54 protein-coding genes (2 of these 54 cut by a window edge) are annotated in these 57,671 nt (G+C 38.1%); 18 read left to right on the top strand and 36 right to left on the bottom strand.

Features of this window, described 5'->3' with window-relative positions:
- The 3 genes in view from HC000_RS04565 to HC000_RS04555 are tightly spaced (at most 5 nt apart) and all read left to right on the top strand, a layout consistent with a single transcriptional unit that may run on beyond the window.
- On the top strand, positions 1-673 hold the 3' portion of the coding sequence (locus tag HC000_RS04565) for a 6-carboxytetrahydropterin synthase (protein ID WP_179807056.1). Its footprint begins 185 nt before the window's first position; the window shows 673 of its 858 coding nt (coding positions 186-858); its start codon lies beyond the left edge, outside the window; its stop codon occupies positions 671-673.
- A complete protein-coding gene (locus HC000_RS04560) occupies positions 666-1,484 on the top strand; it encodes a M23 family metallopeptidase (protein ID WP_011328174.1) in 819 nt (272 codons plus the stop codon). Before HC000_RS04565 ends, HC000_RS04560 begins: the two co-directional genes overlap by 8 nt.
- A gap of 5 nt (positions 1,485-1,489) precedes the next feature.
- Positions 1,490-1,924: an acyl-CoA thioesterase gene (locus HC000_RS04555; protein WP_011328175.1), complete on the top strand. Its 435-nt coding sequence runs from the start codon at positions 1,490-1,492 to the stop codon at positions 1,922-1,924.
- A 198-nt stretch (positions 1,925-2,122) separates the two neighbouring features.
- Here HC000_RS04555 and HC000_RS04550 read toward each other — a convergent pair whose 3' ends face one another.
- The 5 genes from HC000_RS04550 to HC000_RS04530 are packed head-to-tail and all read right to left on the bottom strand — an operon-like array spanning position 2,123 to position 7,718.
- A complete protein-coding gene (locus HC000_RS04550) occupies positions 2,123-3,445 on the bottom strand; it encodes a Na+/H+ antiporter family protein (protein ID WP_041454421.1) in 1,323 nt (440 codons plus the stop codon).
- A complete protein-coding gene (locus tag HC000_RS04545) occupies positions 3,442-5,424 on the bottom strand; it encodes a DUF3488 and transglutaminase-like domain-containing protein (RefSeq protein WP_179807055.1) in 1,983 nt (660 codons plus the stop codon). The genes HC000_RS04550 and HC000_RS04545 overlap by 4 nt, the downstream gene beginning before the upstream one ends.
- Positions 5,421-6,410 (bottom strand): DUF58 domain-containing protein, encoded by a 990-nt coding sequence (locus HC000_RS04540; protein WP_179807054.1) that lies wholly within the window; start codon positions 6,408-6,410, stop codon positions 5,421-5,423. The genes HC000_RS04545 and HC000_RS04540 overlap by 4 nt, the downstream gene beginning before the upstream one ends.
- 5 nt (positions 6,411-6,415) lie before the next feature.
- Positions 6,416-7,321 (bottom strand): MoxR family ATPase, encoded by a 906-nt coding sequence (locus tag HC000_RS04535; RefSeq protein WP_179807053.1) that lies wholly within the window; start codon positions 7,319-7,321, stop codon positions 6,416-6,418.
- A gap of 13 nt (positions 7,322-7,334) precedes the next feature.
- The gene (locus HC000_RS04530; protein ID WP_086994129.1) at positions 7,335-7,718 is read right to left on the bottom strand and encodes a response regulator; all 384 of its coding nucleotides are present in this window, start codon (positions 7,716-7,718) and stop codon (positions 7,335-7,337) included.
- Between the two features lie 426 nt (positions 7,719-8,144).
- On the opposite strand from HC000_RS04530, the gene HC000_RS04525 reads away from it, so the two are divergent.
- Together HC000_RS04525 and HC000_RS04520 are read left to right on the top strand one after the other, a co-directional pair.
- Positions 8,145-8,888, top strand: coding sequence for a hypothetical protein (locus HC000_RS04525; RefSeq protein ID WP_179807052.1), 744 nt, complete (start codon positions 8,145-8,147; stop codon positions 8,886-8,888).
- Positions 8,889-9,125: 237 nt separating this feature from the next.
- Positions 9,126-10,085, top strand: a complete 960-nt coding sequence (locus HC000_RS04520) for a sugar-binding transcriptional regulator (RefSeq protein ID WP_179807051.1) — start codon at positions 9,126-9,128, stop codon at positions 10,083-10,085.
- 1,636 nt (positions 10,086-11,721) lie between these two features.
- Here the strand turns inward: HC000_RS04520 and HC000_RS04515 are convergent.
- The 4 genes from HC000_RS04515 to HC000_RS04500 form a co-directional block, all read right to left on the bottom strand.
- Positions 11,722-11,991: a DUF1090 domain-containing protein gene (locus HC000_RS04515; RefSeq protein ID WP_346010163.1), complete on the bottom strand. Its 270-nt coding sequence runs from the start codon at positions 11,989-11,991 to the stop codon at positions 11,722-11,724.
- 256 nt (positions 11,992-12,247) lie between these two features.
- Positions 12,248-12,820, bottom strand: a complete 573-nt coding sequence (locus tag HC000_RS04510) for a tRNA-(ms[2]io[6]A)-hydroxylase (RefSeq protein ID WP_011328238.1) — start codon at positions 12,818-12,820, stop codon at positions 12,248-12,250.
- An 87-nt stretch (positions 12,821-12,907) separates the two neighbouring features.
- Positions 12,908-13,540: a sulfotransferase gene (locus HC000_RS04505; protein ID WP_179807050.1), complete on the bottom strand. Its 633-nt coding sequence runs from the start codon at positions 13,538-13,540 to the stop codon at positions 12,908-12,910.
- A gap of 8 nt (positions 13,541-13,548) precedes the next feature.
- Entirely contained in the window at positions 13,549-13,923 is a 375-nt protein-coding gene (locus HC000_RS04500; RefSeq protein ID WP_011328240.1) for an MAPEG family protein, read from the bottom strand.
- Between the two features lie 121 nt (positions 13,924-14,044).
- Here HC000_RS04500 and HC000_RS04495 point away from each other — a divergent pair, with 121 nt between their 5' ends.
- A complete protein-coding gene (locus tag HC000_RS04495) occupies positions 14,045-15,391 on the top strand; it encodes a DUF2254 domain-containing protein (RefSeq protein ID WP_086996944.1) in 1,347 nt (448 codons plus the stop codon).
- Positions 15,392-15,400: 9 nt separating this feature from the next.
- Here the strand turns inward: HC000_RS04495 and HC000_RS04490 are convergent, their stop codons facing one another.
- From HC000_RS04490 to ggt, 3 genes are all read right to left on the bottom strand, one after another.
- Complete coding sequence (locus tag HC000_RS04490) at positions 15,401-16,111, bottom strand: SIMPL domain-containing protein (RefSeq protein ID WP_011328242.1); 711 nt, start codon at positions 16,109-16,111, stop codon at positions 15,401-15,403.
- Positions 16,112-16,328: 217 nt separating this feature from the next.
- Entirely contained in the window at positions 16,329-18,023 is a 1,695-nt protein-coding gene (locus HC000_RS04485) for an NAD-dependent malic enzyme (protein ID WP_179807049.1), read from the bottom strand.
- Between the two features lie 151 nt (positions 18,024-18,174).
- Positions 18,175-19,953, bottom strand: coding sequence for a gamma-glutamyltransferase (gene ggt, locus HC000_RS04480; protein WP_179807048.1), 1,779 nt, complete (start codon positions 19,951-19,953; stop codon positions 18,175-18,177).
- A 94-nt stretch (positions 19,954-20,047) separates the two neighbouring features.
- Between ggt and rrtA the strand changes: the two genes are divergently transcribed.
- Positions 20,048-20,632 (top strand): rhombosortase, encoded by a 585-nt coding sequence (gene rrtA / locus HC000_RS04475; protein WP_179807047.1) that lies wholly within the window; start codon positions 20,048-20,050, stop codon positions 20,630-20,632.
- A 54-nt stretch (positions 20,633-20,686) separates the two neighbouring features.
- On the opposite strand, the gene HC000_RS04470 is transcribed toward rrtA, so the two are convergent.
- From HC000_RS04470 to HC000_RS04440, 7 genes are all read right to left on the bottom strand, one after another.
- Positions 20,687-23,191: a prolyl oligopeptidase family serine peptidase gene (locus HC000_RS04470; RefSeq protein WP_179807046.1), complete on the bottom strand. Its 2,505-nt coding sequence runs from the start codon at positions 23,189-23,191 to the stop codon at positions 20,687-20,689.
- A 102-nt stretch (positions 23,192-23,293) separates the two neighbouring features.
- Complete coding sequence (locus tag HC000_RS04465) at positions 23,294-24,466, bottom strand: endonuclease/exonuclease/phosphatase family protein (RefSeq protein ID WP_179807045.1); 1,173 nt, start codon at positions 24,464-24,466, stop codon at positions 23,294-23,296.
- Positions 24,466-25,392: a putative sulfate exporter family transporter gene (locus HC000_RS04460; protein ID WP_011328248.1), complete on the bottom strand. Its 927-nt coding sequence runs from the start codon at positions 25,390-25,392 to the stop codon at positions 24,466-24,468. Before HC000_RS04460 ends, HC000_RS04465 begins: the two co-directional genes overlap by 1 nt.
- 6 nt (positions 25,393-25,398) lie before the next feature.
- Positions 25,399-25,623, bottom strand: a complete 225-nt coding sequence (locus HC000_RS04455; protein WP_179807044.1) for a DUF2798 domain-containing protein — start codon at positions 25,621-25,623, stop codon at positions 25,399-25,401.
- Positions 25,624-25,680: 57 nt separating this feature from the next.
- On the bottom strand, positions 25,681-26,829 hold the full coding sequence (locus HC000_RS04450) for a 5-(carboxyamino)imidazole ribonucleotide synthase (RefSeq protein ID WP_179807043.1): 1,149 nt from the start codon (positions 26,827-26,829) through the stop codon (positions 25,681-25,683).
- 2 nt (positions 26,830-26,831) lie between these two features.
- Entirely contained in the window at positions 26,832-27,314 is a 483-nt protein-coding gene (gene purE, locus HC000_RS04445; RefSeq protein ID WP_011328251.1) for a 5-(carboxyamino)imidazole ribonucleotide mutase, read from the bottom strand.
- Between the two features lie 151 nt (positions 27,315-27,465).
- The gene (locus tag HC000_RS04440; RefSeq protein ID WP_080516828.1) at positions 27,466-29,055 is read right to left on the bottom strand and encodes an ABC-F family ATPase; all 1,590 of its coding nucleotides are present in this window, start codon (positions 29,053-29,055) and stop codon (positions 27,466-27,468) included.
- 717 nt (positions 29,056-29,772) lie between these two features.
- Between HC000_RS04440 and HC000_RS04435 the strand changes: the two genes are divergently transcribed.
- Positions 29,773-30,984 carry a porin gene (locus tag HC000_RS04435; protein ID WP_179807042.1) on the top strand — a complete coding sequence of 404 codons (1,212 nt, stop codon included), beginning with the start codon at positions 29,773-29,775 and terminating at the stop codon, positions 30,982-30,984.
- A gap of 334 nt (positions 30,985-31,318) precedes the next feature.
- Here HC000_RS04435 and HC000_RS04430 read toward each other — a convergent pair whose 3' ends face one another.
- Together HC000_RS04430 and HC000_RS04425 are read right to left on the bottom strand one after the other, a co-directional pair.
- On the bottom strand, positions 31,319-31,489 hold the full coding sequence (locus HC000_RS04430; RefSeq protein WP_157863178.1) for a hypothetical protein: 171 nt from the start codon (positions 31,487-31,489) through the stop codon (positions 31,319-31,321).
- A 297-nt stretch (positions 31,490-31,786) separates the two neighbouring features.
- Complete coding sequence (locus tag HC000_RS04425) at positions 31,787-32,287, bottom strand: GNAT family N-acetyltransferase (RefSeq protein ID WP_011328255.1); 501 nt, start codon at positions 32,285-32,287, stop codon at positions 31,787-31,789.
- 151 nt (positions 32,288-32,438) lie between these two features.
- Here HC000_RS04425 and HC000_RS04420 point away from each other — a divergent pair, with 151 nt between their 5' ends.
- Positions 32,439-32,642 carry a hypothetical protein gene (locus tag HC000_RS04420; RefSeq protein ID WP_011328256.1) on the top strand — a complete coding sequence of 68 codons (204 nt, stop codon included), beginning with the start codon at positions 32,439-32,441 and terminating at the stop codon, positions 32,640-32,642.
- Positions 32,643-32,731: 89 nt separating this feature from the next.
- On the opposite strand, the gene HC000_RS04415 is transcribed toward HC000_RS04420, so the two are convergent.
- A complete protein-coding gene (locus HC000_RS04415) occupies positions 32,732-32,929 on the bottom strand; it encodes a CPXCG motif-containing cysteine-rich protein (protein WP_011328257.1) in 198 nt (65 codons plus the stop codon).
- 448 nt (positions 32,930-33,377) lie between these two features.
- Between HC000_RS04415 and HC000_RS04410 the strand changes: the two genes are divergently transcribed.
- Complete coding sequence (locus HC000_RS04410; protein WP_041454430.1) at positions 33,378-33,899, top strand: TetR/AcrR family transcriptional regulator; 522 nt, start codon at positions 33,378-33,380, stop codon at positions 33,897-33,899.
- A gap of 772 nt (positions 33,900-34,671) precedes the next feature.
- Positions 34,672-35,271 carry a peptide-methionine (S)-S-oxide reductase MsrA gene (gene msrA / locus HC000_RS04405; RefSeq protein WP_179807041.1) on the top strand — a complete coding sequence of 200 codons (600 nt, stop codon included), beginning with the start codon at positions 34,672-34,674 and terminating at the stop codon, positions 35,269-35,271.
- Between the two features lie 97 nt (positions 35,272-35,368).
- Here msrA and HC000_RS04400 read toward each other — a convergent pair whose 3' ends face one another.
- Both HC000_RS04400 and HC000_RS04395 read right to left on the bottom strand, forming a co-directional pair.
- Positions 35,369-37,480 (bottom strand): TonB-dependent siderophore receptor, encoded by a 2,112-nt coding sequence (locus HC000_RS04400; protein ID WP_179807040.1) that lies wholly within the window; start codon positions 37,478-37,480, stop codon positions 35,369-35,371.
- Between the two features lie 799 nt (positions 37,481-38,279).
- Entirely contained in the window at positions 38,280-39,284 is a 1,005-nt protein-coding gene (locus tag HC000_RS04395) for a transposase (RefSeq protein WP_331459136.1), read from the bottom strand.
- Positions 39,285-39,559: 275 nt separating this feature from the next.
- On the opposite strand from HC000_RS04395, the gene HC000_RS04390 reads away from it, so the two are divergent.
- Positions 39,560-40,753: an acetyl-CoA C-acyltransferase family protein gene (locus tag HC000_RS04390; protein ID WP_179807038.1), complete on the top strand. Its 1,194-nt coding sequence runs from the start codon at positions 39,560-39,562 to the stop codon at positions 40,751-40,753.
- A 320-nt stretch (positions 40,754-41,073) separates the two neighbouring features.
- Here HC000_RS04390 and HC000_RS04385 read toward each other — a convergent pair whose 3' ends face one another.
- Positions 41,074-41,931: an AraC family transcriptional regulator gene (locus HC000_RS04385; RefSeq protein WP_257025423.1), complete on the bottom strand. Its 858-nt coding sequence runs from the start codon at positions 41,929-41,931 to the stop codon at positions 41,074-41,076.
- Between the two features lie 299 nt (positions 41,932-42,230).
- Between HC000_RS04385 and HC000_RS18420 the strand changes: the two genes are divergently transcribed.
- The 4 genes from HC000_RS18420 (at position 42,231) to HC000_RS04365 (ending at position 46,475) form a co-directional block, all read left to right on the top strand.
- The gene (locus tag HC000_RS18420; protein ID WP_218910930.1) at positions 42,231-42,386 is read left to right on the top strand and encodes a hypothetical protein; all 156 of its coding nucleotides are present in this window, start codon (positions 42,231-42,233) and stop codon (positions 42,384-42,386) included.
- Between the two features lie 118 nt (positions 42,387-42,504).
- Positions 42,505-43,884 carry an NAD-dependent succinate-semialdehyde dehydrogenase gene (locus HC000_RS04375; RefSeq protein ID WP_011328268.1) on the top strand — a complete coding sequence of 460 codons (1,380 nt, stop codon included), beginning with the start codon at positions 42,505-42,507 and terminating at the stop codon, positions 43,882-43,884.
- Positions 43,885-44,257: 373 nt separating this feature from the next.
- Complete coding sequence (locus HC000_RS04370) at positions 44,258-44,887, top strand: response regulator transcription factor (protein ID WP_089368324.1); 630 nt, start codon at positions 44,258-44,260, stop codon at positions 44,885-44,887.
- Positions 44,874-46,475 (top strand): MASE1 domain-containing protein, encoded by a 1,602-nt coding sequence (locus HC000_RS04365; protein WP_179807037.1) that lies wholly within the window; start codon positions 44,874-44,876, stop codon positions 46,473-46,475. Before HC000_RS04370 ends, HC000_RS04365 begins: the two co-directional genes overlap by 14 nt.
- Positions 46,476-46,503: 28 nt before the next feature.
- On the opposite strand, the gene HC000_RS04360 is transcribed toward HC000_RS04365, so the two are convergent.
- Positions 46,504-47,046 (bottom strand): hypothetical protein, encoded by a 543-nt coding sequence (locus tag HC000_RS04360; protein WP_179807036.1) that lies wholly within the window; start codon positions 47,044-47,046, stop codon positions 46,504-46,506.
- A gap of 227 nt (positions 47,047-47,273) precedes the next feature.
- Here HC000_RS04360 and HC000_RS04355 point away from each other — a divergent pair, with 227 nt between their 5' ends.
- On the top strand, positions 47,274-47,990 hold the full coding sequence (locus HC000_RS04355; protein ID WP_179807035.1) for a metal-dependent hydrolase: 717 nt from the start codon (positions 47,274-47,276) through the stop codon (positions 47,988-47,990).
- 569 nt (positions 47,991-48,559) lie between these two features.
- Here HC000_RS04355 and HC000_RS04350 read toward each other — a convergent pair.
- The 3 genes from HC000_RS04350 to HC000_RS04340 form a co-directional block, all read right to left on the bottom strand.
- Positions 48,560-49,177: a hypothetical protein gene (locus tag HC000_RS04350; protein WP_179807034.1), complete on the bottom strand. Its 618-nt coding sequence runs from the start codon at positions 49,175-49,177 to the stop codon at positions 48,560-48,562.
- Between the two features lie 129 nt (positions 49,178-49,306).
- Entirely contained in the window at positions 49,307-50,059 is a 753-nt protein-coding gene (locus HC000_RS04345) for a DUF5677 domain-containing protein (protein ID WP_179807033.1), read from the bottom strand.
- Positions 50,060-50,325: 266 nt separating this feature from the next.
- Complete coding sequence (locus tag HC000_RS04340; protein WP_179807032.1) at positions 50,326-50,937, bottom strand: excalibur calcium-binding domain-containing protein; 612 nt, start codon at positions 50,935-50,937, stop codon at positions 50,326-50,328.
- Positions 50,938-51,221: 284 nt separating this feature from the next.
- On the opposite strand from HC000_RS04340, the gene gloA reads away from it, so the two are divergent.
- Positions 51,222-51,749: a lactoylglutathione lyase gene (gene gloA, locus HC000_RS04335; RefSeq protein WP_179807031.1), complete on the top strand. Its 528-nt coding sequence runs from the start codon at positions 51,222-51,224 to the stop codon at positions 51,747-51,749.
- A gap of 82 nt (positions 51,750-51,831) precedes the next feature.
- On the opposite strand, the gene HC000_RS04330 is transcribed toward gloA, so the two are convergent.
- From HC000_RS04330 to bioB, 7 genes are all read right to left on the bottom strand, one after another.
- Positions 51,832-52,494 (bottom strand): NAD(P)H-dependent oxidoreductase, encoded by a 663-nt coding sequence (locus tag HC000_RS04330; protein ID WP_179807030.1) that lies wholly within the window; start codon positions 52,492-52,494, stop codon positions 51,832-51,834.
- A 49-nt stretch (positions 52,495-52,543) separates the two neighbouring features.
- Positions 52,544-52,996: a DUF302 domain-containing protein gene (locus tag HC000_RS04325; protein WP_179807029.1), complete on the bottom strand. Its 453-nt coding sequence runs from the start codon at positions 52,994-52,996 to the stop codon at positions 52,544-52,546.
- A 116-nt stretch (positions 52,997-53,112) separates the two neighbouring features.
- Positions 53,113-53,982, bottom strand: coding sequence for a protease HtpX (htpX, locus tag HC000_RS04320; protein ID WP_089368331.1), 870 nt, complete (start codon positions 53,980-53,982; stop codon positions 53,113-53,115).
- A 154-nt stretch (positions 53,983-54,136) separates the two neighbouring features.
- Positions 54,137-54,820 carry a dethiobiotin synthase gene (gene bioD / locus HC000_RS04315; RefSeq protein WP_179807028.1) on the bottom strand — a complete coding sequence of 228 codons (684 nt, stop codon included), beginning with the start codon at positions 54,818-54,820 and terminating at the stop codon, positions 54,137-54,139.
- A gap of 79 nt (positions 54,821-54,899) precedes the next feature.
- Positions 54,900-55,784, bottom strand: a complete 885-nt coding sequence (locus HC000_RS04310) for a methyltransferase domain-containing protein (protein WP_179807027.1) — start codon at positions 55,782-55,784, stop codon at positions 54,900-54,902.
- The gene (locus HC000_RS04305; RefSeq protein ID WP_179807026.1) at positions 55,781-56,932 is read right to left on the bottom strand and encodes an 8-amino-7-oxononanoate synthase; all 1,152 of its coding nucleotides are present in this window, start codon (positions 56,930-56,932) and stop codon (positions 55,781-55,783) included. The genes HC000_RS04310 and HC000_RS04305 overlap by 4 nt, the downstream gene beginning before the upstream one ends.
- A gap of 53 nt (positions 56,933-56,985) precedes the next feature.
- Positions 56,986-57,671 carry the 3' portion of a biotin synthase BioB gene (gene bioB / locus HC000_RS04300; RefSeq protein ID WP_086993375.1) on the bottom strand. The gene runs 355 nt beyond the window's last position, so only the last 686 of its 1,041 coding nucleotides appear in the window; its start codon lies off the right edge, out of view — the gene reads right to left on this strand; the stop codon is at positions 56,986-56,988.

Genomic DNA, 57,671 nt, shown 5'->3' with positions numbered 1-57,671 from the left:
TCATCGTTTAGCTGTACCTAATAATCTAAATGGCGTGGTTAGCGAATTTAGCGACCATAAAACATTAGATTGTACATTTGGTGATAACCACCATTTGGCGATGAGTGCTCCACATCAAGCTTATTGTATGATTAACGCAGATGAAGTAACTATTGCATCGGTTACAGATTTCTTAATAGCGACTATTTTGCCACAACTGCCAGATAATATAGAAAAAATTGAGCTGTCATTGAAGCCAGAGCATAATCAAAGCTATTATTACCATTACAGCCATGGCCTTAAAAAGCATGATGGTAATTGCCAACGTATTATTCATGGGCATCGTTCTCAAATTGGTATTAGTTTAGATGGTATTTCTATGCCTCGCCTGCAAAAAGAATGGTCACAAAAGTGGCAAGACATTTATCTAGCCACCGCTGAGGATCAAATTAAGGCAGACGAGTTACAACACGTTAGCGCAAAAGCTGGCGATGTATGTTTTGCATATACTTCAGCGCAAGGCTATTTTGAAATGGCTATTAGCGAATCGCGTTGCGATATTCTACCTAGCGATACCACGGTTGAATGCATTGCAGAATACTTAGCGGGTCAGGTAAAAGCACAATATCCTGAAAAAGCGGTAAAAATAACGGCCTACGAAGGAGTAGGCAAAGGGTCTATTAGCCATGCTTAAAACATTATTAGCAGCCGTGTTAATTTCCTCTACTAGCTTAAGTGCAATGGCACTTGAGCTAAAAGGGCAATTAACTCAAGGCGGTTTAGTAACCGGTAATATTAGCAACGCGCAGTCGGTTAGCTTTAACGACAAAACACTTAAGCTTTCGAGTAAGGGTGATTTTGTATTTGGCTTTGGCCGCGATGCACCAACAAATCACACACTTAAATGGGTTGATAAAGCTGGTGTTGAGCACACTGAAAGCCTAGTAATTACTAAGCGCGACTATCAAATTGATAAAATTACCGGCGTTGCTAAAAAATATGTATCGCCGGCTAAAGAACTCAGCGCACGTATAAGTAAAGAGGCTGCTGCGATTAGAGCTGCGCGCCAGGTTAATTCTGACCTATTGTACTTTTTAGATCCTGTGCTAAAACCTGCACAAGGGCGTATATCTGGGGTGTATGGTAGCCAACGTTATTTTAATGGCGAGCCACGCAGACCACATTTTGGCTTAGATATAGCCAATAAAACGGGGACACCTGTGTATGCACCTATAAGTGGTACAGTGGTGTTTTCGCAGCCGGATATTTATTATTCAGGTGGCACACTTATTTTAGACCATGGCCACGGCGTTACCTCTACTTATATTCATTTAAGTAAGCTTGATGTAAAGCTGGGCGATAAAATTGAGCAAGGTAGTAAAATAGCTGAAATAGGTGCAACAGGGCGGGTAACAGGCCCGCATTTAGATTGGCGTTTTAACTGGCAAGGTGAACGCCTTGATCCGGCCTTATTAATGCAAAACAAATTAGCTAATAAAAAGTAGATACTATGACACAAGTAGAGCGCGATGCTATTATCGCGCAACGTATTAAAGATTCCACCACATCGGTAACTAAAACAGTGTTTCCGGGGCGAACTAATCACCACAACACTTTATTTGGTGGCGACGCTTTAGCTTGGATGGACGAGGTTGCTTTTATAGCGGCAACGCGTTTTTGCCGTAAGCCTTTAGTTACCATTTCATCAGATCGAGTAGACTTTAAAGAAGCTATTCCTGCAGGTACTTTTGCTGAACTTATAGCAAAAGTAGTGCATGTAGGTAATACCAGTTTAAAGGTTGATGTCGATATACTTCTAGAAACTATGCATAATGACAACAAGCATTCTGCTATTAGTGGCAGCTTTACCTTTGTTGCAGTAAATGATGATCACCGACCAACGCCTGTGGTTTGCGATAAAATGATTTATGGTTTTGACAAGTAAACATTAGAATAAAGTATTTTAATGTTATTAAAAATAAGCACTTTAAGTAGTGCTTATTTAAATACCACCAAAGAACACATCATACTAATTAATTGCAAAAGATATAGCTAAACAGCAGAGTCAATTTTAATAATAATTATCAAGGTGGGAGGTCGATAACCTAATCTATTATTAGGTTATCGTTTTACATTACTTAGGTTAAAGCACCATGGCAGCTATCCAGCCAAATATTAATAACGGTATATTAAAGTGAATAAAGGTAGGCACTACTGAATCCCAAATGTGGTCGTGCTGGCCATCAGCATTTAGCCCAGAAGTTGGCCCAAGTGTAGAGTCAGAAGCGGGGGAGCCTGCATCACCTAACGCACCGGCCGTACCCACTAAAGCAGCAGTGGCCATAACCGAAAAGCCCAGCTCTAAACATAAAGGAACAAATAAAGTAGCTATAATTGGCACGGTTGAAAATGAGCTACCTATACCCATGGTAATAAACAATCCAACTAATAAAATAACCGCTGCCGCAATGGGTTTATTCCCAGCAAATAACTCAGCGCCACTGTGTACTAAACTAGCCACATGACCTGTAGCTTGCATAACAGCTGCAAATCCTTGAGCAGAAATCATTATAAAACCAATCATTGCCATCATAGCGACGCCTTTACTAAATACGTCGCCATTATCTTCCCATTTAACGATGCCGAAAACGCTAAAAATCATTACACCCACTAAGCCACCTAAAATCATTGAACCGCTAGCGTTTTGCGCAATAAGTGAAGCAAGTACAGCAAACAGGCCAACTAACATTACCTTTTTTGGGTTTTCTACCGTGGTTTCTTTACTTTCTATGGTAAGCGGAAGCGCTGCGTAGTCGCGACGTTTTCTGTAACTAAAAAATATTGCAATTAATAAACCTGCAAACATGCCCAAAGCCGGAATTATCATTGCCATAGGCACTTGGGTATTTATTATTTCTAAACCGTTATCCACTAAATTTTTATGGAGTATTGAATATAAGTAAATACCACCAAAGCCATACGGTAGTACCATATAAGAAGTAGCTAAACCAAAAGTTAAAATACAAGCTATTGCACGTCTATCCAGCCTAAGTTTATTAAAAATTACCAGCAGCGGTGGAATAAGAATAGGAATAAAGGCGATATGAACCGGCACTAAGTTTTGCGATGAAATGGCGCAGATCATTATTATAAATAAAATAAAATAACTGAGCAGGGTTTCACTGCCACTTTTTTGTGCATTAACTTTAGCTAATAATTTTGCGGCTAAAATACGTGTTAAACCTGATTTAGAAATAGCCACTGCAAAAGCACCTAACATGGCATAACTTAGTGCTATTTCAGCACCTGCCGACAATCCCGAATTAAAGGCGTCTATACTTTCTTTTAAGCCCAAACCAGCGGTTAAGCCAGCAACAAGGGCACTTATTATCATTGCAACAATAACATTTACGCGGACCAAGGTAAGCCCAAGCATTAATAAAACGCCTATAACAACCGCATTCATAGATTTCTCTGTTTCGTAGATTTAATTAATTTTATCAGATATTTTGCCTGAGTTTTACGTTCTTTATTAAATGGTTTTTTAGCATAACGTACTTGGTTAAATAACTGACTAAACTCGAGTAATTGTTGCTCAACATGCGGCGCTTGCGATGCTAAGTGTTGTAATTGTTGAGTAGGCGTTAAATGATCGGCTATCTTAAGTTTACGTTTTTTAGCCCAATTTATTAATTGTTCAAACTCTTTAACCATAGGAGCTAATTTAGTAGCGGGCTTAGGCCAATTTAAATAAACAAAATAACTAACAAAAGTCAGCCCTAAAATAACAATTACAGCCAGCGGTACCAGCCAAATATTTTTGCTGCCAAAAATAGACTTTAAAAAGTCGTTTTGTTTTTCATCATCAAAACCAAGTACCCAGCTAGACCACCTATAATCTAAGTTTTCTAGCTCTAGCCTTAGCCAATTAATAGCTGCAAAGTTACTTAAACTAACTAAACCAAAGTCGATATTGCTTTTAAACTCATTATTTAACTCAGTATTTTGTGAAAGCGATCCTGTAAGCCTATCGGGAGCAACCACCGCTGTGGCATCAAATATTTGCCAGCCTTCATTATCTAAATATACTTCTACCCATGCATGTGCATCATATTGGCGAACAGATAAAGTATTATTATCTGTATTAAGCTCACCACCTAAATAGCCACTGACAACTCTTGCCGGTATACCCGCACTTCTAAAAATATAAGCTGCGGCACTGGCATAGTGGCCACAAAACCCACGTTGTTGCTCAAACATAAACTGATCAATAGTATTGTTGCCGCTCATTGGCGTCGGGTTAAGCGTATAACTAAATTTTTCGTCTATAAAGTAGTGTAGTAATGCATTGTAAAAATCACGGTCGCTGGTTAAGTTTTGTTTTAAATTATAGGCAAGGGCACTTGCTTTGTTATTGTCGTTATTTACTAAGTGTTTGTAGTGTTTAGTTTGCCACTGTAATAAAGGAGCATTTGTTAGTGCAGAGCTACTTGCTGTGTATTGCACACTTTTAGCTTGGTAATTTTTTTTACGCAGTAAGCCCAGTGAGTCACTCTCTACGTTATCGTTATTACTGGTTGCAAAGTTGAGCCCATATAACCACTTTTGACTCGAGGGCTCGGCAATAATCGAATAGTCGTATTTTGTTAAACTACTAACTTGTTGCGTTTTAGTTTGAGTTACGCTGTTATGCTTTAATAAATTGGAAGTGAGCCACGCATTTCCGTTAAACTCATCGTGTACTAAGGCTCGCCAATACAGGGGAGCTTTAGGTGCTAGATCATTAAATTTAGCTCTAAAAACCAGTTCATCTGAATTAGATAACTTGGCAATATCAAACGGATCTATTTGCTCAGACAAACCAGTTTTAGCTAACTTTGGCCCAGGTAGTTGCCAAAATGCCGGCATTTTTGGTAAAAATATTAATAAAAATACCGCTAGTGGTAATGCCAATAATAGTAATTTACCGCTTTGTTTAGATGCGACTTTTAAATTATGTTTTGATTCTAACAAGCCCAGTACGGCAAAATTTAAAATGTACAAACTACTCACTACTAAAGTAGTTAAAATACTTTGGTTAAATAAATAAACCGCCGAAAGCGAAAAAAATGTCAGCGTAGTTATTACATGATAATGCTTTTTAGTTTTCGCCTGTAACAACTTAAATAAGCTTGAAAGCAACAACATAGCCACAAATAAAATAACCGTGTCGCTAAATCCCACACTAAAAAGCATTAACCCTAAAGCAAGTGCTGCTAAAGCGTTAGCCAACCAGGCATTAGGTTTAGTTTTATTACTTATGGTTACATAAAAGTTCCACGCACAAAGTAGCGCTAGTACACTAATAAATACAATTGGTAAGTGAGCAATAAAAAACATGACTAAGCAGCTGTATATAAAACACAGTGAATAATTTATTACTTTTATGTTTTTTATTGCCGTCACTTTGTATCACCATTAAATGTACTAAGTGATTCTAAACAAAGTGTTTTATGTTGCACACCTAGGTTGGTAGCTATTATTTTACTTGGTAGTTTTAGCATAAAGGGGGTGTTATTCTCTGTTGCTTCACATACTAAAAAGCACAGCTGGTTTAAGCGTTGCTCGGTATCGCCATGCATTAAATCAAAATCAAATAATGCATCAGCAGCTTTAAAATCAACAAACTCTTTAACTAATAACTGCTGTGTTTTAGCAAAATGTTTCCAAGAAATTCTTTGCAATCCCATTTCAGGCAAGTGCGGTATTAATGTTTCAAACTCTTCACTACCGAGTTGTTTGGCAATACCGTTTTCGGCTTGCTCGGCTAGACTATTTATCTGAGCGTCACTAAACACCTTTTCAAGTGAAGGGTAAATATAAACACTTGATTGTAGTTGAATGTAGCTCCAAACAGTGATCAAGCCAAAGGGATAATTACTGGCAATTTTTATTCGCTGTAGTGAGTAACATCCGCGTTTGTTATAGGGTAGTGGCAAGCTTAGCGTTAGGGCTGTATTGGTTATTTCATCATGATTAATTTGCGTTTGTTGATCGCCTTGATAAATTAGCATCACAGATTGGCAAATCGAGGGGCTTTGTACAGCAAACTGAACTTGTGGATTTTGTGGTGCAAAGCTCGAAAGTGAATTTTTAAAAGTAACAGTTAGGCCTTTTGCATTGCTGTAACCCAGTAGTACAGCAATAATCATTACCACAAACATTAAATAAGCCATGATCAAAATTAAGTTGTTTTGATAGTTAATCCCCATCACAAAATTTAAAATAGCTACACTAATAAAGTAGCAGCCAAGGGCTGATGGAAAAACATAAATAGTTTTGTGTTCAAGTGTAATTGACTGTTTTAAATGTTTATTTTTTAATAATTTATTAAATATGGCACGTTTAAATGACTTAAATAAAGCAGGGCGCTTAGCTTTGTTATTTGGCATAAATGCTATACCGGAACCATAACAGCTTTTAATATTTGCATAACTTGCGCTTCGCCCGACTCATTGTGTAACCCTAAACGGTGCTGACAAACACTGGCAAAAACTGCTTGCACATCTTCAGGCATAACAAAGTCACGACCGTCAATATAAGCCCATGATTTAGCAGCTTTTGCTAATGCCATGCTAGCGCGTGGCGATAACGATGCAGCAAAATTATTACTTTCGCGTGTATAATTTACCAATTCAATAATATAATCAATTACAGGATTACTTAGTATAATATTGCTAATTTCAGTTTGAATTTGAGCTAATTGTTGCTCAGTAATACGTTGTGGTAGCTGGGTGTAGTCACGCTTTTGCATATTTAGTAACAGCCTTTTTTCGGCTTCTTTTGGCGGAAAACCAAGGCTAATACGCATTAAAAAACGATCCAGCTGCGACTCAGGTAAAGGGTAAGTACCTGATTGATGTAATGGATTTTGTGTAGCAATAACAAAAAATGGGGTAGGAAGAGAATACTTTTTACCATCAACAGTAACTTGTTGTTCTTCCATTGCCTCAAGTAAGGCGCTTTGTGTTTTAGGTCCCGCTCTGTTTATTTCGTCTGCTAAAACAACTTGGCTAAAAATAGGCCCTTTATGAAAGCTAAAACTGTGTTCATTACTATTAAATACATTAGTACCTAATATGTCGGCTGGGAGTAAGTCGCTGGTAAATTGTATCCGTTGATACGACAAGCCTAAAACGGCTGCTAAGGCATGCGATAACGTTGTTTTACCCATGCCAGGTAAATCTTCAATTAGTAAATGGCCTTCACTAAATAAGCAGGTGAGCGCGAGCTTTATTTGTTGTTTTTTACCAAAAATAACATTAGATAAATCATCGATAATTGCACTAACAGAACTTTGCATACTAACCTTATTATTATTCAATGAGCTCTAAACGCTTCATTACTGTATCTACTTTTTGTACATTAAACGGTTTTGCTATAACCCCTTTAGCACCAAGTTCCCACGTATTTTCTACATTTTCGAAACTGTTATGGCCAAAGCAAATAACAACATGAATATGCGGATAGCAATTATTTATATAAGTTAAAATATCACTACCTTCAGAGTCAGGTATTTCGACATCTAAAAATATAACCTTTGGGGACTTTTCGCTAAGCAGCGGTTTTGCACAATCAAAATCTTCACACTCAAGAATATCTTCATAACCAAGATCCGTTAAAATTTGGTTTAGATAGTCGCGACTGTTTTTTGTATCATCAATGATTAAAATAGGTTCTAGTGGGTGCACAAATTCCATATGTTGTTACTTCTATTGTTAATACCATTTGAGTACTTTCAATACTAAGCTAACCACCTCATAAGCTCAAGATAGTAACTAAAAAACAGTCATTAATAACTGATTTAAATAATTTTTAGCTACTTTGTCGTTTTATTAAATAACCTCCGCGCATTACTTATCCTTTAATATTGTAAAAATTTACGTTGAAAGTGATTTACGTTTAATTAATAAAAAACAAATTAACAATTATGATGTTTTAACCTGCTGATATAATTGACTTATTATTACAGCGTGACGCATTGTGAATTTTTTGTTATTTAAATAGTTGACGTACGAACTTCTTGCTGGGATTATGACCACAAGAAGGGCTTATGCTCACATTGTAATTTAGCACTATATAACTCAAGCCAAACGCAGAGCTTATACAACCAAAGAAGCATATTTATGAAAGCTAAACATGTATTAACACTAACGGCAGCAATAGCAACTTATAGTAGCCAGGTACACAGCAACGATTTTAATTTAGGGTTAGAATTTAAAACAAATCACTTATGGCATGGCTCAATTGTAACGCCAGGCCCAATGGTTGCTGGTGAATTAACTTATAAAACGGCGGATAATAAAATCACCTTAGGTTTATGGGGTGGGTCCTCTTTTGATGGTGAGTATCAGGAGTTTACTTATTTTGCTTCTTATAAGTTTTCAGAGCAGCTGTTCATTGAAATTGTTAATCATGGTAACCACTCGTCGATTAATAATGTAGATATTTTTGACTATTCAAGCGATCCGGATAAAACCGGAAACTTTATTGATGTCGGTCTTGGTTACACCTTTGCGGGCGAAATGCCATTATCTCTTTACTACTCAGTAATAGTTCAAGGAATAGATACCTATTTAGATGAAAGTTCAGGAAAAAACAAACAAGCTTACACTAACTATCTCGAAGCTAGCATGCCCGTGTGGAAGGGTAATGAATTAGATGAGCAAGTCTCTGTATTTATTGGTGGTGCTTTTTCTTTTTTAGATCAGCAAAACTTTTATGATGATAACGCTAATATAGTTAACTTAGGTTTTACTTACTCCAAGAGCTTGCAAATACTAGAGTATAATTTTCCTATATCGGCAACAGCTATGTGGAACCCCGCGCAAAATAAAGGTGCATTACAGGTCGCATTTACGTTTTTATAATTTTTATAGCTGTGGCCATAACTTGCACTTAGCTGTAATAGAAAAAATATGTTGTGAGCAATTAGAAAGCGTTAACTTGATTTCTATTAGTGCAATAACATGAAAATTCGACACTTTTATTAAATGAATGGTATATTTAGAGGGCTAATAACAATTAAATAATTCGTTCAATTAACAAAAATATTTTGCTGTTAATCAATTTTAATAGTCTATTTATTTTGATTTTAAGAGGTTTCAGTGGCCAAGCTATCTAATACAGAAATTAGAAAACTCGATGACGCAGCAAGAGCAGGGTGGTTGTATTATGTTGCAGGTAAAACACAAGACGAAATAGCTAAAAAGCTTAATACCTCACGCCAATCGGCACAAAGAATGGTAGCGCTATCTGTTAGCCAAGGATTAATAAAAGTAAGACTCGATCATCCTATTGCTAAATGTATGGATTTGGCTGAACAAATTAAAACACGTTTTGGTTTGCTCTCTTGTGATGTAGTCCCTAGTGATCCGTCAGAACCTTCATCTACATTAGGTTTGGCACAAGCTGGTGCGGCTGAAATAGAACGCCATTTAAAATCACCACAACCAAAAGTTATTGCAATGGGAACTGGGCGAGTTTTACGCGCATGCGTAGATGAGCTCCGAACACAAGATTGCCAACAACATAAAATAGTTGCCATGTTAGGCAATATGGCATTAGACGGATCGGCATCGCCATACGATGTAGTAGTAAGAATGGCTGAGCATATAAATGCTAAACATTACCCAATGCCGTTACCTGTTTTGCCACGCACCATTGAGGAAAAGCTGCAACTGCATTCACAGCAGAATGTTGCTAGTAATTTAAAATTAGCCACGAATGCAGATGTTACATTTGTAGGCGTTGGTAATTTAGGATTAAATTCGCCACTTCATAAAGACGGTTTTGTAAGCCTTGACGAACTCCAAGAGTTACAACAGCAAGGTGCTGTAGGAGAAATGATCAGCTGGGTGTTTGATAAAAATGGTAAGTTATTAGATTGTAATGTTAATCAACGAGTAGCAAGTACGCCATTAAAAGTTAATTCAGATAAACAAATTTTTGCCATAGCTGCCGGAGAAGAAAAAGTATTAGCCATTTTAGGTGCGCTAAGATCTAAAATGATTAGTGGGCTTATTACTAACGAATACACGGCCGAGCGTTTACTAAGTATTGAGTAACTTATATTTTAAATGAAAACCTGAAATATAATATTCCATGCATTAGATTACATACATTAGAAAATATTAATTAAATTTAAATGTACCAAATTGAGAATAACTAACTTAGATAAAAACCTCTTTAATGTCCGATACCGTCTAGTATTGGACATTACAGAGCTAATAAAGAGAGTATGTGGCACTCCTTATTAATACATATATAACAACCTATAATTTATATTATGTTAAATATGGTTTGAAATAAGCTATTCAGTATAACTATGTGTGTTGTAAGCCTTCTCGTTACGAGATTACTAAGTGTATTTTACGTTTTTAAGCAAATTCAATACAGCTGCTTTCCTACTACTACGAATACATAACTTTAAATATGGATGCTTTACTTACATGAGCCCTATAAAGCAAGTTTGTTATTTAAACATGTATTTGTATAAAACAAGCCCGATGATAATTTAGCGGTTAAAGTTCTCCTTGTTTATAAAGCGCACCTATCTATAACTAACCAGTCTGCAAGTATATTGTTATGCCTTTGCTATATTTTCAATTCAAAGAACGGAATTTTGCTGCTTACTATTTATGTGGCTTCTTATACTCTTTGTATATAAACACTTATGTTGCATTTATTATCTTATCTAGCTTAATGAATCAGGCCCTTTAAAGCATTACTTTTTTTGGCTATGCATAAATTACCAATTTAACTTAGGTAATATTCAGCTACTATTTCATACCTACACGTTACTTATAAATCTCTATATGCACATCTTTGCTCTCTATATTATTTAACTTATATCTATAAATTTACTAGCAGCCTTACTGTGATTTTAACTAAGTGATAATTCAATTAAATTTGCGCCATAACTTACTACATAATTAACGCCTATAAATAAGCTTAAGTCTTTAACCTAGTTAATCGCTTTATTTTATCTTCTATTCCAATAGCTAACTAACATTTCTATTTCAATCCCATGCTGTTTTATTACTCTTTATGAGTAACAATCCGGCCATAATATTTGAATTGATATACCATATGCTTATACTTTGGCTATCAGTTGTAATAGTTTTTTATAAATAAACCTCAAAAAGATCTGGTTTATCACTGTTACACACATGGGTTTTACCTGTATTTACATAGCTAGTTTTACAAAATAACGCTATTAACAGTAATAAATCAGCTAGTTTAGTTCATTTTATAAGCAGGTGCTTTAAATAGCCTATTATGTAGGGTTTTAATTTTCAGTTTTAGTTATATTTGGTTTAATTATTAGCCATTTAAATTATGTTAAATTGTGGTGTGATTATGTTTATCACAGTAATGCGCTTGGTTATTTAACTAAAACTCCCTGCTGATAGTGGTTTTAACTATGAACTTCTAAGTTGTTGAAAGACAGCTGGTATAAAACAGAGTAATGGAAACGCGCTTCCCCATAATGTTTGATTGCTATTTGTAGTATGACTTTTTAAGTATAATTTTTAAGTGTATTTTAATTAGGCTAGTTTTAAAGATTGAAGTGCCCTGCACTGTATATAGTTATTGTTGCGTAATAATGTAATTAAATATGATGGTTAATCCGATAATATTCGCAGTACACTTGCTGTTAACGATAACCTAAAGCGTTAACAACAAGTAGCCACTGGTGATTTAATTAATTTTGCCAAGCTCATCTTTCAGATGTTTTAGTTTAAGCTTTTCTGCTGTAATCTTTTTTTGATACTTACTAACTTTATCACTTTTACCTGCTTGTTTAGCATCTAGCAGATCTTCTTCATATTCAGCAATATCATTGTTAGCATCGTTTATTTTTTCTATTAAATCTTCTTTCAATATTTTTTCGCTGCAATTAGCTTTTGCTGCATGTAATGCTTTTTTCAACCCTTCAATCTTGTACTTATTACCATGTTCCTTAGCTATGGTAAGCTGGCTTTCTATCTCGCAAAACTTTTTTCACAGCCAGTCAAATCACTACACGCTAATGATGCTGCAACCGGTGTGGATGACAGCATAAATAGAATACCTGCTGTTGTTGGTATTACTTTATATTTTGAAAATATATTAATCATCAGCTTTGTCCAAACATAATAATTATTAAATTATGCGTAATTGTTACAAACAAAAAAGCGCCAAATATAAATTTAGCGCTTTTAGAGTATGGCATTAACAGCTTAAATTAATGCAGTGCCGCAGTAAACGGAATGCTTTCACAAATTTTAGCTTCCGCTATTAGTAGCTCTTCTAGGCGTATGTCTACTTCTTCTTTATCAAAATACTCATACGCTAATTCTACAAATAAGTTTTTATGTTTTTCTTCTGATTCGGCAATCGCAATGTAAAACTCTTTTTCTTTGCCCTCTGGTAACGCTTGCGCCACTAGTGAAAAACGTTCGTGCCCTCTTGCCTCAATAACCCCACCGACTAATAATCGATCCATTAAAAAACCGTCGCGGCCGTGTCTAAATAAAGCACGTATTTGTTTTATATAAGGGTCTTTTTTGTCGTCACCTAAATTTACATCACGTGAAATTAAAATTTTCAGCACTTCTTTAAAATGAATCATTTCTTCAAGTGCTAAGTCTGCCATAGCTGTAACCAGTTTACGTTTATCGGGGTAATGCGACAGCATAGACATGGCCATACCCGATGCTTTTTTTTCGGCTGCGGCGTGGTCTTGTAAAAAAGTATCGAAGTCATCAAGTACAACTTCGGTCCATTCAAATGGAGTGTGGTATTTTAATTCAAACATGCTCTGTACTACTTATAACAAGGTGTAAAATAATGCGCAGATTTTAGCGTATATTAGGTAAAAAATCATGCTCCTAAGCCTGTAAAGTTAAATCTTGTAGCGTAACAGTTTATCTATGCGCCCTTTTGCTGTTGATTCAACTTTTAGCGGATGTTTTATATCGTTCCAGGCAGTAACTTTGCCGCCCATATTCATTTTTTCAAAATCTGTTTTATTACTTTTAATCGCTAAAAAATCACAGAGCATTTTGTAGCTTTGCGGTTTTGCTATATTTATTGATAAAAAGCGTTGCTCTTGGTGTTTAAAATAATTTTTAGCGTCATTGATATGCGTGTTATAACAATGCGTTAAGTAACTATCATCGTTTATATTATCAATTGTTAAATTACTAAATATATTTAAATAACAATGCTTTAGATGAATATTAAAGCCCCCATCAGTGCGTGTTAAATTAGTATGCATACGTAATAATAATTGCTTTATTGATGGTAGCCATACGTTAAGCTCACGCTCTAAATAAATAAATTTTGCATCCGGATAATACTTATCGAGGGCTTTATAATCATTAAAAATTGGCGTATCGGCAATTGCATGGGCGTTATCAAAACAATTGTTTGTGTAAGCAGTATGCGCTGTTGGTATACCAAACTCTAAAAAAGCATGGCAAACACTTGTAGTGCCTGTACGCGGTAAACCAATAATAAATATTTTGTTATTCATAATTAAATTTAACTAAAGCGGGTTAATAAAATAACTAAAGCACTTATAAGCATAGTTAAAAATGTAGCTATAACACCAATTTGGCGGTACTTTAGGTTTTTTTCTACTATGCCAAAATTATGAAAAACGCGGCCTATAAGTAGCATTGCACCAAGTGCATGGCAATAATGACTCGCTAACCCCTGATATTCTGCTAAAAAAAGCAAAATAATAGCAAACGGTACATATTCCATAAAATTACCATGGGCACGAATTGCCCGTTGCAACTGTGGATTTTCGCCTTCACCAAGTGATATTTGCGCTGCCCTGCGCACGTTTATTACGTTAAAACTTAAGTAAATATAGTAAAATGCAAGTAATGCAGCGTATGTTGAAATGATCACAGTATTATCCTAATATTTTTGGCAATAATAACACACAAGTTAACCTTCATTATCAGAAGTTTAGTTTACAACTATGCTAAAGTATTAATAATACTCTTATACAATAAAGCATAAGGATTTTATGTTTGTACCTCGCAAAGTAGCCGACAGTTATCGAGAAATGATAAATAGTATTGGCTTTTACCCTTCTTTACTTTCAATTGCATTTTTAACCTTTGCGGTTATTACGATGTCGGTTGAATATATGCCCATTATTGAAAAGCTAAAGTCGTTTATATCTGTAGTATTAGTAGATAGCGCCGAAAATGCGCGAACTGTTTTAAGTACCTTAGCCGGCAGTATTATTTCGTTAACTGTGTTTAGTTTTTCAATGGTAATGGTGGTATTAAACTCAGCCAGTGCCAGTTTATCGCCGCGTGTAGTACCTGGATTAATAACCCGGAAATCTCACCAACTGGTATTAGGTTTTTATTTAGGCAGTATTATTTACTCAGTAATTATGCTCATAAATATTAATAAACTCGAGAATGGCGCCATGGCTATACCGGCACTTGGGGTATTATTTGCGCTTATTTTTGGTTTGATTTCGTTAGGGCTATTCGTATTTTTTATTCACTCTATATCTCGCGCTATTCAAGTAGATAATGTTTTAAATGGTTTATTTAGCCAAACAAAAAGTGAAATTAAAACCATTATTAAAAGTCAGCAAGAAGCGCCGCTTAAAAATCTTCCCGACTTTACTGATTGGCATTCTATAAATAGTCAAACTGAAGGCTACTACAAAGGAGTGCACACCGATAAGCTTTGCGCCTTATTATCTGCAGAAGAAATTGAGCTTTATATCACTGTTAAACAAGGTTATTTTACAGTTAAAGGTTATCCATTTTTAAAGTGTAATAAAGATATTTCAAGTAATGATGAGTTAATTGCTAAAATTTTAAGCTGTTTTATTTTTTATATAGAAGAGTATATTAGCGACCATTACCGTTATGGTTTAACGCAAATATCAGAAATAGCCGTTAAAGCGATGAGCCCAGGCATAAACGATCCGGGTACAGCAGTTAAAGCCATTGATATGTTAAGTATTTTATTAATTAAACGACTTTCAATAAGTGATATTAATTACAGCTTTAAACACAGCAAAGATACGCCATTATTATATATACACGAAACCCGCTTTGATGAATTACTGCATGATAATTTTACCCCGCTACGTAATTACGCTAAAGGCGATGCGTACGTAATGACTAATGTGTTAGAAGCATTTAAAAATATTTTATTTGTTGCTCACGAAAATTCAGCGGCGAGGGAAAGTTTATTTAATTATTTAAATGCTATTGTTGATGACATTAACGAGCACGTAACGAATGAGTACGACAGGCAGGAAATTAATAATATGCTTAAATCAATTGCCCGTATTAGTAAGCAACAAGGTGATACATTACTGGCACGTTTTAAGCGCCAGTAATGTATAAACTTAATCTATATAATAAACTGCATAACTAGATGCAGTTATAATGATTTCACCTGCATGATAGGCATCGGGTACATAATTACTCGGTGTACTATCTGAGAGCATCACTTTTTCGGCGCGCATATAAGGGGCTGATTGCACATTTAATGGCTGCATAGATGCGCTATATAAGCCTTTTAACTCTACGCCAAACTCACTGCTAAACTCTTTAGCTGCATCGCGAGTATCTTTTATAGCCAGTTTTTGCGCTTTTTTGTAGAGTTCATCGTAATTGCTTGCTAAAAAACGCGTATGGTTAATTTCGTTAATACCATTGTTTACTAAGTTTTGTAGTAACTCGGGATATTTATTAATGGCATTAAGCTTAACCGTTAAAGATCTGCTAACCCTAAAACCTTTAAATTGCTGCTCACCGCTTTCACGATTATATTGGCTTTCTCGGTTTATTGATATTTGCCCGGCATTAATATCTGCATCACTTACACCTAATGCTGTTACTAATTTTATTGCCTTAGCCATGGTTATATCGGTTTTATTTTTTGCAGCAATTAAATCTTTATCTATTTCGGTAATGCCAACATTTAATAATACATGATCTGGCATGGTGGTAATTGTTGCCTCACCTTTAACATAAATATGCGGTGTATCGGGTGTGGCCGCAGCAAATGCATTAAAGCTCAGTGCTGCACCTAAAAATAAAGTAAACGTTTTCATAAGTGAATCCTTTTATATTAACCGTAACAACTGGTTATATTACTAACTTTATTAAATTCGCAATCCTTTATTGGTCACTAATTTAATACAAAAAGTATTTACAGCTTGCTATATATTAAGCTTATTAAACACTTTAAGTGGTTAATTACAGATGAACAAGTACAAAAAACAGGCCGTAGCCTGTTTTTTAATTATTACTAAATACTAAGTTGCAGCTTTAAATGCTACTGCGCTTATAGTTACGGTACTTAGGTAACCAGTAGTTTTTATCGATAGCAGCCCATAGTGCGTCGTCAGAAATATCAAGAGCAACGCCCTCTTCAATCGCTTTTTTGCCTACAGCAAATGCAATACGTTTACTTAGGGTTTCAATTTCTGTAAGTGCCGGCAATAAACTCCCTTTACCTGTGTTTGCACGCGGCGATGATTCAGCCAGCATTTCGCTAGAAACACTTAACATAGCATCTGTAATACGCGTTGCTTTTGCAGCTATAACCCCTAAGCCAATTCCCGGGAAAATATAACTGTTGTTACACTGCGGAATTGGGAAAAGCTCACCATTATATTCAACTGGGGCAAATGGGCTACCTGAAGCAACAAGTGCTTTACCTTCGGTCCAGTTAATAATATCTATTGGGTGTGCTTCTACCTGTTTTGACGGGTTACTTAATGGGAAAATAATAGGTTGTGCACAACCTGAATACATAGCGCGTATTACTTGTTCGGTAAATAAACCAGGTTGGCCCGAAACACCAATTAAAATATCGGGTTTAGAGCAATGCATTACATCAAGTAATGACGCAAATTCGCCGCTGTACGTCCATTCACTCAAACGAGCTTGTGGTTGTGCTAAAACTTGCTGAAAGTCGCGTAGACCTTCCATACCTTCCGATAACAAGCCAAAGCGGTCAACCATAAATACCTGGCTGCGTGCTTGCGCTTCGCTAATACCTTCAAAAACCATTTGGCTTACAATTTGCTCAGCAATACCACAACCCGCAGAGCCAGCACCAACAAATACTACTTTTTGATCTGCTAGGCGTTCGTTTTTAACTCTACACGCAGCAAGCAATGAGCCAACAGTTACTGCAGCTGTGCCTTGAATGTCGTCATTAAAACTACAAATTTCATTGCGGTAACGTTTCAGCAGTGGCATCGCATTTGGCTGAGCAAAGTCTTCAAACTGTAGTAATACATTTGGCCAGCGACGCTTGATTGCTTTAATAAATAAGTCTAAAAACTCATCGTACTCATCTTGAGTAATACGCTTATGACGCGCACCCATATACATAGGATCGTTTAATAGCTTCTCGTTATTTGTACCCACATCTAGCATTACCGGTAATGTATACGCAGGGCTAATGCCACCACATGCGGTATACAAAGATAGCTTACCAATAGGAATACCCATGCCACCAATACCTTGGTCACCTAAGCCTAAAATGCGTTCACCATCGGTTACCACAATTACTTTTACTTTACCTTTGGTGGCATTGCGTAAAATGTCGTCTATTTGAAAACGATTTTCATATGAAATAAATAATCCACGTGCGCTGCGATATATATCTGAGAATTTTTCACAGGCATCACCCACTGTTGGGGTATAAATTATTGGCATCATTTCTTCAATATGATCACGCACTAAATGATAATAAAGTGTTTCGTTATTATCTTGAATTGCACGTAAATAAATATGCTTATTAAGATTGTCGGTAAAACTAGAATACTGCTGGTAACAACGCTCTACCTGCTCTTCGATTGTTTCATAACGAGGAGGCAGTAAACCCGCAATATTAAAGTTTTCGCGTTCTTTTTGGCTAAATGCACTGCCTTTATTGAGTAATGGCGTTTCAAGAAGGCCGGGGCCAGAATGATGAATATAAAGATAATTTGGATCGGTATTTGTAGTCATATTTCCAAGCTTTACTTAGTCTTAAGTTATGATCTGCCATTATCGGTGTTAAAGGCTAAATTGCAATGCTATTTAACCTTGTCAGACCATTGAGAATATATAAATGCGCTAATTTTAAACACTAGCTTAGCGCATTTGTATTATACATAATTTAGAATTTTAAAGTGGCGCTTTTATCAGTTAAATCAGACAAAGCCACCCCTTCACGGCGAGGATCGGCGCCGCCTATTAATGTATTGTTTTTTACTTCAACTGCATGTAAACCAGAATTTAAATCTAAAATTCTAACATTATGACCACGCTTGCTAAGTGCTTGCGCTAATGCTTCAAGCGCAGTGCCTTTTTCAAGGCTAGTGTAGTCGTTACGATTAGTAGTACGTGGTAGATTAATTGCTTCTTGAACAGATAAATCCCAATCAAGCACGCCAATTACCACTTGCGCAACGTAACTAATAATACGGCTTCCGCCAGGAGATCCGACAACCAAACGTAAACTTCCATCTTTATTAAATACCATTACTGGCGACATAGAGCTGCGCGGGCGCTTGCCAGCTTCAACTCGGTTTGCTACAAGCTGGCCGTTTTTACGCGGCGATAATGAAAAGTCAGTCAGCTGATTATTTAAAATAAAACCATTTACCATTACCGTTGAGCCAAAAGCCATTTCTATTGAACTGGTCATAGACACTGCATTACCTTGGCTATCTACAATCGACACATGGCTGGTTGATGGCAATTCGAACGAGTCATCTTTGGCATAACTTAAGTAATCAACTGGGTTACCAGCAACGGCTGTTATATCTTGCTCGGTAATTAGTTTTGCACGTGTGGCTATATAGTCTTTATTTAATAATTCCTTGGTAGGTACTTGGGTAAAATCGGGATCGCCCATGTAAACATCCCTATCGGCAAACGCAATTCTTGATGCTTGGCTAAAGTAATGCAGTGCTTGCTCACCATTTGCTGGCAGTGCGCCCATGTTTTTATGCTCTAATAAGCCAAGCATTTGCAGCACAGCTACCCCGCCGCTACTGGGTGGTGCCATAGAACATACATTATAAACACGGTACTCAATACATACCGCCTCGCGCTCTTTGCTAGTGTAATTAGCCAGATCTTGCTCATTTAATTTGCCAGGCGCTATTTTAGAGTGCTGTACCGCATTAACCATTTGTTTGGCATTAGCGCCCTTATAAAATGCATCAATACCATTACTAGCAATCTCTTTGTATAAATTAGCTAATGGCTGGTTTTTTTTGATGCTACCTATCGCAATTAATTTACCGTTTGGGAAAAAGTAGTCGTTAATTACTGGCATGCTCATTACGCCAGGGTTTAATTGGCGCTGCAGTAAACCGTGTAATCGCGGCGAAACCTCAAAGCCTTGCTCTGCAAGCTCAATGGCTGGTTTAAATAAATCAGCCCAAGGTAGTTTACCGTATTGTTTATGTGCGTTAGCAAAGGCATGTAAAACCCCTGGCACACCTACTGAGCGTCCACCTACTATGGCTTCAATCCACTTCACGGCTTTGCCATGCTTATCTAAAAACAATGTTTCGTCGGCGTTTTCTGGTGCAGTTTCACGGCCATCAAAACTGGTTAATTTGTTGTTTACTTTGTTGTAGTACAGCATAAAGGTGCCGCCACCAATACCTGACGATTGTGGTTCTACTAAAGTCAGTACCAGTTGCGTTGCTATTGCAGCATCAACAGCGCTGCCGCCTTGCGCTAATATTTGCTGCCCAGCACGAGATGCATACGGGTTAGCTGCAACCACCATATATTTATTGCCGCTCACGGCTTGTTTATGTACTAGGCCGGTTGCGGCTTCTGGCTCGCGCGTTTCAATTTGAGTAAGGGGTTGTGCAAATAAAGGAAAAGACGTTGCACATAATGTAATAGCAAGTAATGCGTGATGTTTAAAGTTCATAAAGAGTAAATAACCTAAATTATCAGGAGTTAATTGGCATCTTAAAGTTAAACAGGCACAATATGCAAAAATTAATACTAAAAATTACAATTAAATGCTTAATTTACCAGTGCAACCTCGTTATTTACTCCCTCCTTTATTTTTAATGCTGCTAAGCGTTACTTTTGCTACTTTTGATTTAAATGACTTACTCGAATTTAATCGCGATTTAGTTACTCAGGGCGAATTGTGGCGAGTTTTTAGCAGCCAATTTGTTCATGCTAACTGGGCACATTTGGCGCTAAACTGCGGCGGTATTATTTTAATTTGGTTACTACATGGCGAATATACGTCGCCTAAACGCTACGCTATTAATATTAGCTTATTGGCTCTGTGGTGCGGCTTAGGTGTTTACTGGTTTTGCCCCAGTATTTATATTTACACTGGGCTAAGCGCACTGTTACATGGCGTTATTATTTGGGGCGCAGTTAAAGATACAACACTTGAGCTTAAGTCGGGCTATTTATTGTTTATTGGGGTGTGGCTTAAAATAATATTTGAGCAGCTAAATGGCCCTAATGCTGATATTGGTAAGCTTATAAACTCAACCGTTGCAATTGACGCGCACTTAATTGGTGCTATTGGTGGTACTTTATTAGCTGCACCTTTATTAGTTAACTACATTAAAAACAAAAACTAAATATAAAAAACGCCACTTAAAAGTGGCGTTTTAGGTGTAACTTGTTATTAATCGTTACAGGGTTTCTTTAAACAGTTTATAAATACGGCGATATTCATCTAACCAGCTCGATGGCTGCACAAAACCGTGCGGCTCTACCGGAAAAATAGCCGTTTCAAAGTTTTCTTTTTCAAGCTCAATTAAACGCTGTACTAATCTAACCGTATCTTGAAAAAACACGTTGTCGTCAACCATAGGCGCATTAATTAATAAGCGTTTGTTTAAACCCTCAGCATAGTAAATAGGCGAACTGCGCTCATATGCAATTGGATCAACATCCGGATGGTTTAATATATTTGCCGTGTACGGCGCATTATAATGAGCCCAATCGGTAACGGGGCGAAGTGCAGCGCCCGCTTGAAACAATTCTGGCGCGGTAAATAACGCCATAAAGGTCATAAAGCCGCCATAAGAGCCGCCATACGTACCTACAGCTTGCGTATTTACGTTGGCATTTTCTGCCATCCATTTAACCCCATCAGCTAAATCTTGGGTTTCGGGTGTACCCATTTGACGATAAATTGCCGTACGCCAATCACGTCCATAACCTTTAGATGCGCGGTAATCCATATCCATTACTACATAACCTTCGTCAGCTAATAACGAATGAAACATAAACTCACGAAAATACCCAGACCAGCCCAAGTGCGAGTTTTGTAAGTAACCTGCACCGTGGTTAAAAATAACCGCTTTACGCTTTTTACCCACTTCGCCCTCTACATAATCAGCCGGATAGTACACTTTTGCGTAAATAGGTTGATCAGTATGGCTAGATGGCACTGCAATTATTTTAGGGGCCGTTAGCTTTTTAGCTAAAAACTCATCCGAAACCGTATGTGTTAACCGGGTAACCTGTGTGTTTGCTTTTGCATCAGCCACATACAACTCAGTTGGTAACATAATTGTTGAGTGCTTTAACAGCAGCTTGGTTTGATCAGGGCTAAGTGTATAGTCGGTCATACCGTTAAGGTCGGTTACTTGCTCGTTTTTACCGGTTAGTGGATTTACACGATAAATTTCGTATAGGCCTGGGTGTTCAACGTTAGCTTTATAATAAATAGCACTGTTATCGTCGGTAAGCGTAAGGTTAGATACTTCAAACTTACCTGTTGTTAGCGCTGTTGCTTTACCATTTAACGGCTTTTTATAAAGCTGACTGTAACCCGACTGCTCTGATAAATAATATAAGGTGTTAGAGTTGTGTAGCCAGCCAAAATCGTTAAAAGCATAGGCTATCCAAGCGTCGTCATGTAAACGATGTTGCGACACTAACTTATTATTTTTAAAATCGACGGTTGCTAACCAGCGATCTTTGTTATCCCACGCTTCTAGCATTATTGCTACGTTTGAGCCGTCGTCGTTCCAAATTATAGGGCTTTGATCCCAGCCCCAATCGCTAATTAAATTTATACCACGCGGCGCTTTTTTAGACTTATACGTTTTACCATCACGGGCATAGTTTTCTTTTTTAACCGCTGCTAATACGTCTTCATCAAAGCCCGGTAGGGTATCAAAGCTTAAGGTATTTTGACTTTTATCGTTTAAATTAATGTATACCAGCTCTGAGGTTTGCGACTTTTCGTCAGCTACTCGGCGGCGCGCTTTTTTAGGTTCAATGCGGGCATCATCGGTAATATAATTTGGCATTATATCGCTATCATCGCGCCAATCTCTTTGCTCTTGCACTACCACTAATAAAGCATCACCATTTGGCGATAACTGCACGTCTTTTACACTATTACCTTTGCCTAAATAAAACTCAGTATTAGCAATTGAGCTATTTTGCTGCTTAAGCTGTGCTTTGCGTGCTTGTTTATCTTTATTGTTTTTATGCGTTAGCGCTATGTAATCAATAAGTTTGTGCTGCTCTTTAGCAATATAACTGCTTGGCTCTGTAATGCCCTGGGGCTTATCTGCCAGTTTTAAATTAGCAATTTCAGTGGTTAAGCCTGAGCTTAAGTCAACTTTAAAAAATGTATTACCTTGACGATAAGCTAAGCTGCCATCATTTAAAAATTGTGGTTTAGATTCAGTGCTAGAGGTATGCGTTACTTGTTGAATTGCACCTGTTGTAACGCTTTTTACAAATATATTACCCTCAAATACATAGGCTTGCAGGGCTTTATTTTTTGAATAAACAGCTTTATTTGCACCTACAGTGTGCAGTTTATTAAGTGCTATTTGCTCTGCGCTTTGGCTTGTAATTGATTGGCTAAATAAGTTACGTAACTCATTACCTTGCTCTTTACGTGCATAAATAATGGTAGCAGAATCACTGCCCCAAAATGCGCGCTCTGGTTGACGTCCAAGCCAATCGGGATGGGCCATAGCTTGCTCTAACGTTATTTTAGTAGAGCCCATATCGGCGGGGGTATTAACAACGGCAGCAACAGGAGACGTTGTTACATTATTTTGCGTAGCTGTTGAAGATGATGCAGTTGCTTGACACCCTGCTAAAAAAACACTTGAGGCAACAGCCAGTGCTATTAATGTTTTGGACGATGAGATATTAAAAATCATAGTGCTTCTTAACGGTAATTATAATTAAGCCGTATTTAAGCAGAAGCACTTTGGTGATTGCAATTTTTTAAGACAAACGCCGGTGTAACTGAGTTAGGTTGCTTATTCTAAGCGTAAATCTAGCCAAACTAGTCGATGATCACTCGACGCATTTCTGTCTTTAATTAAGCGGTATAGCTGGCTATTTTTAGTTGGCCAAAATACCCCACCATCAATAATTTTTAACCCATAATGCGATGGCAAAACATAGTCAACCCGTGCTTGCCAACTTGCACTGTAATTTTTAGCATGGCTGTGCTGTGGATATTGCTCTTTTGCGCCAGCACTTTGCGGTATAAAACTGGCGTTTACAAGCGGATGCTTAAGTAGCTGATCTGTAGTTATAGTTCGCTGTTTATCACCCTCAGGGGCGGCATTTAAGTCACCTAAAATAACAAACCGAGACTGAGCATTTAAACCGCCTTTTTTACCTTTATCGTCATAAATATAATCGGCATTATTAATGTAGTCTGCAACTAACCTTACTTCATCATGGTTACGCTTACCGTTTCTGTCCTCTAAGCCATCAAAAACCGGCGGGGTTGGGTGCGATGCAAGTATGTGTACCGTTTTATTATTAACTGATATGGGTAAATCCCAAAAAGATTTTGAGCTCAAACGAATGTTTTGCCATTCTTGCTCGTTATACCAGTTTTTGCCTGTGGTTGGATCGATAGGCATTTGCGCATTAGGCATATCTTTATATTTAAAAGTTTGCAGCGTTCGTACTTTATCTAAATCGATTGGATAACGAGATAAAACGGCCATACCGTAATGGCCTTCAAAAAAACCAAAACCGTGAGCGTCGCCCATTATTCCTATTTTTTTACCGTCGTTATCTAAATCAAACTCAGTGGCTAAACCGGTATTAACCGGCGCAATATAAAAATAAGGATAGTCTATTGCCGCTTGATTATTTTGACTCACGTTTAAATAATGGCTTTTAAAGTACGCTATACCCTGCTCTTTTGGCACATAGTCAAACTCGTTTAATAGTATTATATCGGGGCGAACACGTTGAATTATTTCGGCAATATTTTTAATTTGTGAATGCTCTGCTTTAAGCGCGCTAACCAAAGAATCGCTTTTTACAGGGGTTTTTCTTGGTGTATAGTTAGTTGCATCCATACTTACATTAAAGGTGGCAACACGCAGTTGCGCCGCTGCAACGTAGTTGCTTAGCAGTAAACAAAACAACGTACTACCCAAAGTAATACTACTTAAATTACCTTTCATTATATCAACCCATCTAAAATTAATAATAAAATAACACTACTTACCACTATCCATAATAAAATTGCCATTATAAAGGGCTTAAGTCCGGCTTGTTTTAGTACTGCTAATGATAGGCCACTACCAATTAAAAATAATGTAACTATAAGCAATTGTTTAGCAACTATATTAATAACGCTCCATACAGGTGAAAACTGTGGCAAATAAGTATTAATAAGTGCGGCGAGTACAAAGCCAACAATAAATAGTGGAATACTGGCTTTTTCATCTGAGCGTAAAAACACCCCAGCAAGCGCAGTATAAGGAATGATCCACATAGCGCGGGTTAATTTTACTGTGGTGGCAATGCTTAGTGCCACAGCGCCATAAGTAGCGGATGCACCTACAACACTGCTGGTATCGTGAATAGCTAAAGCAGCCCACATGCCAAATTGCTGCTCGGTTAAATTAAAATAATGGCCAATGGCCGGAAACAACAGTAAGCCCACGCCATTGAGCATAAATACTACGCCAAGTGCCACAGCCACTTCATGATCTTTTGCTTTAATTACCGGTGCCATAGCTGCAATAGCACTGCCACCACAAATAGCAGTGCCAAATGAAATTAATACGCCGGTATTGCGGTTAAGTTTAAATACTTGGGTAAGTATTTCACCTAAGCCAATTATTGCGGTAATACTCACAATAGTGAGCACTAAAGAGCTGCTACCCACTTCAATTACCTGATTAAAGTCAACGGCAAAACCAAGCCCGACCACCGCTGCTTTTAACATCCACTTACTGGCTTTTTGCGAAAGCTCGGCAAACGGATTACCTAATGTCATAGCAAAAGCAGCGCCTATTACCAGTGCACTACCAGCGCCAATAAAAGGAGTGATACATAATGCTAAAAGAATTAAAAACAATGGCTTTTTGAGTGTTAATGGCATGCTGTATTACGCTCGAATTATTTTATCAGTTAACTTGTGTACTAAAGGTGCAACTAGAATAACTGTAGGAAATGCGATAGAAAATGCAAATATCCATGCTTTGAGCCATATAGTTATAATATTATCGACCATTCCCACGTTAAATAATGAGATCACAAAAGACATAAAGCCCGACATTAATAGTGCCATTAAAAATGCAAACACAACATTGCGGTATTTAGGGTTAAACATAGGTGTAGCCTTTGGCGTTAAGCAATAAATTGAGATGTCCCAATTTATTGCTTATTTTTAGTTGAGTATCAAAGATGTACTCGTGGCTAAAATACCTGGGTAGGCTTGTTCTGGTAAACACTCGCTAAGTTCAGCTAAGCGTTCACCTAGTTGATGTAGACTTTGAGCTGAGACATTAATATGACCCATTTTACGCCCTGGTTTTACTGTTTTACCGTACCAATGACTAGTTACATCAGTCACTTCTAAAACTGCAGTAGGAATACTGGCTTGGCCAAGCACATTTATCATCGCAGTGGCGTGTTTAAGCTCAGTATTACCCAGAGGCAGCCCTGCAACCGCACGCATATGGTTTTCAAACTGCGAGCAATGGCAACCTTGCTGTGTCCAGTGGCCTGAGTTGTGTACACGCGGGGCAATTTCGTTTACCAGTAAAGTGCCTTTAACGTCAAAAAACTCAATTGCCAATACACCCACATAATTAAGCTCATTCGCTAATTTAGTAAAGGCATCAATAGCTTGCTGCTCTACATGGCTATTATTTAAACCTGCTACCGATAAGGTTAATACACCATTGGTGTGCTGGTTTTCGGTTAACGGATAAATTGCAACATTACCGTTTTTATCGCGTGCACCAATAATAGATACTTCACGATCGAACGGAATCATTTTTTCAGCAATAATAGTATGAGGTGCATGTGCTGTGCCTGAGGTAATAAAATCAGACATTTGAGCCCAAATTTCATCAATTTGATCGTCAGACTTTAATCGCCATTGGCCTTTACCATCGTAGCCTGCTTGACAGGTTTTAATAACTAAAGGTTTACCTAGGTTTTTAACCGCAAGCTCAAGGTGCGCTTTTTCAGTAATAAGTTGATACGGTGCGCACGCTACAGCTGTTTTATCTAGTAGTGCTTTTTCGATTTGGCGATCGCCACCGGTTTTAATGGCCGCTTTACCCGGATAAAACTTATTGCTATTACAACAAAGTGTTAATACATCGTCAGGTATATGCTCAAACTCAGCAGTAATTGCATCTGCGTTTGCTATGGCTTGCTCTAATGTGGTTGAGTAAACTTCGCCTGTGAGTGGGTGCACAATTTTTTGGCTGCCTACATCGTACGCAACCACGTTTAAATTAAGTGGCGCGCCAGCAAGGCTCATCATGCGTGCTAATTGCCCTGCACCTAAAATTAAAATAGTCATTATTACTCTGCAGGATTAGGGTTAGCTAAAATAGTGTCGGTTTGTTCTTTACGAAACGCTTCAATTTTTGCGAATATTTCAGGGTTTTGACACCCTAAAATTTGCGCTGCAAGTAAACCTGCATTAGCAGCGCCAGGCTCACCAATAGCTAATGTCCCTACCGCAACACCTTTAGGCATTTGGCAAATAGAAAGTAGCGAATCAATACCATTAAGCGCTTTTGATTTAACTGGCACACCAAGTACTGGTAATGAGGTAAATGCAGCTGCCATACCCGGCAAATGGGCCGCGCCGCCTGCGCCTGCAATTATAACTTTAATACCACGGTCACTTGCTGAGCTTGCGTAATCAGCAAGGAGTTGAGGAGTTCGGTGGGCAGAAACTACTTTTGTTTCGTACTCAATGCCAAATTTTTCTAGCATGAGCGCCGCATGTTCCATGGTTGGCCAATCTGATTTAGAACCCATAATAATGCCAACTTTCATAAATACTCCTCAGTAATATACTATTTTAACTAGCGGACTTATGTCCGCTTTTATGGCGGGTATTATACCCAAAAGTCATTAAATTGCGACTAACAAAAACAAAAAAAGCCATGTTAAACATAGCTTTTTAAAGTTAGCAGTAAAGCGCTATTTACGCCTCTTTACTTGCTAGGTACTCAGCGTAGGTACCTCTAAAGTCAATAACCTTACCGTCTTTAACTTCCCAGATACGCGTAGCAACCGATGATACAAATTGGCGATCGTGAGACACAAACAATAAAGTACCTTCGTAGGCTTCAAGTGCTAAGTTAAGTGCTTCAATAGATTCCATATCCATGTGGTTGGTTGGCTCATCCATTAGTAATATATTTGGTTTATGCATCATAATTTTACCAAATAACATACGGCCTTGCTCACCACCCGATATTACTTTAACCGACTTTTTAATATCGTTTTGAGAGAACAACATACGGCCTAAAAAGCTGCGCACCACTTGCTCGTCGTCGCCTTCTTGCTGCCATTGCTCCATCCACTCAAATAAGTTCATATCGGTGGCAAATTCATCTGCATGATCTTGCGCGTAATAACCAATATTGGCATTTTCAGACCACTTAAACTCACCCGACTTAGGCGCTAAACGCCCAGCAAAGGTATTTAACAGTGTTGTTTTACCTACACCGTTTTCGCCAATAATAGCAATGCGTTCACCTACTTCTACTAAACCTTCAAGGCCAGAGAACAAAGTGTTGTCGCCAAAACCTTGACTAAGGTTAGTCATTTCTAGCGCATTACGGAATAATTGTTTTTCTTGATCGAAACGAATAAATGGCGTTTGACGTGATGACGCTTTAACTTCATCTAACTGAATTTTGTCGATACGTTTAGCACGCGACGTTGCTTGCTTAGCTTTTGACGCATTAGCAGAAAAACGCGATACAAATTGTTGAAGTTCAGCAATTTGGTTTTTCTTTTTGGCGTTTTCGCTTAACAGACGCTCACGTGCTTGCGTTGCAGCAAACATGTATTCGTCGTAGTTACCTGAATAAATACGCAGCTCACCGTAATCAATATCGGCCATGTGGGTACAAACCGAGTTTAAAAAGTGGCGGTCATGCGAAATTATTATCATGGTGCAATCGCGTTGGTTCAATACATCTTCTAACCACTTGATTGTATAAATATCCAAGTTATTAGTAGGTTCATCGAGTAGCATTATTTCAGGATCTGAAAACAGTACCTGTGCTAAAAGTACACGCAATTTAAAACCTGGCGCAATTTCTGACATAGGGCCATAGTGTTGCTCAGTAGCAATACCTACACCTAATAACAACTCACCCGCTTTAGATTCTGCAGAATAACCGTCCATTTCGGCAAATTCAGTTTCCAAATCGGCTACTTTCATGCCATCCGCTTCGCTCATTTCAGCTAAAGAGTAAATGCGGTCGCGTTCTTGTTTAATTTCCCATAACTGCTTGTGACCCATGATCACAGTATCAATTACAGAATACTCTTCGTACGCAAACTGGTCTTGGTTTAGTTTAGCAACTCGTTCATTTGGATCAGTGCTAACGTTACCCGAAGACGGCTCAAGCTCACCACTTAGAATTTTCATAAATGTTGATTTACCGCAACCATTAGCACCGATCAAACCGTAACGGTTGCCGTCGCCAAATTTTGCTGAGATGTTTTCAAATAATGGTTTAGCACCAAATTGCATGGTGATGTTAGCTGTACTAATAATAGCGCTACCCTCCAAGGGAGACATGATGTATTTTAATTGCGCGCAGTTTAAACCAAATTCATCGTTTTTTCTATGAAAGTTTAAAGGCTAAATACGCAAATAAGAGCCTGCTTTAATAACTATAATTAAGTTGTAAAATATTACTTAACGCACACTAGGTAACGCACCTTACAAAGCGATTAAATTGCCGCATAATTAAACAAATTTCAATTTTGAAAAGTTAGCACCTCCTTATATTTGTATCCAAAAACAACATCAGTCAGCAATTGATATTGCTGCTGGTGCGTATTTAATTAATAAATTTTTGCTGACTGAATTTCATTCGCCGTTGTTAACATCTGCAAAATTATTTAATACAACTGTTTAACCTGTTTGTTAGCTTGTTTGTCGCATTTAGTTTTTATTAAAAATATTTTTGTATATATTGATGATATAAAAGCCACTTAGAGCTTTTGCACTACCCTTCACTTTTTAGCCAACTTGAAAAAAATTCACCTTTATTTTTTTAATTTCTAATACCAAACAACTACCCAGCAACTCAAAGCATTAAAAAAAGCAACACCACAAAAACAAAATTAACGCTTGGTGAATATTTGCCATTTATTTTGTTTATTGCGGGTGATTATTTTTCACTTTTGAGCATATTATTGCTTTGTTAGTCTTCAACCCCACAGATATACCCCAATAAAAAAGCATCAAATTTACACAAGGCAACAAATGATAAATAACAAGTTAGCAACTCTACTAAGCGTAAGTATTTTAGCGGCTCCAGCTGTATCAGCAGTAGAAGTTTATAAAGACGAAAAAAATGCTGTCTCTATTGGTGGTTATATTGACGTTCGTGCGATCAATACCCAAAACCAAACTGAAATAGTAAATGGTGCCTCGCGTATTAACTTTGCTTTTAAACGCCAATTAAAAAATGATTGGGAAGCACTGGCCTTAATTGAATGGGGTGTAAACCCTGTTGGTAACAGTGATATTGTTTATAATAACCGTTTTGAATCTATTCAAGATGAGTTTTTATATAACCGCTTAGGTTATGCCGGCTTATCGCATGATAAATATGGTCAAATTACCATTGGTAAACAATGGGGTTCGTGGTTCGATGTTGTTTACGCCACCAACTACAGCTATGTGTGGGATGGTAACGCAGCAGGTGTTTACACATATAATAAAGACGATGGCGCAGTAAATGGTACCGGTCGCGGTGATAAAACGCTGCAATATCGCAATACTTACAACGACTTTGAATTTAGCGTACAAACGCAGCTAAAAAACAGTGAGTTTTACACTTGTGATGTAAGCAATATTACAGAAGCACAGTGCCAAACAAAATGGGAAGCTGGCGATGCGACAGCACAAAAAGTAGAGTTTAATTACACTTTTGGTGGCGCAGTAACTTATAACGTAACCGATATGCTTACGTTAACTGCCGGCATTAACCGCGGTGAGTTTGACTTACACTTTGGCGATGGCACAACTCGCTCAGTAGAAGATATAATTTATGGCGCTGGTATTATTTGGGGTAACATTAACGCACCAGGTTTATACGCTGCCGCTAACATTAATAAAAACGAAAACCATGATACCGACAATTTGGGGCGCTTAATTAAAGAAGCAGTTGGTATAGAAACATTTGTATCTTACCGTTTCGATAATGACTTTAGACCATTTATTGCATACAACCTTTTTGATGCTGGCGACGATTACGTAATTCAACCTAACTTTAACGCCGATCCTAACGATGTATTTAAGCGTCAATTTGCCGTTATTGGTGTTCATTACTTACTTGACGACAATACCCAGCTTTACATAGAAGCACGTAAAGATTTTGGTGACTTTGAAAGTGCTAATAAAGAACAACAAGCACTTATGGAACAATCGGAAGATGACGGCATCGCAATTGGTTTTAGGTATATACTTTAAAGCCTAACATAGTTTTATAAAGGCCTTGTTATAGAGCATAACAAGGCCTTTTTTATTGGTTTTAAGTTTATAGCATCACTCAGCCATGCTGCTTTGAATGTCTATTTGGGCGCTTAAAACTATATTTACAAATGTTGTACTTACGTCATTTTTTAAATTGAATTTGTAGTGGACTTTGCGTACTTACATTCTCCAGCGTTATAAAATGACATCCTCACTGTAAAATTTCTTGTGCACAATACAGTCCTATCACCCCACTCCTAAACATTACAATCTCGGTTACTAATGTTTGCATATGCCTAGGTTTGCTAACACTATTTGGCGAAAACCCGACTTATTTACTTTCACATTTATGGCCTTGATTAACAAGAGCAACTAGCTTATCTGGATAGACCGCATGGCTAATAAATTCATTGCTAATTGTGCTTCTTAGTAATGGCCTTGAAAACGCTATATCAATTTGCTCTGTAGCTGTCATTTCAAATAACGTTACGTGCACTTGCATATAGTAGGTTGTATAAGTGCGGACCAAAGCCACCATAAAGGTTAAACACGCCGAACTCAAATGTGCAATTTAAGTGAACCGGATAAGTCGTCAGGATCTCAGATATTGTAATTTGAAATAAATATCTGCGCTTAGCATTTACTACTGCCCTGCTACTTTATAAATTTAACACCTTTGCTAAGGTATTACTCCCTCACAGAAAGTATGATGTGTTCTTTACTGTGTTTACTTATAAACAATTACAGTAATTACGGAGGTAACGTTTAGATTTAAACCGGCTATTGTAGCACGTTAACTCTATAATAATTTATACCAAAGTGAACTGTTATCACTATTTTGTACACCACACTTTGGCGTAAATCCTAGCTTTATTAGCAAAGCGTGTGAACGTTGGTTGTGTGTACTTACCTCAGCATACAAATGTTTTAATTGTAATGCAGGCATTACTGCCATAAAACCTAAAAGCACTTCTTGCATAATTCCTTGTTGCCAAAAATCTGGGTGTAGCTCAAAACCTATAAAAGCAGTTTGCTTGTCTGTATTTATTTTGTATAAACCACACGAGCCTAACAATTGGCCATTGCTGTTATGCTCAATTGCTAAGCGCAATACACCCCCTTCGTAATAGCCGCTAATATCGTTTTGTATTAATTGCTTTACCTGTTGCTGGCTAAGCGGTGTTTGGTAATCGTTATATTGAGACACTAAAGGATGATTTAAAATGCCAAACAAAGCTGCGCCATGTTTGTGAGTTATTAAACGCAAGGTAACTCGCGGTAGTGTTATTGTTTTAAACATGCAATTACCAAAATTATAAATTTTTGAGCTACCTACTACTTAAATTCAATATTTGTAAAAATAGCTATTAAGCAATAAATAGCACTTTATATAACAGTATTATTAACTTACCATACTGCATTAACAAGCAATATATTGAGAGTAATTAGCCATGAGTGACGATTTTAAAGTAATACAGCCCACTACCACGGTTTATTGCCCTGAGCGCGGCGAAGGTTGGACCCTAACGGGGATTACTAATATTAACGAGTTCACTTCGGTGATGTTTGACGGCACGCGCTACACCCTTCCCGCTCGCGAAATTATAGAGCAGTTATTGCCAAACCAATTAGCAAGAGAGCAGCAAAATAAATAACGACTTTTTAGCTTACATAAAAAACCAAAAGGCTGCTTTGATAAAAAGCAGCCTTTTGGTTTTAAATTAAATCTGCGAGATTATAAAAGTTAAAATGCATCATCTTCACTGTATACATTAACACCAAGCTCAGCATCAGCATCTTCAAAAACTTTAAAAATAATTGGCTTACAACACACCTGGCAGTCTTCAATATACTGTTGGTCTAAATCTGCAGCATCTAGTAAAACGTCAATTGTTTCGCCGCAATAAGGGCAGCCAATCGATTTTTCGGTTAATTGATTCATTTACACACCAACCATTATAAATAAAGTTATTTTAGTTAAAATGCAGCTATTAAACAACATATCCTAAGTATTACACTGTGCTAATTTTTATAGCATTTACGCGAGTAAATATTATCGCTTATAACCAAGCTATTGGTTTATTTTAATGCGCTTAAATAAGGCAATAAACTCTAACTTGAGAGTTAGATAAACAAACTAGAACCTGTAGAATGAACAAATACATGTTTGCTATAATAATAACAATGCAGATTATTAATTGAGCATGCTCACAATAAAAATGAGCGCACTCAATTACTATTTACTTAATTTAGTAAGTAGCGAATAGTCAATAAGCATTTGCAAGCTTAAAATAGGGTACTCAGTTGTTTTTAATGCAGTTTTATAAACACTTATTTTGCACTTACAAACATTACTTAATAAAACTAGTAGAGAGCAATACACAAATATAATGGATAAAAAACAGAGAACACGTAATAAAATTTTAGCATCTGCTTGGGAGTTATTTTTATTACAAGGTTACGAGCATACCTCAACCCGAGAAATTGCAACAGCTGCTGGTGTGGCTGTGGGCACTGTATTTAGTCATTTCGAAAATAAAATAGACTTATTGATTGCCGGAATGCAGCAACAAATTACCGCTATAATTAATCAAGCTCGCGCATCCGATAAACAACACTCTCCTAGATTAAAGCTGCGTCATTATGCACATCCCCTGTATTATTTTTATTGTGAAAACAGTGAATTTAGTAAAATACTTATCAGTAATGTTATTTGGCAAGCAACCTTTTTTAGTGAGCAAGTAAGCCTGTTTAAACAGTTATTATTTCAGCAGCAAACTCAAATTGATGACGTAAAAGCAAGCGTAATGATTGACTGCTACTTTATGACTTTAATTAGCGGGTTAAACGAGCAATCTCCCAATGCCGATGCTATGTTAAGGCAACTTACCCAAAAAATAGCTTTGCTATAAACAGAGCACTATATAATTACTGGTAACTAAAACGGAGCATCGCTATGCGGTTAGCGCTATTGCTAAACTATACTCACCACAACAAAGCATGATGTGTTCTTTTGCTCATAACTTTGTCCATTAAAGCTAATAGCATTCAGTATAAATAAAATAAGCTCTGAATAAGGTGTTTAATACACTAGCCATTTCTTATTAAACTCCTATTCTGCACTTTAATAAGTACAGGTAATATTATACACCTCCAAGCAATACTGTATATAAACACAGTTACCTACAATGTTGTAACCCAGCTAAGTAAACCGGCACCATTAAAAGTTAAAACTTTATATATAACAACCTATTATAAAACTGAATTTATACATAAAGTTTATTATATAAAAACAAACACTGTACGCACACAGTCAACGCCATTTGTGCTAAATATCTCACTTCCCTACTTTTTAAATACATACCTCCACCAGCGGTATTGGCAGTTAACATTTTATAAGCTTGTGTACTAAGCACCTACCCGCTATCTTTTTGCTAATGCCTAGTTGTGAACCATCGGCAATAAGCATTTTATTAGTTTTACTGTTCTTAAAATTTGCTAACAAGCTTTGCGTTAGTCTCAAAAATAGGGTTTAGGCTTTAAAGTGGGTTTTATTAAAGTGGCCTCATTCACTAAAGCGCGTTGCGGCTTACAAATAAAAATGAAATACGTTTTACTAATAGCGGGTCTAGTAACTATACCAATATATTTATTTATACATTCATCAAACAGATGCGAGATTTTATGAAAAGAATATTAGCCTTAGCGTTAACATCATCCGTTATATTTTATGCATCGCTCGCCCATGCAAACAAAACCGAAAAAGCCGTTTTAGCCGGAGGTTGCTTTTGGTGTATGGAAAGTGATTTTGAAAAGCTAGCAGGTGTAACCGATGTAATATCGGGTTTTACGGGAGGTAAACTTAAAAACCCAACTTATAACGGCAATCATCGTGGTCATTATGAAGCTGTAGAAATTACTTACGATCCTGCAATAGTTAGCTATAAAGCTATACTCGAGCATTACTGGGTAAACATTGATCCCTTTGATGCTAAAGGCCAATTTTGCGATAAAGGGCCAAGTTACCTAAGCGCTATTTTTGTAGCTAACGAGCAAGAGCGCAAATTAGCAGAGCAATCTAAACAAGCAGTGAGCAAACAGTTCCCAAATAAAACCGTGGTTACCCCTATACTAAACACCAGTACCTTTTACCCAATTAAAGGCGATGAAAGTTACCATCAAGATTATTATAAAAACAATCCTATTCGCTACAATACCTATCGCTGGCGTTGTGGGCGCGACAACCGCCTAGAAGAAATTTGGGGCGATAAAGCAAGCCATTAAAGTACCCACAATAAAATACCTTACTCAATACTAGATTAACTAACAGGCTGCTTATATTAACCAGCCTGTTATACGTTTTTAAAATACGTGTAAGGTATTAAAACTTAAACGAGGCAGAAAATCTAACACTACGAGGCGTGCCTGGTTGCACCCAAGCGTCTGAAAATGAGCTGATATAATAAGTTTCATTAAATAAGTTATCTAGCTCCCCTGTTAGCGTTATTGAGTCTGATACGGCGTAACGCATAAATGCCCGAGCAGTTATATAACTTGGCAGTGTAAAGTCGGTACCAAAAAAGCCATTTCGATCTCCCACATAAAGTAAACCACCACCCAATTTTAGTGCTTTTCCATTCACTTCTGTCGACTTTACCAACTGTAAACTCAATTGATGCTGAGGAATATTTAACAGCGAGCTGCCTGCAGCTATATTTAGGCCAAAGTTGCTATCGTAAAATGAATTTTTGGTTGTTGCATCAACATAAGCATAAGACGCCCACAGGTTTAAGTTATTCGTTAGTTGACCATTTATATCAATTTCAAACCCTTTACTTTGCGCCTCCCCAATAGCGGCACTGGTAAATGCTGTTGGATCGTCTACTACCAACATATTTTGTTGCTCAACTTTAAATAAGGCTAAGGTGCCCACCAGCGCACCGTTATTTAAACTAACCTTAACGCCTACTTCCTTTGAAGTTGTTTGGTTTGGTTTAAAGCCGTTTCCCTGGGCGTCGGTACCCGAAAGCGGACGAAAGTTTTCACCATAAGCCGCATAAGCCGATATAAAGTCAGACACCGCATACACAGCCCCTAATTGCGGACTAATACGCGATTCTGTTTGTTTATACCCTGTATTAGTTAAACGATTATTAAGTGTTTGCTTAAAATCGTCTAAACGCGCGCCAAGACGTATATCTAGCTTATTGGTTAAACTTATTTGATCTTGTATAAATACGCCCAATGATTGCTGAATTTCAATACGAACAGTATGAGTGGTGGGTGCAGGTAGCGCATAAGCACCATACTCTGGGTTATATACATTAATATATTGATCGCCCTTTACCTGTAGTAAAAACTGATCGTTTTCAAATTTATCGGTATCAGCCCCTATAGTTAAACGATGCTCAAACCCTGCAAAATTAATATCGCCAGTAACTTCGCCGCGTAAAACCTTATAGTTTGCACTGTAATCTCGATAACGCCTAAAGCGATTAACCTCATCATTCACTACACCTGCAAAACCAGTCTCAGTAGCAAAGCCTGTTAACTTAGTATCACGGTAATTAGCAGCAATTAATACACTCCAGTCGTCATTAATATCATGCTTAAGTTCAAGCTGATGGCCAACTACTTGTGCTATAATAGGGCCATCACCCGGCTCACCTAAAAATCGGTTTGCAGGAATAACCCCAAGCTCACCTTTTATTGCTAACACTCCTCTATCAAAAGGTATTGTTTGCTTACTGTATTCAAGTTCGTAAATCAGTTCACTATTGTCGTTAATATACCAAGCTACTGATGGGCTAACGCCTTGTTTGGTTTTTTTAATGGTGTCTCTAAAGCTATTTGAATCTTCATAAAAACCGATCAGTCTAATTGCAACATCATCAGAAACCCCAGTGGTGTAATCTATATCAGCCCTATAGGTATCCTCACTTGCAACAGCAAGTTTTAGTTCGCCTGCGGTATCAAATGTTGGCCGTTTAGTTATTAAGTTAACCACTCCGCCAGGTTCTCCCCGACCAAATAACGCAGCACGCGGCCCTTTTAGCACCTCAACCGAGGCAATACTTGACAGATCTCGCGTACCACCCAAGCCCCAGCCTATATTAAAGCCATTAACTAAGTAGTTACTCGAGAGGTTTTCATCTCCTGTAAAACCACGTAAAGCAAAATTATTTAACAGGCCACCAAAGTTATTTTGCCTAGCAACCGAAGCAGATAGATCCAATGCTTGGTTTAAATCCCATGCGCCAGCATTTTCAAGCGTTGCTAAATCGATTGTTTGCTCAGCTTGTGGTGTTTCTAAAGGCGTAAAGTTACTGCTGTATACATGACGCGAGCCTATCACTGCAACCCTCTCTATAGCTGTATTAGCCTGATTAAATAGCGGTGGTTGCTCAAAGGCTGAGCTTGTTTGGCTGGTAAATAAGAAAACTAAACAAGCAGATAAATAAGTAAGCTTACGCTCTTTAAAATTGGTGTTCATTGTTAACCTTGTTAATTACATAACTAAAATTGAATTGCAGCCTAAAGCAGTAACTAGTGCTTAGTACTTATAGGCTGTTTGCAAAGCTTGGCATGTGAGGTAATGCCGCTTTTGTTGGATTACGTTTAAAGCATTGACGTTTATAAACGTGCTGTAGCTTATAAACTGGTTATACAAATTTACGGCCATAGCCGTGTGATTAGAATTAATTAACTTACAAAATGACATGCCTAGCGTGATCATCACCAGCGGCGTGTAATTAATACTAAATACCCAGGTACGTGCTCATATAAGCATTCGTGCGGTACGTATGATTTAAGCTGTAGTCGTAGGCTAAAATAAATTCGGTGTGTTTGGTTAAGTGCTGTTGCTGCAAAGCGGCTTTATATTAAAGATAATACTGGGCGCCGTTTTTCGATAAAAGTCCAAAAAATTCAATAGATTAAATTGGCTTGTTCACCCTTGCTATTATCCATACTATATTGAGTAAACTAAAGCTGGCAGTCTTATACCATAAACGGTGTTTATTGCAATATTGGCATGAAGTTATTTATTATTAAAAATGGGACAGGCATATTAAAAAGGGATTAAAATGGGACAGGCACATATTACCTGGTTTATTTAACCTCAAAGTTCGTCATCGTTATTTACTAATTCCCTCTCACTTCTACGCTCTATTAGTTTATATAATTTAAGTTATTAGTAGATATATGTTTAGTAGGGATATCAGGCAGGTAAAGTTAGTTTCAAAGGTGGTTTGTTAAAGTTGTTGTTTAAGTTATCGCTGAAGGTGTGGCGCTCACCCTGCACCTTTGTACCATTTAACATCGTTATTCGCGGCTTGCTGCTTTAATCGTTGTTTACTCCCTGCAAAGTTTGAATATTTATGCCTAAATCGTTGAATCGATTCAAGCCATTGTGCTTCTTCTATATTCAGAGTAACTAGCACTTTAGGAATTGCTTTATTTATATATCCTTTTTTGTTTGGAGAAATTTGACGACCACTCCAATCTACTAATTCTAGGTAATCTAGTAACGCAAAAGGTATAGTGTGTTTTATGTTGTTAGCGCAAAATGGCTTTAGCTGACTTGGTTGACTTTGATCTTGAACACTATCTTTTTGTTTTGAGCGGTTATTTGTTTGAACCGTATTTTTAGTAAAGGCTGTCAATTGCGCTATACGTTCTTGAATAGAAGTAAAATCACTGTCTTCTAACGTACCGGCCATGTTTGCTCTAATAGGATTTAAATCGACATAGGCCATGCAACTAAGCAATGCGGTTTCATCTAATAATGCTTGTGATTTATAGCGCCCTTCCCAGTACTTACCTGTGCAGCTATCTTCCTTATTTGCTTCACGGGCAATGTATTCATTTAGGTTTTTCATATACCAGCTTATGTCGTAAAGTCTTTCTCGCCATTTAGCTATAATTTCATTAAAGCAAACTAAACTCGCATTATCTAACTGCTCGCCTTTTAAGTAACTATCCACCAAAGCGTGGCCATTATAAAGCCTATACCAGCGTTCAATTACTTCACTATCTGCCCAATCTAGTGCCTGCTTTCTATTAACATTTACAACTAAGTGATAGTGATTACTCATAATTGCGTAAGCTGCAATCTCTATGGCAAACACACTACTTAACAACTTTATACGCTCTACTAGCCACTCTCTGCGGTGATCAAAGTTTTTACCTGTGTATTTATCATCACCACACAAAAAAGCTCGCCTAACGCATCTAGCTATTAAGTGATAATAAGATGTTGATGCCAAATCAATGAGATTTTTTCTTGCGCGTGTCATAAAATACAAAACCAACAACCACTGGATATAATAACAGTAGTATCTAATGTGAGTTTTGCAAATACTTTGTGCCTGTCCTTTTAAATCCTCTTTTTAAATCTCTTTAAAGCAAAAACATAAAATGATTTACAAAGTTGTATATCAACTCAACGCCTGCAGCTTTAGTTTATTTTAAAATTATGTTTTGATGAATTAAAGTCAACCTTTATCCTTTTGCTCTTTTAATATCATTTAGAACAAAGTGGATACAAGCAAAAAAATAATAAGAGAACACAATGACACAATTTAATAACAATAGCGTAGTAATATTAAGCGCAGTACGCACTGCTATCGGTGGCTTTGGTGGCAGCCTTAAAAACTTCACTCCCGCTCAGTTAGGCACTATGTGCGCCAAAGAAGCATTAGCCAGAGCCAATATTTCACCAAAGCAAGTTGGTTCATGTGTGGTAGGTAAAGTGATACATAACGGTCCTAAAGACGCGTATTTGTCGCGAGTTATTGGGCTAGATGCAGGGTTACCAATTAGCAGTCACGCGGTAACACTCAACCGCTTGTGTGGTTCGGGTTTAGAAGCCATTATACAAGCAGCACAACAAATTCAATTAGGTGATGTAAACGCAGCATTAGCAGGCGGAGCAGAAAGCATGAGTAGCTCAGGCTACACTCTAGCAAGTAATCGTTGGGGCCAAAAAATGGGTGATAGTACAGTAGTTGATGAGCTAACTACCACATTACAAGACCCATGGGACAACACCCCTATGGGCGTTACCGCTGAAAACATTGCAGAAAAATATAGCATTAGCCGCAAGCAACAAGACGCTTACGCAGCACAAAGCCATCATAAAGCGGCTAAAGCCATTACCGCAGGCTATTTTAAACAGCAAATAATGCCCATCGAAATTAAATCTCGTAACGGTAATCAAATTTTTGATACTGACGAGCATGTTCGTGCTGACACAACGGTCGAAAAAATCGCCACCTTAAAACCCTACTTTAAACAAAATGGTACAGTCACCGCAGCCACCTCATCAGGTATTAATGATGGCGCAGCCATGTTAGTGCTTATGTCGGAGCAAAAGGCCAATGAACAAGGCTTAAAACCACTCGGTCGCCTAGTCGGTTATGCCAGAGCAGGTGTTGAGCCTTCATTAATGGGCACAGGGCCTATTCCTGCTGTGCAACAGGTGTTTGAAAAAACTGGATTAACTATTGATGACATGGACGTAGTAGAATCAAACGAAGCCTTTGCCGCACAGGCATTATGCGTAGGCAATGAGTTAAACTTTCCTGAGCATAAAGTAAACCCCAATGGCGGAGCTATAGCACTTGGCCACCCTGTTGGCGCAACCGGTGCTATTTTATCGACCAAATGCCTGTACGAACTGAAACGCATTAACGGTAAATACGGCTTGGTCACTATGTGTATTGGTGGCGGACAAGGTATAGCTGCTATTTTTGAAGCGCTTTAGTTATAAAAGATTTTAAAAGAAATAGCGGCTTGAAGTGAGCCGCTTTAATTTAGTAAAAATAAAGTTTTGATTGGTAAAGGACATGATTATTAAAGGACAGGCATAAACCTGTTAATTGCTTTATGCCTGTCCCTTTATTTTCCTAGTTAAAATGAGTTTATTAGCAAATAGCCTGGGGTATAGAATCATTCATATTCCTAACCCACCTAGGAAAATGGCTTAGAAAATATCAGGGTTTAATTTACGGCACTGTTAATTATTTTATGCCTGTCCCTTTATTTCTGCTTTGTGACCATCTGGAAGACTGCTGTTGCGATGCTTTAATCCAAGTCATTATTTGGACTGATGCCAAACAGTCGTTTATATTCTCGGCTAAACTGGCTAGGGCTTTCATATCCTACTTGCAGGGCAATGTATGATATTTGCGCGTCATTGATTTTAATCAGCCGTCGCGCCTCCATTAATCGTAAGTTTTTTTGATACTGTAGCGGACTCAACTGAGTAATTTTCTTAAAGTGTTGGTGAAACCCTGAAACACTCATACCGCAGCGGCTTGCCAAGTCTGCAATAACCAAAGGTTCATCTAGATGTGCTTTCAGCCAATCGACTGCTTGAGCAATACGATGAATATGGCTGCCATTCGTTACCAGTTGGCGCAGCTTATCGCCTTGTTTTCCTGATAGTAATCGATAATAAATTTCTTGCTGTATTAAAGGAGATAGAAATTCAATATCATTTGGATAATTAAGTAACTCTATCAATCGATCAAACGATGGCATGATAGAGTCATCTAATTGCCATTTGATTCCAAAATAACCCTCGTCTATATGTTTTTTAGGTGGTATTTTAGCCAGAACGTCGCGAATCATTAGCAAATTTAATTTCATAGATAATACAACAACAGGATTGTCTAACGAAGCCTGTTTAATATGTATGTTCAATGGAGCGTCTACTGGACTAAACATCAGGTTAGTATTGTCAAACTTTACACAATCTGTTCCTAAGTAAACCTCGCGCTCGCCTTGTAAAACAATACATATACTAGGCTCTAGGACATAACCGATTATTTTTTCTGGCCTGTCGGCACAATGAAATACTAAGTCTGGAATATCTGATTCGATGGTTTGGTTCTTAGGGATTAATCTAAGTAGTTGCTCAATGTTTGTTTTCTGCATCATATTTTACTTATTTTTAGAACCTGATTGACAGTACAAATTTTTATAGGATTAGGCAACACATTTGTAGGACTATTATAACGAATTATTAAGCTGTCCCTTATAATGATCGCATCACAAAATGAAAGTATTACACAGCTTAGGCAATAGCAGCCTGTGATCAGTTTGGCCATACAAGTCTTGTCGATGGTTCACTAAGTTTTTGATTTGGTGTTCTTTCAAGAACCAGATAAAAAGGGTTTTAATCCAGAACAGCTGTTTGTGATGGGTTATGCAGCGCGTTTCGATAGCGCGCCCTGAACATGGCAGCACAACAGTTAAAATTACCAATTACAGCTTCAACATCTGCTCAAGTCGGTCTTGGTATGAAAGCCGATAATAGCTATAACTTAATATATATAGATCTGTCTGTTGAAGTATCACGTATTAACAATGTGCAATCACAAAATCTCATCTAACCTGTCCTTACTCTAATGCAACATTTAGTATTGATGTACGCTTACATGTTGCAGTTGTATAAATAATAGTTGTACTCAGTGAGTCACTATAAATGAACTTTTAATCCAAGGAATATTTATGAGCGAATATAAAGTAACCAATCCAGCAACTGGCAAAGTTGAAGCCAGCTACCCTACTGCAAATGAACAAGATATTCAGCAAGCCATCACAAAAGCTGATGATGCCTATAAAGAATGGCGTAACATCTCTCTTAGCGAGCGCAGCGCACTTCTGCACAAAATTGCAGATATCTATATTGAGCGTCAAGATGAGCTGGCAAACATGATCGCTGTAGAAATGGGCAAGCCTGTAGCCCAAGGTAAAGGAGAGCTCGCTCTAGTCGCTGAAATATATCGCTATTATGCAGACAACGCAGAACAGCTATTAGCACATAACCAAATCAATGTAGCCGAAGGCTCAGCTTTTGTAGAGAAACTGCCAGTAGGCGCATTGTTAGGAATTATGCCGTGGAACTATCCGCATTATCAAGTAGCACGCTTTGCAGCACCTAACTTTATGGCAGGCAATACAATTATTTTAAAGCATGCCCCGCAGTGCCCTAAAACGGCAGAAGTAATTGTCGAAATTCTTAAAGATGCCGGTTTACCAGATGGCGTATATAACAATGTATTTGCTACCAATGATCAAGCCGCAACTATCATCGAAGACAGCAGAATACAAGGCATCTCATTAACAGGTTCTGAGCGTGCAGGACAAGCAGTTGCTAAAATAGCAGGCGGCGCCCTTAAAAAGGTCGTTTTAGAGCTTGGCGGTTCAGATGCCTTTATCGTTGCAGCAGATGCTGATATTGAGCAAGCAGTAGCAGATGCCATCACCGGCCGCTTTGGCAATACAGGACAAGCTTGTAACGCCGCTAAGCGCCTAATTGTCGTTGAAGCCGTTTATGATAAGTTTGTACAAGGCTTTGCCGATGCGGTTCGTGAGATGACGTTGTCTGATCCATTAGATCAAACAACCTTTATCGGACCGATGTCCTCAAAAAGCGCTGCAGTCAATTTACAAAAGCAGTTAGATGAAGCAATAAAAGCTGGTGCCACCGTTCTAATTGAAGGCGGCATTGTCAAAGACAAGCCAGGCGCTTGGTTTGCTCCAGCAGTACTTACCAATGTCGATAACTCAATGGCTGTTTATAGCGAAGAACTATTTGGTCCTGTTGCTGTTATTTATAAAGCTCGTGATATCGCTGATGCGATCAAAATTGCCAACGATGTTCCATTTGGTCTTGGTGCGTCAATCCAGACTAAAGACTCAGAATTGGCAGCTGAGATTGCTGATCAGTTAGAAGTCGGCATGGTGACCATAAACGCACCTTCTGGTACTGAAGCCAACACCCCTTTTGGCGGTGTTAAGCGCTCAGGCTTCGGTCGTGAACTTGGTACCCTTGGTATTACTGAATTCTTAAACTACAAATTGATTCGTAATAAAACCAGTGCATAGATTTAAAGTATAATTCTTATAAATAAATAACAAAAAGCCTAGCGTTAACATGCTAGGCTTTTTTGTTGCTCACTGACCCGTCCTGAAATAACTTTACGAACAAGGAGCTTATAAATAGACTTATCCATCTAAGAGCAAACATAGACTTTCAAATAACCACCAGCCCAAACTATAAATCTTCTAGAGATTAAGCTAGCTGACATTAAATTCCACAGCTTATTTTTAGTAAGATCGTGAAGTATTCAAAAATTTAGGCACTGTAAATTATTTTATGCCTGTCCCTTTATTTTTCTACCTAATTACCCTTTCTAAGATTTTTTCCTAGCCAATACTTACCTATTACCATGTATAATAATTTTAAAGGGAGATATAAATGCACATTGGTATCATAGAAGATCATCAACTAGTAAGAGATAGCTTTAAAAAGCTACTCGAATTACAGCCAGATTGGAAAGTAATAATAGAAGCTTGCAGCGTAAATGAAGCAAAGCTTGCGGTTGAACTAGAACAACCCGATATATTTATAGTGGATATATCGCTTAACGGAAAAGAAACCGGGCTTACTTTTTTATCTTACCTTTTTGAGCATTTTCCTAACATTAAAACCATTGTTGCCTCCATGCATGACCATGAACCCTATGTGAGTAACGCTTTGCGACTTGGCGCGTTAGGTTATGTGTCAAAACGCTCGGCTTCTGAAGAATTAATAGATGCGGTTAAGTCTGTAGCTTTGGGTAAGCGCTATATAAGCGAAGACGTAAACTTTGCCCTAACCACAGAAAGTAGCGCACTTACGCTACTAACAAATCGAGAAATAGAGGCCTTACCATTATTTTCTAAGGGGCTTAATGCCAAGCAAGTAGCACAAGCATTAGGAATAATGCCTAAAACTGCTCATGTCCATAAGGCAAATATATACACTAAGCTTAACGTTACAACTTCATTCGAGCTGTTAAAAATTGCAATAGATGTAGGAGTAATACAACTAGATGAGCTTACTTAGCCTATCCCCCTCGTTTAGTTTTTTTATTACTACAGCTTTTAAACAAGTAACCAAGCAGTTACTTGTTGGGCTTGTTTATTTTGTTATATTTGCTGCAGCTTTTTGGCTCAGCAAAAATCTAGAAACAGTCCCCGAAAGCAGCGCAATTTTTATTCCTGCGGGCATTAAAATTGCCTTCTTTTTACTTTTACCTACAAAGTATTGGCTAACTTTATGGGTAACATCTCGTCTTCTCGCTGCCTTTGTGGGTGCTTTTAATAATGAAGTTTTAGCTCTTGCACAATGGGATTTTAATTTATTTCATGGTTTTTGGCAGGAGCTTTGCTTTGTTGCGCTTATTTATATTTTAAAAAACAGCCGTTGGCCGCCCAGTATTAACGATAGCCAAGGTATACTTTCGTTAATATTACTGGCTGTTGCTAGTACATCTATTAAATGGTTTGTATTTGCTAGTGCGTTTGAATTTACCAATATACTGGTTGCTACAGAATTATTACAGTACCAGTTAAATATGTGCCTTGGGGATATTACCGGCACACTATTAGTCACTCCGCTAATGATGCTAATTTTTAGCGTGAGGCATAAATTAAATAAATCGCTATTACTAAAAATGATGCATTTAGGGGCTGCTTTATTGTGCCTTTTATTAATTGTAATTTTTGTATATGCACTACGCCCCGACACCTACCCGCTACTAAGGCTCGCCTCGTTATTACCCATTATTTGGTTTTCGTATAGGTTTGGCTCTTTGGGCGCTGTAACCAGTGCCACGTTAATTAATAGCTTAATTATACTCGAGGCAAGCTTTACTCATGCCCCTGAAAACACTTATATAAGCCAGTTATTCATTTTAGCAAATGCAATTACCAGTATGGTTTTAGGCGCTGCAATTACTGAACTAAAACGTAAAAATAATGAGTTATATAAAACGAACCTAGAACTCAGAAAGCAGTTAACTAAAAACACACACCTTGCGGCTAAAATGGTTAGCGTACAAGAAAATGAGCGAAAACATCTTTCTCAAGAGTTACACGACGAGTTGGGTCAAAATCTCACTGCTTTAAAAACTGACTTATCTATTTTGTCTCACATGAGTAATAAAGATACTCAGTCGTTTGTTAAAAGCTTAAAAACGAATGCCAATACCATGTACGATTCGGTATACCAATTAATGCATTACCTTCGCCCACGCGAATTAGACGAACTTGGCTTAAATAAGGCAATAACAGCCGGGCGACTAAAAAGTTTACTGCATAAGGCAAAAATTAATTTTCAGGCCGACTTTAAAATTCATAAAGCCCTGTCAAAAGATCATGAAATAGCTATTTATCGAATATGCCAAGAAGCTGTAACTAACTGTGTTAAGCATAGTAATGCCAGCAAAATGCATATAGAACTCGTAACCGATAATAATTTTATTACACTAACCATTAGTGATAATGGCAGTTTAGCAACACCTGCTAACAACTCGGGTAATTATGGTTTAGCTTTTATTGAAGAGCGCGCAATGGCATTGGGCGGAACTTTTGAAGTGTGTGTAAAAAATGGCTTTACCATTAAGGTAAAGCTTCCTTTTTACTTTGATTAGTTAGCACATTGCTTAATTTGTAAATTGCTTAGCAAATAAAAACTTGTTTAGTATAAAACTTTTGCCTTAATTGGCCTGCTTCTATATGTTCGGGATTAACTTGTATTTCAGCTTGGTTACCTATTAGCTGCAGTAGCATACCTTGTGCTATTTGGCTGTTGCCAAGCCTTGACTTTACCACCACTTGCTTGCCTATAGCGCCTTGTAATCGTGGCTTTGGCAAACTAGGTTTGCTAATTGGTTTTAACCCTTCCGACTTTGCAAATAAGTTTACGCAGTGCTGCTTAGCTGCAACTATCAAATCGTCTTTACCTTTAACCACGTCAACATTATTTAATAAATGGATAAATGCTTGATTAGCTCTATCAAACTCTGTAGACACATCAGTTAAACCCCGTATAGCTGCCCATTTTCGAATGACTATATATTTACCCTTTTTAATACGCGCTAAACTAATTGAGGTACCTGTCATTTTGCTATACCACTCAATACGATAGCAAAATGAGCCTAGGCTATGTAAAAACACCGTAATATTGCCAAATTCCTTTGTGCTTGCTTCAATTAAACTCATTTTACTTCCCTAACGTCCTAGTTAAATTGAGTTTATTAGCAAATAGCCTGGTATAAAATCATCCATATTCCTAATCCATCTAGGAAAATGGCTTAGAAAATACAAGTGGATTAATTTACGGCACTGTTAATTATTTTATGCCTGTCCCTTTATTTGTCTTAAAGAACATTGAACAATAAACTTTTCAATTGTTAGAATGCCCACCTATTTCCCCATCAAGAGACACAATGGCAAACTTCAATACTCATCTTAATACTGCGCTAATCATCACAGGCTTAGCCTCAGCCACCTTATTATCTGCAGAACATATTGATTTAAAGGGCGCGCTCTGGTTATGGTTTTTAGGTTCAATCGGCGGTTTATTACCAGATATAGATTCAGATAACTCCACATCACTCGACACTATTTTTAATTTATTTGCACTCAGCGCTGTATTACTGGTACTGCATTACATAACCACTGAGCTAATTATTAAAATTAGTTTTATCGAGTTAATTGTAGTGCCGTTATTGGTGTACGGATTTATGAAATATATTATTAGACCACTTTTTGAATGGATCACAGTACATAGAGGCAGTTGCCACTCTTTACTATTTATACTGCTATGCGCGCTATTAACAACACAAGTAACATGGAAACTGAATGATCAACCAACCACACAAGCAGCCACCTTTGCATGGTTAACGGGTGGGTTTATTTTACTCGGAGGATTAATTCATTTATTGCTGGATGAAATTTACAGCGTAGATTTAAGTAATGTCACAATTAAACGCTCTTTCGGGACAGCTCTAAAAATAGCTGACTTCGATAATAAATTAATTACATTATCATCGATTGTTGCCATTGCAGGTTTAATCTATGTCGCTCCCCCTACAAAACAAACTATCACAGCGTTAAGTGATTGGTCTCACTTTAGATTTCAATCTTTAAAAATTAGATTTTAAGCCCTCTATACGCATAATGATACGCATAATGATACGCATAGCGAAATCAAGTGAATAACATTGACACCCACCCTAGTTTTTCAAACTGATTGGAGTGGGTGTCATCATAATTTTATTCTTTGTGTTTGCTTCAATTAAACTCATTCCACCTAGGGAAATAGTTTATAAAATACCAGCATGAAATTTACTGCTCTGTTTTTTTATGCCTGTCCCTTTATTTCCACTAAACTACAATTCTCCAGTTTCACATATACGAACGAGGTAATCTCGTTTAGATACTACGCATTTAGTAGGTGAAGAATCAACATTAAGGAAATTTTGCAAACATGAGGCCAGTGTGTCCATTTCTTCCGTTCCAAAATTCTGATCTCCCTCTTGGTATGCAAGTAACATATATGCACCTATGCGACGGTTGATATTTATAAAATATTTAGGAGTCGTCGGAGCAATAGTAGCCGCAATATGTTCGAACAAATGATAAGTGTAATAAAGTAAATACGGTAATCTGGTGTAGAGATACCTTTGCTGAGTATAAATTTGCTTTCCTTTTGAAAAAACAAAATTTATGTTTAGCAACTCTGTTTTAATAGCCTTATGCTCAGTAAATAAGTGCATTGCGTGATTGCAAACTCCATCGAAGCTATCATCACTTTTTTGTCATAGCGAAGTTCTGAAATGTATTGACTGTCAATAGCCTCATCTAATCCAATTTTAGATAATACTTTGCTAATACGACGGGCATGCCCTTCGGGACCTCCGCCATTTTTAGGTCTTAAGAACAACGGATCAGTAGATAGTTTGTTTACAAAATCTGTTTCGTCTAGCGCCATTGACTCGAGTAAATACAAACTTTCTTGCAGAGGTTTACGGAGTAACATATATGCCACTGCCATTTTTCCCTTTTTGGAAGCAGAAAGCGCTTCAAAAATACAGTGCAACATATCAGAAAGTACAGCAGGTAAAACCATTGAGCGTACTACAATAGCTCGTTCATCATGTTTGTTATTTTTTTGAAGCCAATCAAGAATGTGTAGGTCACTAGATTCTAGAGAATCTATTTCCTCTTGTGAAAATTCAAAGGTTTTATTGAATGCATTTTGTTGTTCACCAGAACGTATAAACTCGACCATTACATCATGAATATAGAGACAAGCATTATGAGCATCTTCAAATTCTTTTGGTAACATCGTCTAAACTCCGCAAATGGTATAACGCCCGCTTAGCAGGCAAATGCTGGTTGGCTAATATCCGAAGCGCAGCGTAGGAGCCAACCAGTATTTGTCCTTGTTGAAGCGCTTGTTACACGGCGGATTACACTATTTCTGGTTTTCAAATTTACCGCCGAATTCTGCTTTTGCTTTGAGTAAATACTCCGAAACCCACTCTAAACAAAGTCCTGTGTATTGAATCTCTACTTGTGATTCGACACCACGACCTCTATTACCATCAGCCATTCTATAGAAGCCCATTGGGAAAGTATGGGTATGGTTAGATGCAAATATGTATTTAAACCTGAAGTCTGAGACGTTACCACCACTTGCAGTCAGAATTTCATCCTGACTCTTGAAAAAGGCATTTTTACCTTTTAAAAAGTGTGTTTGTTGTTTATCAGATAATTTACGAAACCATTTGTTGGATTTTAAATTTTCAACGACTTCATTTTTTACGCTCTTAGCTTCTTCCTTTTCCTCGAAGTCCATGCCTAACGCATTGAACATTTTAACCCTTGATAGATGGTCGTGTAGATTCATCAATTGCCAACGAGCATTCCACTCTTCACTTGAGCATTTATCAATACACAGGTAATAAAAAGTAAGATAACACTCAATAAGATCTCTAGTTAAAGATGCAACAGAACTGTAATCCCAGTGAGCATCCTTACCAATCTGGTCGGGTTTTGGAGCCAAGCGACCAATGGAGTGAGCGCAATTACATAACTTCGTAAACAACAGCGAAGCATAAAAATGAGAACTGGTTGGTGATGGTATTCCAGCACACCCTTGAGACAGCTTTGTACATTCTAAAAGCGCAGACTCATATTTTTTAAAAGATTCGTGATAATTTTCCATTGAACCACTTTAGCCGTGTAACAGCTTATTGAACACCACTTTTGGGGGTTATAACACCCCAAAACGGCGCATATTACGTTGTTCGATAATTACATTAAACAACCCATTTACAAACAAGTAGTTACAATTGCTATTTTGTAACCTTTGTTATTTAAACCCAAAACAACTTTAATAATGTTATGGGACAAAATCTACACCACTGTATTTATACACAGTAATTTATTGAATCTATTTTTTATAAAAACGCATCTGCAATTATCACCTTTTTAAAACCTTGAATCATTTTCACAAGGTATCCCGTCGTTATCGCCATCCATTTTTGTATTCGGGCAATTATTAATAAAAAATACAGCTTCGGCTCGTGAGGTCATTTGGCTGCAATGTTGCCTGCTATCGCAGCTAAAATTTTGTGTATTTTTAGGAGTAACTACCTTCGGGTATTTTTCATCAAAGGTGGTTAAGTCGGCATTGGTAATAACGGGGGTGTTGTTTTTATTGCCTGCATGAGTGTTTGCGAAGTACCTATTGTATGCGCTAAAACCTATGCTTAATATAATTGCCAGCGCAACAAGGTTAGCTAAAGTGCTCGACTTCTTTTTTGCTTTACTCATTTTAAAGGGTCTATTAAAAGCAGCTGTTTTTGCTAGTTTGGTTTCTACTTTGCTTTCGATTACGCCTTCAATGCGGCAATTAATTGCTTTGCTTTTACCATTGGGATCAGTAGCTACCTCAAAATAGATAGTGTCGCCTACTTTGGGTTTACGGCTAATGTGTTTAAGCGAAGATATGTGTATAAAGGTGTCGTGTGCAACGCTGCTAGATTTAATAAAACCATAGCCTCGGTTGTCGTTCCACGACGTTAACAATCCTTTGTTCATTGGTGTTCCTGATTTTTATACTTTTTATTAGTTATTTTTTATGTGTTACTTATGCAAACTATACGTTTCTAAAAGTGGTCGGTAAACTTATTTTAAGTAATTTTAAAATTAAACTACTTTATAGCCATTGCTTGGCGGTATTTTAATTAACTAATTATTGAATAGTGATTGAATAACGAATGAATTACATAGGGTGGTTTTAATTTGCGGTGCTGTTGATTATGATGGCACTAGAAATACTTAATAAGTCTGTTGTGCTTTAAATTTTTAGTAAGGATCATCTTATGTCTAGCTATAACGAATCTCCAGAGCAAGTTACTAAAGCGACCGAAGGTTATGTAATGCAGCAAACTATGCTGCGAATTAAAGACCCAAAACCGTCATTAGCATTTTATGAAAACGTATTAGGTATGAAGTTGTTGGGCAAATATGACTTTCCTGGTATGAAGTTTACCCTGTACTTTTTAGGTTACGAGCAACAACTGCCTGCGGGCGATGATAAAACCAAAGCTGAATGGGTGTTTCGCCGCCCTGCACTAATTGAGCTTACCCATAATTGGGGCACAGAAAACGACGATAGCTTTGCAGGCTATGTAAGTGGTAACGAAGAGCCTAAAGGCTTTGGCCATATTGGTATTAGCGTACCCGATGTATACGCCGCGTGCGAACGTTTTACAAAATACGATGTAGAGTTTGTAAAAAAACCAGACGATGGCTCGATGAAAGGTTTGGCGTTTATTAAAGACCCCGACGGCTATTGGATTGAAATACTCTCGGCCGAGGGCATTACCGAAATTATTATGTCTCAGTAATAGCTAGGCCGTATGTTTAAAGTTATAAAGCCAGCAGCTAAGCTGGCTTTATTGTTTGTAGGCGTTGTTAATTAAACTTAGTTTATTTAGGAGCGTTTCGCTGTGAGGGATCTTTAGTAAAGCTGCTTAACACTTCAGTTGGATTTTGAGTTAGTTTTTGCTGTTGAGCAGCCTCTGCCCACCAGGCTAATTGAGTAAATGTACGTGAGAAGTAATAAAACCAAGTGTCTTGTTCACTTTGCTCATTGAACGAGCCATTTTCAGCCATTACCTCCTGCGCTTTTGGTACATGGATCATTGCTGATACGGGTAAACAGCCTAATTCACTTAAAAAGTTACGCATACCCATTGCGGCGCGCATACCACCCCATTGCCCAGCAGAGTAAGTAACAATAGCGCTGGGTTTGTACGAAAACAGTGAGCTGCCAAAATGGTTTAATAAGTTGGCCAGTGCTGGGCTCATAGAATGGTTGTACTCTGGGCTGACCATAATGTAGCCATCGGCTGCGGCAATTTTATCAGCGAGGGTATTTAGCTGCTCCGGAGCTTTACTTTTGGGGTAAGCAAAGTGTGGCTTAAATACCGGTTCGAGCGGGTAATCTAGCGCGTCGATTAGCTCTATTTCGTGTGTACTAAATTGGCTTTGCAAACACGCTATACATGCTTGGGCTACGCGCTCGCCAAGCCTTGCTGGTTTAGGTGGTGTGCTATTGCGTACGGTGCCTAAAAATACTAAAAACTTCATGTATATTCCCTCGTTGTTTAAATTACTTTTTTAGGATTGGTAATTAAGCTCAGGGCTGTATAGCCTGTGCAGCAAGCTCTGCAAGTACATTGGCAAGCTTTGTAGCAACAGCGCATTGCCCTGCACCATGGCGCTTAGTTAAATAGCTAGGATCGTTGTAGCTCAACCATACTTTTGCATTGGCGTCTTGCCAAACAAGTGCTTTAAGCGGTAAATCAATCCCCATTGTTTGCGCGCACTGCATTAAAGGAGTACCGCCTTGTGGATTACCAAATATAATAACTTCGGTATAGCCAAGCTGCTGCCCTACTTTTTTAGCCCCTGCGGCGTGATCAATACGTGCAAAAATTGTCAGTCCTTTATTTTTAGCCAGTAGCTCAAACTTATTCATAGTGGCTTTGGCGCTTTGCTGGCTTTGTAGTGTTATTAGGCCGTTTGTTGCTTTAGCCGGAAAAAACACAAAAAATAACGCAAATACAAAAGTGGTGCTTAATAGTTTCATGTATAAACTCTGGTTTGGTTAAACATATGAGCAACCAACTTAGCATGTAATTTAGCCACAAAAAAGCCAGCGGTTAAGCTGGCTTGGTATATATGCAATAACTTTGCGCTAAAACATTATTTACGCAGTGCGTCTATACGGGCGTCAAGCGGTGGGTGCGACGAAAACAACTCAGCCATACCTTTACCACTGGCAATACCAAACGCCATCATTGAGCCTTCTAGTTGCGAAGGATGATTTTGCTTTAATCGCTCAAGGGCTGAACGCATTTTGTCTGCGCCTACAAGTTTGGCAGCGCCGCTGTCGGCAGCAAACTCACGTTGGCGGCTGTAATAAGCCACTATAACGCTGGCTAAAATGCCAAAAATTACTTGAAACAACATATCGAACAGGAAGTAGGTCCAGCTGTTGCCGCCCTCTTGTTCATCGTTGTTACTGTTTATAAAGTTATCTACTATGCCTGCTAGCACTTTAGCGGCAAATATAACAAAGGTGTTTACCACGCCTTGTATAAGTGTAAGCGTTACCATGTCGCCATTAGCAATATGCGATACTTCGTGGGCAAGTACGGCTTCGGCTTGATCTTGGCTCATGCTGTGTAATAAACCTGTGCTTACTGCCACTAGTGAGTTGTTTTTACTTGGGCCGGTGGCAAATGCGTTCATTTCTGGGCTGTCGTAAATGGCCACTTCTGGCATTTTAATGCCGGCTTTTTGCGCTTGTGCTGCAACCGTAGTTACTAGCCAATGTTCGGTTTCGTTACGTGGTTGGGTAATAACATGTGCGCCGGTTGATTTTTTAGCCATCCATTTCGACATAAATAACGAAATAAACGAGCCACCAAAACCAAACACAGTGGCAATCATTAGCATACCGCCTAAGCTACGGTTGCTTAGTCCAAATACACTCATCACTATTGAAAGCACTACACCTAATACCAACATAACCGCGAGGTTTGTTAGTAAAAATAAAAAAACACGTTTCATACTTGTCCTCAAAAAATAATATCGATTGCGGTACTATTAATATGTTTAGTGCGTTTGGCACTAAATTGATTAAAAGCAATCACTGCGTTATGACACAGTATGTCACAACGTCAGCGCTATTCTGTGACAAACTATGTCGTAAAACAAGTGTTTTTTATGTGTTTAGTGCGAAATTTTCTAGCAGTGTTTTATATATTTGTAATTTAGGGGTTTGCTCACTGTATGGGCTTATTGCCAGTATAGGAAAGGGTAAACGTAATTTAAGTGAATCAAGATTAGCTTGGTACTCGTCCATGTTTGGATCAACCTGATTTGCAATCCAGCCAATGCAATTTATACCCATACTTTGAATATGTGCAGCCGTAAGGAGTGCATGATTTAAGCAGCCTAACTTCATACCTACTACTAATATTACCGGCAGTTGCTCTGCTTTAACCCAATTGTATAAATAATCTGTGTTGCTTATAGGCAGCGCCCAGCCACCAGCCCCTTCGGTAAGTATATAATCGGCACCTTGCTGTTTTACGTTTTTATACGCGCTGCTTAGGTTATCTGCAGTAATAGTAACCCCTGCTTGCTCGGCGGCTATGTGCGGGGCAATAGCTGGTGCAAATGCAAATGGGTTAATTACATCGTACTTGGCACTTACCGTTGCGCTTTCCATTAATATTAGTGCATCGGCATTTACTAGCTGATCAAACGCCATTTCGCAGCCAGACGCGAGCGGTTTAAAACCAATTGCTTGCTTTTTATGTTGGGCAAGTAGCTTTAGTAATAAACTGGTAACGTGGGTTTTTCCGGCGTCGGTGTCGGTGCCGGTAATAAAAAATTCTTTCATGGCGTTATTTACCTTTGCTGTTTTATTTAACGGTTTTTATTTAGCGATTTTTATTTAGCGATTTTTATTTAACTGGTTTTTATTTACCAAGTGCTAATAGCATAACGTGATACGACACGTGCGCTTTATTATTTTTAAGCGGATATGCGCTGCATACCTGCTGCAAAGCGTGCTTAGTTAACAAGCCTCTGCGCGTATTACTGTGATTTTGCGCTGTAGCACCTATGGCCTTAATAGAGCGAATGGCATTTAATGGCGATGTAAACTCATCGCTATACAGGGCTTTTTGTATTGTATTTATAGTAAACCCAGACTTTTGGACTGATTGGTTTATATACTGTTCGCTATTAAAGGTATTTATATGGCTGTTGTTATCAAGTGCGCTAAATGCGGTTTTTATCTCGTTAAGCGAGCCTTCAATAACGCAGCTAATATAGGCTTGCCCGCCTGGTTTGAGCGCAGTATAAAGCGATTTTAATAATTGAGCAAAATCGGCCGACCATTGCACTGCAAAGTTACTGTAAATAATATCAATACTATTGGCTTGCAGCGGTAGATTATCCATATCGGCGCATAGCCGTGGCGTATTTAGTGCGCTGCTTTGTAGCATGTTTAAACTAAGATCCATGGCAATAACGCTGCCAAATAATGTTTGCAAAGTATGTGTATTAACTAATGGCCCTGCGCCTAAGTCGATACACAGTTTGGCTTTATTACTGCTATTTGCATTCGCTTTTATAAGTTTAAATAAATCATCTGCGGCTTGTTTTTGCACATTAGCATGGTGGTTATAACTGCTGGCCGCTTTTGAAAACTTACTCTGCGCCCCCTTTTTAAGGCTACAGCTTGGTAATAATATAGGCCCTGCTGATAATGATTGTATATTTAACGGCTGCCTATTTGGCTCTGTATTTAATGGCTGTGTAGTTATAGAAGCAGCATTTAAAAGTGTTTGAGCAATCATACTAATGCACCTACTAAGCTATTAACTAAATGGTTAATGTCGTGCTTTGTATGCGCTGCGCTGAGAGTAATTCGCAAACGTGCGGTGTTATGAGCAACGGTTGGCGGGCGAATAGCAGTAAGCCAAACACCGTATTTTTTAAGTTTATTAGCCACGTTTAAGGTGTACTCGGCGCAGCCTAAAACAATAGGCTGAATAGCGGTACTTGACTCCATTACGGCAATATTATGTTGTTTAGCAAGTTGCTTAAAGTAGCTAATATTTGCCTTTAATTGAGCGCGTTTATCATCTGCGGTTTTAATCGCTTTAATACGTGCAAGAGTAAGCCCTGCAATAAGCGGCGACATAGCCGTGGAGTAAGTGTAATCGCGATTAAATTGCAGCATGTAATCAATAAAATGTTTACTGCCTAATACACACGCGCCGCTACTGGCTACCGCTTTGCCAAAAGTAATAACCAGTAACTCAGGTAGTTGCTCGGTATTAAGCGCCTCGCAGCTGCCTAATCCGGTTTTACCTAATACGCCAAAACCATGAGCGTCGTCTATCATTAGCCAAGCATTGTGCTGTTTGGCTAACGCCAGTAGCTCGCTAAGTGGCGCTTTGTCGCCATCCATCGAAAATATACCTTCGCTTATAATTAGCTTATGCTGCGCTGTTGATTTTTCTAAGCGGGCGCGTAAATGGTTCATGTCGTTATGATTAAAACGGATTAAAGCGGCGTTAGCATGCAGTGCGCCGTCTATTAGGCTGGCATGATTAAGCTTATCTTGAAAAACAGCACTGTGCTGCGCTACGGTTTTATCTTGAAACAGCGCTTTTATTACACTGCTATTAGCACTAAAGCCCGAGCTAAACAGCATGGCGGCTTCGTAACCTAACTGTGCGCACAAATACTGCTCTAATGCATGTTGCTGAACTTGATAACCGGTAACTAACGCTGAGCTGTGACTCCCTAATGCTGGTAATTCATTTAAAGCAATTGCGTTATCGCCAAAGCCTAAGTAGTCGTTACTGGCAAAATTAAGATAGGTTTTGTTATTAATAGTAATTTTGCGCGCCGTAGCATGCTGTACTTGGTGGCGTTTACGCAGTAGCGCATCGTGCAAGCAAGCTTGCAGATGCGTATTTATAAATTCAAATGACATTTGGCTGTGTTTACCTAGGCTTAGTTATAGCTTAGTTATTATTATGGCTATGGTTATGCTTCGTAAAATAACTTAGACGTTGCTTTGTCGGCCACTTGCGATGAAAGCGACGCGGCTACGGCTTCATCTGAATAGTCGTGACGAGTTTCTGGGTTCATCCCTAACTTTTTAATTAAGGCCATATCGGCATCGGCATCTGGGTTTTCGGTGGTAAGCAGTTTGTCGCCATAAAATATAGAGTTAGCACCTGCAAAAAAGCACATTGACTGCATTTGCTCGTTCATGGCGTTGCGCCCTGCCGACAAACGCACATAGCTGTGCGGCATCATAATGCGCGCGGTTGCAATTGTGCGTATAAACTCAAAATGATCTAAGTCATCTACGTTTTCAAGCGGTGTGCCTTTAACTTTAACCAGCATATTAATGGGTACGCTTTCTGGTTGTTGATCTAAGTTGGCCAGTTGCATTAATAAGCCATAGCGATCGGCTGCTTGCTCACCCATACCTACAATACCGCCCGAACATACTTTCATACCCGCGTCGCGCACATTGCCTATGGTATCTAGGCGGTCTTGAAAAGTACGGGTAGATATAATTTGCTCGTAATACTCAGGCGAGGTGTCAAGGTTATGGTTGTAGTAGTCAAGCCCAGCATTGCGTAGTTCGTGGGCTTTTTCGTTATTAAGCATGCCTAGGGTCATACAGGTTTCTAGGCCAAGCTCTTTTACTTCTTTAACCA

The organism is Pseudoalteromonas sp. MIP2626 (genome assembly GCF_013414205.1).
Classification (GTDB): domain Bacteria; phylum Pseudomonadota; class Gammaproteobacteria; order Enterobacterales; family Alteromonadaceae; genus Pseudoalteromonas; species Pseudoalteromonas nigrifaciens.
Note: the sequence above shows the minus strand (reverse complement) of the source record. Positions and strands in the feature narration are given on the sequence as shown.

Excerpts from the sequence above, each read along its gene's own strand:
- HC000_RS04560 (WP_011328174.1), top strand. The coding sequence starts at position 666 with ATGCTTAAAACATTATTAGCAGCCGTGTTAATTTCCTCTACTAGCTTA.
- HC000_RS04555 (WP_011328175.1), top strand. The coding sequence starts at position 1,490 with ATGACACAAGTAGAGCGCGATGCTATTATCGCGCAACGTATTAAAGAT.
- HC000_RS04550 (WP_041454421.1), bottom strand. The coding sequence starts at position 3,445 with ATGAATGCGGTTGTTATAGGCGTTTTATTAATGCTTGGGCTTACCTTG.
- HC000_RS04540 (WP_179807054.1), bottom strand. The coding sequence starts at position 6,410 with ATGCCAAATAACAAAGCTAAGCGCCCTGCTTTATTTAAGTCATTTAAA.
- HC000_RS04535 (WP_179807053.1), bottom strand. The coding sequence starts at position 7,321 with ATGCAAAGTTCTGTTAGTGCAATTATCGATGATTTATCTAATGTTATT.
- HC000_RS04530 (WP_086994129.1), bottom strand. The coding sequence starts at position 7,718 with ATGGAATTTGTGCACCCACTAGAACCTATTTTAATCATTGATGATACA.
- HC000_RS04525 (WP_179807052.1), top strand. The coding sequence starts at position 8,145 with ATGAAAGCTAAACATGTATTAACACTAACGGCAGCAATAGCAACTTAT.
- HC000_RS04510 (WP_011328238.1), bottom strand. The coding sequence starts at position 12,820 with ATGTTTGAATTAAAATACCACACTCCATTTGAATGGACCGAAGTTGTA.
- HC000_RS04505 (WP_179807050.1), bottom strand. The coding sequence starts at position 13,540 with ATGAATAACAAAATATTTATTATTGGTTTACCGCGTACAGGCACTACA.
- HC000_RS04495 (WP_086996944.1), top strand. The coding sequence starts at position 14,045 with ATGTTTGTACCTCGCAAAGTAGCCGACAGTTATCGAGAAATGATAAAT.
- HC000_RS04490 (WP_011328242.1), bottom strand. The coding sequence starts at position 16,111 with ATGAAAACGTTTACTTTATTTTTAGGTGCAGCACTGAGCTTTAATGCA.
- HC000_RS04485 (WP_179807049.1), bottom strand. The coding sequence starts at position 18,023 with ATGACTACAAATACCGATCCAAATTATCTTTATATTCATCATTCTGGC.
- ggt (WP_179807048.1), bottom strand. The coding sequence starts at position 19,953 with ATGAACTTTAAACATCACGCATTACTTGCTATTACATTATGTGCAACG.
- rrtA (WP_179807047.1), top strand. The coding sequence starts at position 20,048 with ATGCTTAATTTACCAGTGCAACCTCGTTATTTACTCCCTCCTTTATTT.
- HC000_RS04470 (WP_179807046.1), bottom strand. The coding sequence starts at position 23,191 with ATGATTTTTAATATCTCATCGTCCAAAACATTAATAGCACTGGCTGTT.
- HC000_RS04465 (WP_179807045.1), bottom strand. The coding sequence starts at position 24,466 with ATGAAAGGTAATTTAAGTAGTATTACTTTGGGTAGTACGTTGTTTTGT.
- HC000_RS04460 (WP_011328248.1), bottom strand. The coding sequence starts at position 25,392 with ATGCCATTAACACTCAAAAAGCCATTGTTTTTAATTCTTTTAGCATTA.
- HC000_RS04455 (WP_179807044.1), bottom strand. The coding sequence starts at position 25,623 with ATGTTTAACCCTAAATACCGCAATGTTGTGTTTGCATTTTTAATGGCA.
- HC000_RS04450 (WP_179807043.1), bottom strand. The coding sequence starts at position 26,829 with ATGACTATTTTAATTTTAGGTGCAGGGCAATTAGCACGCATGATGAGC.
- purE (WP_011328251.1), bottom strand. The coding sequence starts at position 27,314 with ATGAAAGTTGGCATTATTATGGGTTCTAAATCAGATTGGCCAACCATG.
- HC000_RS04435 (WP_179807042.1), top strand. The coding sequence starts at position 29,773 with ATGATAAATAACAAGTTAGCAACTCTACTAAGCGTAAGTATTTTAGCG.
- HC000_RS04430 (WP_157863178.1), bottom strand. The coding sequence starts at position 31,489 with ATGCAAGTGCACGTAACGTTATTTGAAATGACAGCTACAGAGCAAATT.
- HC000_RS04425 (WP_011328255.1), bottom strand. The coding sequence starts at position 32,287 with ATGTTTAAAACAATAACACTACCGCGAGTTACCTTGCGTTTAATAACT.
- HC000_RS04420 (WP_011328256.1), top strand. The coding sequence starts at position 32,439 with ATGAGTGACGATTTTAAAGTAATACAGCCCACTACCACGGTTTATTGC.
- HC000_RS04415 (WP_011328257.1), bottom strand. The coding sequence starts at position 32,929 with ATGAATCAATTAACCGAAAAATCGATTGGCTGCCCTTATTGCGGCGAA.
- HC000_RS04410 (WP_041454430.1), top strand. The coding sequence starts at position 33,378 with ATGGATAAAAAACAGAGAACACGTAATAAAATTTTAGCATCTGCTTGG.
- msrA (WP_179807041.1), top strand. The coding sequence starts at position 34,672 with ATGAAAAGAATATTAGCCTTAGCGTTAACATCATCCGTTATATTTTAT.
- HC000_RS04400 (WP_179807040.1), bottom strand. The coding sequence starts at position 37,480 with ATGAACACCAATTTTAAAGAGCGTAAGCTTACTTATTTATCTGCTTGT.
- HC000_RS04395 (WP_331459136.1), bottom strand. The coding sequence starts at position 39,284 with ATGACACGCGCAAGAAAAAATCTCATTGATTTGGCATCAACATCTTAT.
- HC000_RS04390 (WP_179807038.1), top strand. The coding sequence starts at position 39,560 with ATGACACAATTTAATAACAATAGCGTAGTAATATTAAGCGCAGTACGC.
- HC000_RS04385 (WP_257025423.1), bottom strand. The coding sequence starts at position 41,931 with ATGATGCAGAAAACAAACATTGAGCAACTACTTAGATTAATCCCTAAG.
- HC000_RS18420 (WP_218910930.1), top strand. The coding sequence starts at position 42,231 with ATGGCAGCACAACAGTTAAAATTACCAATTACAGCTTCAACATCTGCT.
- HC000_RS04375 (WP_011328268.1), top strand. The coding sequence starts at position 42,505 with ATGAGCGAATATAAAGTAACCAATCCAGCAACTGGCAAAGTTGAAGCC.
- HC000_RS04370 (WP_089368324.1), top strand. The coding sequence starts at position 44,258 with ATGCACATTGGTATCATAGAAGATCATCAACTAGTAAGAGATAGCTTT.
- HC000_RS04365 (WP_179807037.1), top strand. The coding sequence starts at position 44,874 with ATGAGCTTACTTAGCCTATCCCCCTCGTTTAGTTTTTTTATTACTACA.
- HC000_RS04360 (WP_179807036.1), bottom strand. The coding sequence starts at position 47,046 with ATGAGTTTAATTGAAGCAAGCACAAAGGAATTTGGCAATATTACGGTG.
- HC000_RS04355 (WP_179807035.1), top strand. The coding sequence starts at position 47,274 with ATGGCAAACTTCAATACTCATCTTAATACTGCGCTAATCATCACAGGC.
- HC000_RS04350 (WP_179807034.1), bottom strand. The coding sequence starts at position 49,177 with ATGTTACCAAAAGAATTTGAAGATGCTCATAATGCTTGTCTCTATATT.
- HC000_RS04345 (WP_179807033.1), bottom strand. The coding sequence starts at position 50,059 with ATGGAAAATTATCACGAATCTTTTAAAAAATATGAGTCTGCGCTTTTA.
- HC000_RS04340 (WP_179807032.1), bottom strand. The coding sequence starts at position 50,937 with ATGAACAAAGGATTGTTAACGTCGTGGAACGACAACCGAGGCTATGGT.
- gloA (WP_179807031.1), top strand. The coding sequence starts at position 51,222 with ATGTCTAGCTATAACGAATCTCCAGAGCAAGTTACTAAAGCGACCGAA.
- HC000_RS04330 (WP_179807030.1), bottom strand. The coding sequence starts at position 52,494 with ATGAAGTTTTTAGTATTTTTAGGCACCGTACGCAATAGCACACCACCT.
- HC000_RS04325 (WP_179807029.1), bottom strand. The coding sequence starts at position 52,996 with ATGAAACTATTAAGCACCACTTTTGTATTTGCGTTATTTTTTGTGTTT.
- htpX (WP_089368331.1), bottom strand. The coding sequence starts at position 53,982 with ATGAAACGTGTTTTTTTATTTTTACTAACAAACCTCGCGGTTATGTTG.
- bioD (WP_179807028.1), bottom strand. The coding sequence starts at position 54,820 with ATGAAAGAATTTTTTATTACCGGCACCGACACCGACGCCGGAAAAACC.
- HC000_RS04310 (WP_179807027.1), bottom strand. The coding sequence starts at position 55,784 with ATGATTGCTCAAACACTTTTAAATGCTGCTTCTATAACTACACAGCCA.
- HC000_RS04305 (WP_179807026.1), bottom strand. The coding sequence starts at position 56,932 with ATGTCATTTGAATTTATAAATACGCATCTGCAAGCTTGCTTGCACGAT.